Origin of the sequence: Polymorphobacter sp. (assembly GCF_051860865.1) — a bacterium.
In the GTDB taxonomy this organism is placed as follows: Bacteria; Pseudomonadota; Alphaproteobacteria; order Sphingomonadales; family Sphingomonadaceae; genus Sandarakinorhabdus.
Genome location: NZ_JBIMKZ010000016.1, coordinates 1 through 45,567, shown reverse-complemented (window position 1 = coordinate 45,567; position 45,567 = coordinate 1). Strand labels below are relative to the sequence as shown.

Below are 45,567 nucleotides of genomic sequence, written 5' to 3'. Positions count from 1 at the left end.
AACGTCTGCCGTCGCATTGCGAAGGCCAAATTATCGGGGTCTGGGGCCTGCGGCCCCAGCCGCCGGAGGCACTTTCTCACCCGCCGGAGGCCAGCTTCTTGGGAATGCCGCTCCCGCCTAGATGATGTCGACCGGAACAACCGAGGCCAGCACCTTGTCGACCTTGCGTCCGTCCATGTCGACGATCTCGAACTGCCAGCCGTCATGGACAAACAGTTCGCCGGTGTCGGGCAGGTGCCGGAGCTGGGCGAGGACGAAGCCGGCCACCGTTTCATAGTCCCGGTCCTCGTCGAGGCTGACACCCAGCCGCTCGGCCATCTCGTCGGCTGGCAGAGCGCCGGACAGCAGCAGGCTGCCATCGGCCCGCTCGACGACGGGCGGCCCGTCATCGGAATCGACATCCGACAGGAACGCCCCGGCGATCGCCGCCAGCAGGTCGGCCGGGGTGACGATGCCTTCGAAATGGCCATATTCGTCATGCACCAGCGCCATCGGGATCACGGCGCCGCGCAGGCTCTCCATCGCATCGACGGCATCGATGACATCGGGCAGCACCGGCGCCGCCCGCGCCAGCGCCACCAGGTCGAGCGGCAGCCCCTCGATCAGCGCCTGCACCACGTCGCGCGACTGGACGACGCCGATGATGTCGTCGATCGTGCCGCGCGCCACCGGCAGCCGCGTATGGGGCGTGCGCGCCAGATGGGCGCGGATCGCCGCCTCGCCTGAATCGGCATCGATCCAGTCGACATCGCCGCGCGGGGTCATCACGCCGCGCACGCGGCGGTCGGCCAGCCGCATGATGCCGGCGATCATCTGCCGCTCGCCGGCCTCGATGACGCCCGCCGTCTCCGCCTCGGCCACCAGCGAGCGCAGCTCGGCCTCGGTGACGCGGTTCTCGTCGCCGTCCGCCGGCCCGAACAGTTTCAGCACCAGCGCCGTCGAATTCTCCAGCGCCCACACTGCCGGGGTGGCGGCCAGCGCCAGGAAGGTCATCACCGGCGCCACCAGCGAGGCGATCCGCTCCGGCCCGCGCAGCGCGAACTGCTTGGGCACCAGCTCGCCGATGATCAGCGACAGATAGGTGATCGTCACCACCACCACGCCGAGCCCGATCTCGTCGGCCAGTCGTGGCGCCAGCCCGAACCAGGCGGCGAACCGCTCGCCCACCGGCTGCGCCAGCGCCGCCCCCGAGTAAGCGCCGTTGATGATACCCACCAGCGTGATGCCGATCTGCACGGCGGACAGGAAGCGCCCCGGGGCCTCGGCCAGCGCCAGTGCCGCAGCGGCGCTGCGGCTGCCGCCATCGGCCATGGCTTTCAGACGGGGCTTGCGGGCGGAGACGATCGCCAGTTCCGACATGGCAAAGAAGCCGTTCAACAACACCAGCGCCACGATGATGGCGGTGTCGAACCAGGGGAAGGGCTGCATCGGCTCCGGAAAGATGATCGAGCCGTCAAGAGCCCGCCCCGTTTCCATATGCGAGAATCAGGACTCTGCGAAGAGCCTCGTTCACGCACCACTCACATGCCATTAGTATAGCGGATGTTCGACCTCAGGGGAGAAGACTGAATGTACCGTTCCAAATTCATGATCGCCGGCACCGTGCTGGCTTCGCTGGCCGTGGCCGGCTGCGTCACCGATCCTGACACCGGCGAACGCCGCGTCAGCCGCACCGCCGGCACCGCCGCGGCCGGCGCCGGCGCCGGTGCGCTGCTCGGCGCCCTGCTCGGCGGCCGCAACAACCGCGCCGAAGTGCTGATCGGTACCGGCATCGGCGCCGTCGCCGGTGCCGCCGTCGGCGGCTATATGGACAGGCAGGAGCGCGAGCTGCGCCAGCGCACCGCCAATTCCGGCATCGAGATCGAGCGGCAGGGCGACGAGATCAACCTGCGGATGCCGTCCGGCCTGACCTTCGACTTCAACTCGTCGACCGTAAAGCCGCAGTTCCGCCCGGCGCTCGACCAGGTGGCGCAGACGCTCAACGCCTACCCTTCCACCTTCATCGATGTTTCGGGCCATACCGACGCCATCGGCACCGACGCGGTCAACCAGCGCCTGTCCGAGCAGCGCGCCAACGCCGTCGCCGATTATCTGAGCTATCAGGGCATCAACCGCGCCCGCGTCGCCACCCGCGGCTATGGCAAGCAGTTCCCGATCGCCTCCAACGACACCGAGGACGGCCGCGGCCAGAACCGCCGCGTCGAGATCAAGCTCTCGCCGGTGACCGAGCAGGATTACCAGGGCGTGCGGCCGGGTCGTCCGGGGTAAGCAACTGGGCCTCCGGCGGCCGGGGGCCCCTACCCCCTCAGCACCCCGCCAACCTTCGCCACCGCCGCGATGATCCGCGCCGACACCGCCTCGATGTCGGCGTCGGTCAGCGTCTTGTCGCCCGGCTGCAGCGTCACCTCGACGGCGAGGCTCAGCTTGCCCTCGGGCACACCGGCGCCGTCGAAGCGGTCGAACAGCCGCACGCCGGCGATCAGCGCCTTGTCGGCACCGGCGACGGCGCGGACCAGGCTGTCGGCCGGCAGCGTGGCGTCGACGAGGAAGGCGAAATCCCGGCTCAGCGGCAGCAACGCCGGCGGCGCATAGGGTGCAGTCTTGCGGCCCTTCATAGGCGGCAACGCGTCCAGATACAGCTCGACGGCGGCGACCGGGCCCTTGACGTCGAAGCCGGCGACGGTGGCCGGGTGCAGCAGGCCGAAGTCGGCGAGCACGGCCTTGCCGAGCGTCAGGCGGCCGGCGCGGCCGGGGTGCCACCAGCGGTCGGCGGGCGCGGCAACAGCCAGCCGGTCGACCGGCACGCCGAGCGCGGCCAGCGCTGCGAGCGCCTCGGCCTTGGCGTCATGGGCCTCGAAGCGGGTGGCGGCGCCGTGCCGCCAGTCGCGCGGCCGGGCCTCGCCGGCGAGCAGCAGCGCGGCGCTGGGGTGCTCGCCGCTGGCCAGATAGCGCTGGCCGAGCTCGAACAGCCGCACCGAGGCCTGGCCCCGATCGAAGTTGCGCGCTGCCGCCGCCAGCAGGCCGGGCAGCAGCGACGGGCGCATATGGGCGAGGTCGGCGGAGATCGGGTTGGACAATATGTGCGCCGCGCCGCCGAAGGCCTCGGCCTGGGCCGGGGGCAGGAAGCTCCAGGTGATCGCCTCATCGGCCCCGCGCGCGGCGAGCACGCGGCGCAGGCGGCGGGCCTGTTTCTGGGCCGGGGTGGCGGTCGGGCGGGCGACGCCCTCGGCCCGCGGCAGCGCCACGGCCTTGACCGCATCGAGCCCGAACAGCCGGACGACTTCCTCGACGATGTCAGCCTCACCTTCCTCACTTTCGGTGGCGCCGATCTGGCCGATATCGCGCCGCCAGCTGGGTACGGTGACGGTCCAGACGTCGGCAGCGCGGCTGACGCCGAAGCCGAGGCGGGTGAGGATGTCGGCCTGGATGTCCTCGTCGATGGCGATGCCGGCCAGCGCCGCGACGCGGGCCGGATGGTAGCGGACATGGCGCGGCGCCAGCGGCAGGCTGCCGGCGGTGACCACCTCGGAAGGCTCGCCGCCGCAGATCTCCAGCACCAGCCACGTCGCCAGTTCGAGGCCGGGGGCGACGAAGCCGGGGTCGACGCCGCGCTCGAAGCGGGCGCGGGCATCGGAGGTGATGCCGAGCGCGCGGCCGGTCGCGCCGATCCGCTCGGGGGCGAAAAAGGCCGCTTCGATCAGCACATAGGTGGTGGCGGGCGAGACGCCGCTCTCCATGCCGCCCATGATGCCGCCGATGTCGTGGACGGCGCGGGCATCGGCGATGACGGTCATCGTCTCGTCGAGCGTGTAATGCTTGCCGTTGAGCGCCTCGATGGTCTCGCCGGCACGCGCCCGGCGCGCCACCAGCCCGCCCGAAAGCGTCGCCACGTCATAGACATGGAGCGGCCGGCCGAAGGCCATGGTCATGTAGTTGGTGATGTCGACCAGCGCCGAGATCGGCCGCAGCCCGACCGAGACCAGCCAGCGCTGCATCCACTCCGGCGACGCGCCGTTGGCGACGCCGCGCACGACACGGCCGAGGAAGGCTGGGCAGCCGGCGCTGTCCTCGGTGGCGATGTCGACCGGGCAGGGGAAGCGGCCCGGCACCGGGCTGGTGTCGGGCTCGACCAGCCGGCCGAGGCCGAGCGCGGCGAGGTCGCGGGCGATCCCGTGGACGCCCATGCAGTCCTGGCGGTTGGGGGTAATCGCCACATCGATGACCGGATCGGCGAGCCCGGCCCAGTCCGCATAGGCGGTGCCGACCGGCGCATCGGCCGGCAGCTCGATGATGCCCTCATGCGCATCCGACAGTTCGAGCTCGCGCGCCGAGCACATCATCCCGGACGATTCGACGCCGCGGATGCTGGCGACCTTGAGGGTGATCCCGGCCCCCGGCACAAAGGCACCCGGCGGGCCAAACACGCCCTTGAGGCCGGCACGGGCATTGGGGGCGCCGCAGACGACCTGTACCGGGCCCCCGTTCCCCATCATCGGGCCGGCATCGACGCTCAGCACCTGCAGCTTGTCGGCCTGGGGGTGCGGCGCGGCGCTGAGCACCTCGGCGATGACGAACGGCGCGAGCGCGACCGAGGCATCCTCGACGCCCTCGACCTCGAGCCCGAGCCGGGTCAGCCCGTCGGTGATCGCGGCGAGATCGGCATCGGTCTCCAGATGCGCCTTGAGCCATGACAGCGGGAACTTCATGCCCCGATACCCCCGGAAATCGTCGGCATGTCGAAGGCCGAGAAGCCGTGGTGCTTGAGCCAGCGCAGGTCGCCGTCGAAAAAGGCGCGCAGGTCGGTCAGGCCATATTTGAGCATTGCCAGCCGGTCGACGCCGGTGCCGAAGGCGAAGCCCTGCCATTGCTGCGGATCGAGCCCGCAGGCGGCGATGACGCGCGGATGCACCATGCCGGCGCCGAGCACCTCGAGCCATTTGTCGGCCTCACCGGGCGCGGCCGGGCGGCCGGTCTTCGACGAATAGCCGACATCGACCTCGACCGACGGCTCGGTGAACGGGAAATAGCTGGGCCGGAAGCGCAGCACCACGTCATCGACCTCGAAGAACGCCTTGATGAAGGTCTCCAGCGTCCAGCGGAGCTGCGCCATCGTCGTCGTCCGGTCGATGACAAGCCCCTCGATCTGGTGGAACATCGGCGTGTGGGTGGCGTCCGAATCGGAACGATAGACGCGGCCCGGCGCGATGATGCGGATCGGCGGCTGCTGCGCCATCATCGTGCGGATCTGCACCGGCGAGGTATGGGTGCGCAGCACACGGCGGCGGCCCTCGGTGTCGAGGCCGTCGACATAGAAGGTGTCGTGCATGGCGCGCGCCGGATGATGCTCGGGGATGTTGAGCGCGGTGAAGTTATGCCAGTCGTCCTCGATCTCGGGGCCGGTGGCGACGGCGAAGCCGAGGTCGGCGAAGATCTCGGCCAGCTCGTCCATCACCTGGCTGATCGGATGGATGCTGCCAACCGGGGCCGGCGTCACCGGCAGCGTCATGTCCTGGCGCTCGGCGGCCAGCTTCGCGTCGAGCGCGGCGGCGTCCAGCACCGCTTTGCGCGCCGCCAGGGCTGCCGACACCGCCTCGCGCAGGCCGTTGAAGCGCGGGCCGGAGACGCTGCGCTCCTCAGGACTGAGGCCGCCCAGCGTCTTCAGCAACGCGGTAACGGCGCCGGCCTTGCCGAGCGCGGCGACACGCACCGCCTCCAGCGCCTCGGGGGTGTCGGCGGCGGCGATCCGGGCGAGCAGATCGGACTGGAGGCTGTCGGTATCGGTCATCATCGGGCCTATATCGGAACGCAAAGGGCGCGACACCCTAAAGTGCCGCGCCCTTGTGCTCGTTGCTCTGCGCTAGAAGTTACGCAGCAACCGGCTTCGCGTCGAGCGCTGCCTGCACCTGGGCGATGATCGCCCGGAAGCTGTCCGGCTCGTGCATGGCGATATCGGCGAGAACCTTGCGGTCCAGCCCGATGCCGGCGAGGTTGAGGCCATGGATGAAGACGCCGTAGGTCAGGCCCTGCTCGCGCACGGCGGCGTTGATGCGCTGGATCCAGATCGCCCGGAACGAGCGCTTCTTCACCTTGCGATCGCGATAGGCGTACTGGCCGGCCTTCTCCACCGCCTGTTTGGCGATGCGGATCGTGTTCTTGCGCCGGCCATAATAGCCTTTGGCGGCGGCGAGAACGCGCTTGTGGCGGGCGTGGGCGGTGACGCCCCTCTTTACACGTGCCATCTCTCAGGCCTCCTTACTTAAGGCCGTAGGGGGCCCAGAGCACGATACGCGGCGTATCGGCTTCGGACAGCACGGATGTGCCACGGTTCTGGCGGATGTACTTGGCATTGTGGCTGATCAGCCGGTGGCGCTTGCCAGCGACGCCATGCTTCACCTTGCCGGTGGCGGTGAACTTGAAGCGCTTCTTCACACCGCTCTTGGTCTTGAGCTTGGGCATTTCGGTCTCCTGAAACCGCATCATTGAACGCACACGGCAGCCCATTCAGCCGGCCCGTTCGGTCATGCGAAGGCGCGCTCTTATACGAGGCCTTGCCGATACGCAACTGTTGCCGGCTTAAGGGCCTAGGCGCGCCCGGCCTCGGCGGACAGCCGGCCGATGCTGATTCCCAGCCCGGCAAAACCTGCCGGCCAGCGCTCGTCGAGCGCGGTCTCGAACAGGATGCGGTCCTCGCCCGGCGCGGCCTGCCAGCCATGGCGGGTCATCTCGTCATCGAGCTGGCCTGCTCCCCAGCCGGTATAGCCGAGCGCCGCCAGCCAGTGGCGCGGCCCCTTGCCGATGGCAATGTCCTTCAGCACGTCGAGCGTCGAGGTCAGGCCCCAGCCTTGCTGGCCATTGCTGACGGCAATCGTCCCCTGCCCCTGATATTCGCCGCTGTGCAGCACGAAGCCGCGCTGCGGGTCGACCGGCCCGCCCTCCATCACCGGACGCTCGGGGGTGACGCCGGGATCGATATCCAGCTGGCGCATCAGCTCAGGCACGGTCATGCCGTCCATCACCTTGTTGCAGACCAGCCCGAGCGCGCCGTCCTCGTCATGCAGGCAGATGGCGATCACCGCGCGCTCGAAACGGGGATCGCCGATCCCGGGCATCGACAGCAGCAACTGGCCGGACAAAAAGGGAGTTTGCAACACCGGCCCAGCATAACAGCAACTGTGACCCGATAAACCCCATGCCATCCGTAAAGCCCCCCTGCGGCATTGCGTAACCGCGTGTCGCTGGACGGTTGCGGCCCGGGCGGCTATCGAAAAGCGGCGCAATGCTGACTCCTCTTCCAAGCCATGAAGGACCTGCCATGACCATCAAGACCGGCGACAAGCTTCCCGATGCCACGCTGACCATCGCCACTGCCGATGGCCGCGAGCAGAAGACAACTGCCGAGCTGTTCGGCGGCCGCACGGTGGCGCTGTTCTCGGTGCCCGGCGCCTTCACCCCGACCTGCTCGGCCAAGCATCTGCCCGGCTTCGTCACCCATGCCGACAAGCTGAAGGCCGCCGGTGTCGACGAGATCGTCTGCATGTCGGTCAATGATGCGTTCGTGATGGCGGCCTGGGCGAAGTCGGCCAGCGCCGACGGCAAGATCACCATGGTCGCCGACGGCAACGCCGATTTCACCAAGGCGCTCGGCCTTGAAATGGACGCCACCAAGTTCGGCATGGGCATCCGCGGCCAGCGCTTCAGCTTCATCGCCAAGGACGGCGTTGTCACCCATCTCTTCGTCGAAGAGCCGGGCGCCTTTGCCGTGTCGAGCGCCGAGCATATGCTCGGCCAGCTCGGCTGAGCCGAAAAGTCCCCCCCGCACCATGGCCCTCAACCGCAGAAGTCTGCTCGTCGCCTCCGGCGTCGGCGCCGGGCTTCTGCTCGGCTGGGCGGCATGGCCGCGGCGGCACCCGATCACCTGGGCGGCCGGGCCGGACGAGCAGCTGATCAACGCCTGGGTCAAGCTCGGCCTCGATGGCCGGGTGGTGGTGGCCGTGCCCCAGGCCGAGATGGGCCAGGGCGTCTGGTCCGGCCTCGCCCAGATCCTGGCCGATGAACTGGGCGCCGACTGGCGGACGGTTTCGGTCGAGCCGGCGCCGCTGGGGGCGGCCTATGTCAATGCCTTCCTCGCCTCCGAGCCGCTCGGCAGCCTGCCCGAGATGGTGCGCGGCGTCGCCGGCTGGACGACGCGCCGCGTGGTCGAATATTTCGAGGTCCAGCTGACCGGCGGCAGCAGCTCGGTGCGCGGCTTCGAGGCGCCGCTGCGCGCCGCCGGTGCCACCGCCCGCGAAATGCTGTGCAAGGCCGCCGCAGCGCGGCTGAGCGTCGACTGGCAGGATTGCGATACCGCCAACGGTTTCGTCATCCACAAGGCCAACCGGCTGTCCTTCGCCGATCTCGCCGCCGAGGCCGCCCGCATCGATCCGCCGTCCGAGGCGACGCTGCGGCCGACGCCGGCCACCGCCAATCGGCTCAGCGGCCAGCCGGTGCTGCGCCTCGACGTGCCGTCGAAGGTCAATGGCACGGCCCGCTTCGGCGCCGATGTGCGGCTGCCGGGCATGGCCTATGCCGCCATCGCCCAGGGGCCGCTCGGCGCACGCCGCACCGGGCTGGACAAGAGCCGGCTGCCCGCCGGCTGCACGCTGGTCGAGCAACCGGATTTCGTCGCCGTCGTCGCCGATGGCTGGTGGCAGGCCAAGACCGGGCTGGAGGCACTGGAGATCAACTATCAGGCCGCCGCCACGCCGGCGGGGCCGTGGATCGACACCGCGCTGGCCAATGCCATCGACCGGCCCGGCGCGCTGGAACGCAAGCAGGTCCGCAGCGACGACGATGCGGCCGGGCTGATCGAGGCGCCGCCTGCCGGCACGATCAGCGCCGATTATGCCCTGCCCTTTCTTGCCCATGCCTGCATGGAGACGATGACCGCGACGGCGCGGATCGAGGACGGCCGTTGCGAGATCTGGGCGCCAACCCAGTCGATCACGCTGGCCAACTGGGCGGCGGCGCGGGCGCTCGACCTGCCGGACGAGGATGTGACCGTCTATCCGACGCTGCTCGGCGGCGGCTTCGGCCGCAAGATCGAGAATGACGCGATCAGCCAGGTGGCCCGCATCGCCCGCGCCGCCGGCCGGCCGGTCCAGCTGATCTGGAGCCGCGAGGAAGATTTCGCCCATGACAAGTTCCGCCCGGCCGCCCATGGCCGGCTGGCGGCGCGGCTGGAGGGCACCGGCACCAACACCCGCATCGCCGCGCTGGCCGTGCGCATCGCCGCGCCGGACCTCGGCGCGTCGGTGACCGGCCGCAACCTGCCGGCCATCGCCAGCAAGCCCAAGGCCGGCGCCGGGGCGTTCGAGGGTATGGTGCGCCTGCCCTATGCGCTGCCGTCGCTGGCGCTCGAGCATGTGCTGGTCGAGACGCCGGTGCCGATCGGCTTCTGGCGCTCGGTCGGCAACAGCTACACGGCGTTCATGATGGAGAGCTTCATCGACGAGCTGGCCCTGTCGGCGGACGTCGACCCGCTGGCTTTCCGCCTGCTGCATCTGGCCGAGCAGCCGCGCCACAGCGCCGTGCTCCGCGCCGTCAGCACGATGAGCGGCGGGCTGGGTCCCATCGGCAACGGCGATGGCAGCATCACCGGAACCGGGCTGGCGCTGTGGGAGAGCTTCGGCAGCATCGTTGCGGTCATCGCCGAGGTACTGGTCCGCACCGGCGAGGTGCCGCGCGTCATCCGGCTGAACATCGCCGCCGATTGCGGCCGGCTGATCAACCCGGATTCGGTGCGCGCCCAGATCGAGGGCGGGGCGCTCTATGGGCTGTCGGCGGCGCTCAGCGGCCGCATCAGCTTTGCCGAGGGCGAGGCGGAGCAGCGCAATTTCGATTCGGCGCCGATCCTCGATCTGGCGAGTTCGCCGACGATCGAGATCACGCTGATCGAGTCCGACGAGGCACCCGGCGGGGCCGGCGAAGTCGCCACGCCCCCCGTCGCCCCGGCGATCGCCAATGCGCTGGCCTCGGCCCGCGTGCCGCGCCGCCGCACGCTGCCGCTCGGCGATGTCATCACAAGGAAGGCGGCATGAACACCGCCCCACCCCCGCTGGTCACCGCGCCGGCGGCCACGGCCGTGGACACCGCCAAGGCGCTGCCCGCGCCAGCACTGTCGGCGCCCGCGCTGCCCGCCGCCCATCCGCCGGTCCGCGCCGGCCGCGTCGGCGTGCTGCTGGTCAATCTCGGTTCGCCCGATTCGACCGATGTCGCCGATGTCCGGCGCTTTCTTGGCGAGTTCCTCTCCGATCCGCGCGTCATCGAGATTCCGCAGTTCCTCTGGAAGCCGATCCTCAACCTGCTGATCCTCAACATCCGGCCGCGCACTACCGCGCAGAATTATGCCAAGGTGTGGACGCCCGAAGGCTCGCCGATCACCGCCATCACCCGGCGCCAGTCGGAGGCGCTGCAGGGCCGGTTCGGGCCGCGCGTCACCGTCGACTGGGCGATGCGCTATGGCAGCCGCAACATCCCGGAGCGGCTGAAGGTGCTGATGGACGCCGGCTGCGACCGTATCCTCGTCGCGCCGCTCTATCCGCAATATTCGGCCGCCACCAATGCCAGCGTCGTCGATGCCGCCAATGCCGCGCTGGCGAGCTGGCGCTGGCAGCCGGCGCTGCGGACGCTGCCGCCCTATTATGACAATGCCGATCATATCGAGGCGCTGGCGACAAGCATCCGCGAGGGGCTGGCCGGGCTCGACTTCACGCCGGACCTGATTCTCACCAGCTTCCACGGCATGCCGCAGCGGACGCTGGACGAGGGCGACCCCTATCATTGCCAGTGCCGCAAGACCGGGCGGCTGCTGGCCGATGCGCTGGACATGCCGGTGCGCGTCACCTTCCAGTCGCGCTTCGGCCGCGCCGAATGGCTGAAGCCCTATACCGACGCCACGCTCGAGGCACTGCCGGAGGAAGGCGTCCGCAAGATCGCCGTCGTCTGTCCGGGTTTTGCCGCCGACTGCCTGGAAACGCTGGAGGAAGTGGCGATGGAAGGCCGCGAAACCTTCCTCGCCCATGGCGGCAGCGATTTCGCCTATCTGCCCTGCCTCAACACCAGCCCGCCCGGCGTCGAAATGCTTGAACGCCTTATCTCCCGGGAGCTTGCCGGCTGGGTGTAAGCACGTCTACAACCTTCCTTATTGGTGGAGGGAAGATAAATATGACGCGCGTTGCAATCGTTACCGGGGGAACACGTGGGATCGGCGAGGCGATCAGCCTCGCGCTGCATCAGCAGGGGGTCAAGGTCGCGGCCAATTATGGCGGCGATGACAGCAAGGCCGAGGCCTTTACCGCACGCACCGGGATTCCGGCGTATAAATGGGATGTCGGCGATCACCAGGCCTGTCTCGACGGCGTGGCGAAGGTTGAGGCCGATCTCGGGCCGGTCGATATCGTCGTCAACAATGCCGGCATCACCCGGGACGGGACGCTGATGAAGATGAGCTATGCCCAATGGGACGAGGTCATCCGCGTCAATCTCGGCGGCTGCTTCAACATGGCCAAGGCCACCTTCACCGGCATGAAGGACCGAAAGTTCGGCCGCATCGTCAACATCGGCTCGATCAACGGCCAGGCCGGCCAATATGGCCAGGTCAATTATGCCGCGGCGAAATCGGGCATCCATGGCTTCACCAAGGCACTGGCGCAGGAAGGCGCGCGCTTCGGCATCACCGTCAACGCCATCGCGCCGGGCTATATCGATACCGACATGGTCGCCGCGGTGCCGGCCGATGTGCTCGAGAAGATCGTCGCCAAGATCCCCACCGGTCGCCTCGGCCAGGCGCAGGAAATCGCCCGCGGCGTCGCCTTCCTCTGTGCCGACGATGCCGGCTTCGTCACGGGCAGCACGCTCAGCATCAACGGCGGCCAGCACATGTATTGATGGAGAAGCACTCGCTCACCATCGCCGGCCATGCCACCTCGCTCAGCCTCGAACCGATCTTCTGGCAGGCGCTGCACGAGGCCGCCGACGAAATGGGCAGGCCGCTGGCAGCGCTGGTCGCCGAGATCGACGCAAAACGCACCGCCAGCCGCAGCGGCGACAACCTCAGCTCGGCGATCCGCGTCTGGTTGTTCGCCCGCGCGCGGCAGGGCTGAGCGATGGCGGTGATCCTGTCCCAGATCCTGGCGCCCGAAGTGCTGGCCCAGCTCCAGGCCGATCTGGCCGGCGCGGCCTGGCAGGATGGCAGCGCCACCGCCGGACCGCAGGCGCGCGGCGTCAAGGCCAATCAGCAGCTCGATCTCGCCGACACGGTGGCCAAATCGGCCGCCGCCACCATCGGCGCGGCGCTGGCCCGGCACAGCGGCTTCATGGCCGCCGCCCTGCCCCGCCGCCACACGGTGCCGATGTTCAGCCGCTACGGCCCCGGCGATTCCTATGGCCTGCACATCGATAACGCGCTGCGGCTCAACGGCCAGGAGCGGCTGCGGACCGATCTAGCCGCCACGCTGTTCCTCGGCGATCCGCAAAGCTACAGCGGCGGCGAACTGATCATCGAGACCGGGCTCGGCACCCCGGCGATCAAGCTGCCGGCCGGGCAGATGGTGCTTTATCCGGCCACCACCCGCCACCGCGTCGCGCCCGTCACCCGCGGCCACCGGCTGGCGGCGGTGTTCTGGGTCCAGTCCATGGTCCGGGACGACGGCCAACGCGCGCTGCTGCTCGATCTCGACCGCGCCACCCAGGCGCTGGGCCACACCGTCGGCGCCAACGATCCGAACATCGTCAGCCTGACCGGCACCTATCACAATCTGCTGCGCCGCTGGCTGGACACCTAGAGCGGGTTCGGGTCTGGGGGATCGACATTCAGCCGTGGGCACGCGGCGGCAATAAAAGTGCCTCCGGCGGCTGGGGCCGCAGGCCCCAGACCCCAAATCATTTTGGTTGGTCCTGCAGGACTTTCTGCCGTCGCCTAGCGAAGACTGAATTATTCGGGGTCTGGGGCCTGCGGCCCCAGCCGCCGGAGGCACCTTCACTTCCCGCCGGAGGCCCGTGATTATGAATGCCGATCCCGCCTAGCGCGTCACCCGCCCGAGCGGATGAACGCCGCGCCCGTTCGGCACCCAGCCGCGCACTTGCGGCGAGACCAGCGCCCAGCGTACCGGCGTAAACAGCCCGATCATCGGCGGGCCGGTCAGCATCGCCAGTTCGGCGCTGGCGAGCAGCCGCCCGCGTGCCGCTGGCGGTGCGAGCGCTGCGGCGTCGAGCAGGCTGTCGGCGGTGGCATTGCAGTGCGGCCCGGCGCCGCAGCGGAAGCGATCGAGCAGCGCGGCCGGGTCCTGGACGCGCAAATTGGTCTCGTCGACGGCAAGGTCGAAATCCCCGGCGGCGATGAGCTTGGCGCGCTGCGCCCGGTCTGCCACCCGCACCACCACTTCGACGCCGAGCGGGCTCCAGTCCGCCGCCACCCGTTCGGCGATGATCCGATGCTCGCGCCCTGGCGGCATCAGCAGCACGAGCCGCAGCAGCGGCAGCGCCTCGCCCTCGCGGGCCTGGACGGCGTCGCCGCCGGCCTCCGCCGTGCGCCCGGCCAGGGACAGGCGTGTCACCAGCACCAGCGCCTGCGCCTCCGCCCGCCGCGCCGCCAATGCGTCCGCATCCATCGAGCCGCCGCCGGTCAGCACATTCGCCGCCGAGCCGACGACATTGCCGACGACATCGACGGCGCCGCCGACCACGCCGACCGCGCCGCCCACCGCGCCGCCGACGACGCCGCTCACCGCGCCGGCCGCACGCCCCAGTGCCGCCGCCACCCCGGCTCGACGAACCGCCTCGTCTTCGGCAAGGTCAGGCTCCACCGGACCGGCCCCGAGCGCTGGCCGTAGCCGCTCGGGGAGCAGCCCGGCCTCGGGCTGGATCGCGGTCAGGCCGAAGCGCCTGGTCAGCGCCTGGCGGTCCACCACATCGGCCAGCGCCCGGCGCAGCCCCGGATCAGCCAGCGGCCCGCGCAGGCTGTTGGTGCGCCAGCCATAGACGGCTGCCAGCGGATCCAGCCGCAGCACCTCGCGCCGGCGTGAGAGCCGCGCCTCGCCGAGCCCGGCCATGCCTTCGCCGATGACAATATCGACGGTCCCGCGCTGGAACGCCGCAACCGCCTGCTCGGCCGAGGTCATCGCCTCGATCCGCACTTCGGCCGGTAGTGCCTCCGGGCTCGCTTCCATCGACCGGCGGCGCAGCACGCGGGCAATGGAAGCCCCTTTTGTATTGCCTTTGGTGGCAGTGCTGTCGTCGGCCTGCGGCGCCTCGACATAGCGCGCCAGCGTCGCCGCGTTGCGCCCGGTCCGCATCACGGCAGCCTCGGGCTCGGCCAGCCAGTCGAGCAGCAGCGGCGACGGCGACTCCAGCTTGATCTCGACGACCCGCGCCGTCGGCGCCCCCACGCCGAGCCGGGTCGCCGGCCGCCCACCGGCCACCGCCGCCGCCCCGGCGATTCCCGCCAGCCGGAAGCTCTCCGCCGGCGCCGGCGGCCGCGCCGCGCGTCGGAACGCCGCCACCACATCGGCGGCAACCAGCGGTGCGCCATCGCTCCATCGCATCGGCTGCAAACGCAGGATCAGCGCACCGCCGTCATCGAGGAAGCGCCAGCTCGACGCCAGCGACCCGACCAGCAGGCCCGCGGAATCGCGCTCGATCAGCGTCGGCCGGGTCATCTCGTCGGCCATGGCGCTAGCCAGCGATCCGGCGCCGGCATCCTCGCCGACGACCGCCACCCGCAGCACCTCGCCTTCCGGCCGGTCCTCGCCGCAGCCGGCCAGAAGCAGCAACGACCAAAGCATCGGCGCCAGCCCCGGCCGTCGCCCCGTCTTGATCCTGCAGTTCACTGGCACGCTATCCTTTCGCAAACTATAGCTTGCTTGTGTCCAGCCATAGCGCCGGTCTAAGCCAGATGCCATGACTCCCATTTCGCCAACTGCGCCTGCCAGCGTCGCGCCCGACATTCTTGCGCTGATCGGCAACACGCCGCTGATCCAGCTGCGCGGACCCAGCGCCGACACCGGCTGCACCATCCTCGCCAAGGCCGAATTTCTCAATCCCGGCGGCAGCGTCAAGGACCGGGCGGCGCTCGGCATCATCCTCGATGCCGAGGCCCAGGGCCTGCTCCAGCCCGGCGGCATCATCGTCGAGGGCACCGCGGGCAACACCGGCATCGGCCTCACCGTGGTGGCGGCGGCGCGCGGCTACAAGACGATCATCGTCATGCCCGAGACCCAGTCGCGCGAGAAGCAGGACACCCTGCGGGCGCTCGGCGCCGAGCTGGTCCTGGTGGCGGCCGCGCCCTATGCCAACCCCGGCCATTATGTCCACACTTCGCGCCGGATCGCCGAGGAAACGCCGGGCGCCATCTGGGCCAACCAGTTCGACAATGTCGCCAACCGCCGCGCCCATGTCCAGACCACAGCGCCTGAGATCTGGGCGCAGACCGGCGGCCGAATCGATGGCTTTACCTGCGCGGTCGGCACCGGCGGCACGCTCGCCGGCGTCGCCATGGGGCTCCGCGAGATGAACCCCGCCATTCACATCGCCCTGACCGACCCCGAGGGCGCGGCGCTCTACAATCATTTCGCGCATGGCGAGTTGCGCGCCGAAGGCTCCAGCGTCTCGGAGGGCATCGGCCAGAGCCGGATCACCGCCAATCTCGAAGGCCTGACCGTCGACAGCCAGTTCCGCGTGCCCGATGCCGAAGGCATGGTCTGGGTGCGCCGGCTCAACGCCGAAGAGGGGATGTGCCTGGGCCTGTCCTCGGGGATCAATGTCGCCGGCGCCGTCCGGCTGGCGCGCGCGCTCGGCCCCGGTCATACCATCGTAACCATTTTGTGCGACTCAGGGCTGCGCTACCTGTCCACCATCTGGAATTCGGGGTGGCTCGCCGCCCGCGGATTGGGCTGAAAACCGGGCAGAATACCGCCAGATATTCCAAGCCTCGACAATAGCACTGTCTGCTACTATAAAGTTGACAGTCGCATTTGTGCCACAGGCTTCGTCAAGGCACCGGGCGCGGAACAGAAACGAGGGTCCATGGCCAAGTCAGGCAATCGACCATTGCAGCGTGCGCGGCTCGGCGTCACCGGGTTGGCTGCAGTGTTCCTGCTGGTACTCGCGGCGGCCGTTTTGGTCCGCCCGGAAGCCGGTCGCAGCGCTGTCGGCCATCAGGCACAGGCCGCCAATGCCGAACCGCTGGCCGTCCTCGGCCTCGCGCCGACGTCACACCGGGACAATACCGTATCCTCGTCGGACACAAGTTCTTCCGGACGCTGAGGCAGGACGTCAGTCCCCAGATTTGCGGCTTTTATCCACCGCCAATTCCCCTGCAAGCATTTAAACCACAGACTTATCCACAACCCTTAGGTTGTTGGGAACACTATGCCAAATTCGATCGTTTTCCTCCATTTCAGCTGCTGTTTCCCATGATTATCCATTGAGGCCCACGAATTCCCATGGTAAACCCTATCCACACTGTGCTGCGGCCCAGTGCAAGCGGGGTCGGGTCACGTGTCGGACGAGTTTTTCCACGGCTATGCATTGAATGCCGTCGACGCCAAGAACCGGCTGTCGATCCCCGCCGACTATCGTGACGCCATCGCTGCCCGTTCCGGCGACAAGGCGCTGTACATCGGCCCCGGCCATGGCGGCGCCGATTGCCTGATGGCTTATGACAAGAGCTATGACGCCCAGCTGATCGCCGACTACCGCGCCCGCCATGGCAGCAGCACCGAGCGCAGCCGCTATGACGAGGCCAGCTTCCTGTTCGGCGCCGCCGCCCCGGTGAAGATCGACGATGCCGGCCGCATCGTGCTGTCGAACACGCTGAAGGACCTCGGCGACATCAATAGCCACGTCTGGTTCGTCGCCGGCGGCGACTGGTTCGAGATGTGGAACCCCTGGCGCTATCTGGAGCGGCCCGGCCTTGACCCCCGGCTGATCCGTATTCTTCGGCGCGAACTCGAATCGCGCGGCCTCGATCCCGCCAGCGAGCCGGCACGATGAGCGCGCACATTCCCGTGCTCCTCGACGAGACGATGGCGGCGCTCGGCCTCGTGCCGGGCGACCTTTACGTCGACGCGACGCTCGGCGCCGGCGGCTATCTGCGCGCCGCGCTCGGCTTCGGCATCGCCCATGCCTATGGCTTCGACCGCGATCCCGAGGCGATCGCCCGCAACGCCGACCTCGCCGATCGCGAGGACGTGACCCTGGTCCACCGGCCCTTTTCCGAGCTGGAGCAGGGGCTGGCGGCGCATGGCGTCACCCAGGTCGATGCCATCGCCTTCGATATTGGCGTGTCGTCGATGCAGATCGACACGCCCGAGCGCGGTTTCTCTTTCCAGTCCGATGGCCCGCTGGACATGCGGATGAGCCAGTCAGGCCCGCATGCCGGCGCCAGCGCCGCCGATGTGGTCAACACCGCGACGGAGGCCGAGCTGGCCGACATATTGTTCCACCTCGGTGACGAGCCCGGCGCGCGGCGCATCGCGCGTGCCCTGGTCGCCGACCGGCCGTTCACCCGCACCTCGGAGCTGGCCCGCGTCATCCGCTCGGTGCTCGGCCACAAGCCCGGCGCGCCGCGCGATCCCGCCACTCGCAGCTTCCAGGCACTGCGCATCCACGTCAATGACGAGCTCGGCCAGCTCGACGCTGGTCTGGACGCCGCCGAGCGGCTGCTGCGTCCCGGCGGCCGGCTGGCGGTGGTCAGCTTCCATTCGGCGGAGGATCGCCGGGTCAAGAATTTCCTGCGTGAGCGCTCCGGCAACCAGCCGGCCGGCTCGCGTCACCAGCCCGAAACGCTGCGCCCGCGCGCCGCCAGCTTTGCCCGGCCGGCCCGCGCCGTGCGCCCCGGCGCCCGCGAACTGGCCACCAATCCACGCGCCCGCTCCGCCACGCTGCGGTCGGCGGTGCGTACCAATGCCGCTGCCTGGGCCGCTGCTGCAGGGAGTGTCGCATGAGAGACTATGCCGGTTCGGCGCTGCTGATGGCGATCACCACCTTGGTAGGCATCGGCTGCTATGCCACCACCGCCCACGGCGCCGCCGAGCGCGACGCCATCCAGAAGATGCGCCGCCAGCTGGTGTCGGACGGCCGCGCCATCCGCGACCTCGAGGCCGAGCTGCGGACCCGTGCCCGGCTGCCCCAGCTCGAGCGCTGGAACCAGGACGTGCTGAAGATGTCGGCCCCGTCCGCCACCCAGTTCATGCGGTCACCGGTTCAACTGGCCAGCCTGGTCAACCCGGCTCCCGTCCCGGCGGCCGAGCCCGGGCCGACGATCCAATATGCCATTGCCCCGGCCGCGGCGCCGGCGGCGCCGGCCGGCGTCGTCCAGGCCCGGTTCCGGGCCGATGTCGCCGCCAACGGCCCGCAGCGGCCGGCCAATCCCGCGCGCGGCGATGCCGCGCCGGCCCGGCTGGTACTGACCGGCTTCGGCGGCGCGCCAGCGAACGCCACGCCTGCCGGCGAGCCCTGAGCCGCCGGCACGATGGCCAGTCGCGCCTTTCCCAGCTTCGCCGCTCCCGGCCCCATCGCATCGCCGGTCGCTGCCGGGCTGCCGCTGCCCGGCCAGCGCCAGAAGGCGCAGGCCCAGGCACGCCAGCGGCTGATGGTGATCATGGTGATGTTCGTCGCCGTGCCCTTCGTCATGGCCGGCCGGCTGTTCGATCTCGGCGTGCTGGAGGCCCAGCCGCGCAGCGTCCGCGCAGCGATCAGCACCGCCCCGCCGCGTGCCGACATCGTCGACCGCAACGGTGTCGAGCTGGCCAGGACCTTCGAGGCCTACAGCCTGTCGGTGGAGCCGCGCAAGCTGGCCTCCGACCCGCGCCAGCTGGCCCGCAGCATCGCCGGCATCCTCACCGACAAGACCGAGGCCGAGATTTACGCCGACCTCACCCACCGCGCCACTTTCCGCTACATCGCCCGGCGCGTGCTGCCGAGCGAGGCCAAGCGCATCAACGATCTCGGCGAGCCGGCGATCAACCTCGGCCGCGAGGCCGAGCGGCTTTACCCCAACTTCAACCTTGCCGCCCATGTCATCGGCTATACCGACGATGCCGGCCGCGGCATGACCGGGCTCGAACGCGCCTTCGACGAGCGGCTGTCCTCCGAACAGGGCCGCGACCAGCCGCTGGCGCTGGCCATCGATGTCCGCGTCCAGCAGGCGCTCGAGCATGAGCTGCGCCAGGTCTATATCGATCAGCGCGCCCAGGGCGCCGTCGGCATCGTCATGGATGTCGACAGCGGCGAGATCGTCGCGCTGACCTCGCTGCCCGATTTCAACCCCAATGCCCCGGGCCAGGCCGGAGACGACGGCCGCTACAACAAGGCCAGCTTCGCCACCTATGAGTTGGGCAGCACCTTCAAGGCGCTGACCATTGCCAACGGCCTCGAGGCCGGCGTCGTCTCCAGCATGCAGAAAACCTGGGACGCGACACGGCCGATCCAGATGGGCCGCTTCCGCATCCGCGACGACCATGCCAAGAACCGCTGGCTGACCGCGCCCGAGATCTTCATTCACAGCTCGAACATCGGCACGGCGCGCATCGCCGTCGAGACCGGCCGCGACCGCCAGCGCGCCATGCTCGACGCGCTGGGCTTCCTCAAGCCGGTCGAGATCGAGCTGCCCGAGCGCGCCCGCCCGCAATTCCCGGCGCTGGCCAATTGGGGCGAACTCTCCACCATGACCATCGCCTATGGCCACGGCATCTCGGTCACCCCGCTGCACCTCGCCTCGTCCTATGCCACCGTCGTCAATGGCGGCATCTACCGGCCGCCGACGCTGCTCAAGCGCGATCGGGCGCCCGAGGGCCGGCGCGTGTTCAGCGAGCATACGTCCGCGCAGATGCGCGCCCTGCTGCGCCTGGTCGTCACCAACGGCACCGGGCGGCGCGCCAATGCGCCCGGCTACCGCGTCGGCGGCAAGACCGGCACCGCCGAGAAGATCGAGAGCGGCCGCTATGTGCGCGGCGCCAATGTCAGCACCTTCGCCGCCGCCTTCCCCATGGACGCGCCGCGCTATGTCGTCATTGCCATGATCGACGATCCGCGCGGCAGCAAGGAAAGCGCCGGCTTCCGCACCGCCGGAATGGTGGTGGCGCCGATCATCAGCCGGCTGGTCCAGCGGATCGGCCCGCTGCTCGGCGTCCAGCCCGATCCGGCGCGCGACCTCGATGTCAGCCCCTTGCTGGCCCCGCAAGCGGTCAGCGAGGACTGAGGCAGTGCGGCTGGACCAGCTCGATCCCGCCGGCGCCCCCCGCACGGTCTCGGGCTTCGCCATCGATCACCGCAAGGTCGCCCCCGGCACTGTATTCGGCGCCTTCGTGGGCGCGCGCGTCAACGGCGAGCAGTTCATCCCTGCCGCCGTTGAGGCCGGCGCCATCGCCATCGTCGCCCGCCCCCAGGCGGTCGTTTCCGGGGCGCTGCACATCGCCGACGCCAACCCCCGCGCCCGCTTCGCCGCGCTCGCCGGGCGCTTTTTCGGCCCCTATCCGGCCCATGTTGCCGCCGTCACCGGCACCAACGGCAAGACCTCGACCGTCGAGCTCGCCCGTCAGCTCTGGGCGCTCGCCGGCCACCGCGCCGCCAGCCTCGGCACGCTCGGCCTCAACACCGGGGACGGCCCGGCGCCCACCGGCGGCCTGACCAGCCCGGACATCATCACCTTCCTCCAGTCGGTCCAGCAGGTAGCGGACGCGGGCATCACCCACCTCGCCTATGAAGCCTCCAGCCATGGCCTCGACCAGCATCGCAGCGAAGGGCTGCCGGTAATGGCCGCCGCCTTTAGTAACCTCAGCCGCGACCATCTCGACTATCACGGCACGATGGAGGCCTATTTCACCGCCAAGCTGCGGCTGTTCACCGAGGTGTTGGCGCCCGGCGGCACCGCCGTGGTCTGGGCCGACGATGCCCCCTGGTCGGCGCGCGTCATCGACGCCACCCGGGCGCGCGGGCTGAAGCTGATCACCGTCGGCGCCGCCGGCGAGACGCTCCGGCTGGAGGCGCGCACCCCGACCGCACTCGGCCAGCAGCTCAGAATTGCCGAAAACGGCACGATTCATGACCTCAACCTGCCGCTTATCGGCGCCTATCAGGCCGCAAATGCCCTGTTGGCGGCCGGTCTGGTGATCGCCACCGGCGGCGATCCGGCCGGCACGCTGGCCAATCTCGCCCGCCTCGCCCCGGTTCGCGGCCGGCTGGAGCGCGCCGCTATCACCCGCGCCGGCGCCCCGGTCTATGTCGATTATGCCCATACCCCGGATGCGCTGGCCGCCGCCGCCGCCGCGCTGCGCCCCCACAGCAAAGGCCGGCTGATCCTGGTCTTCGGCGCCGGCGGCGACCGGGACAGGGGCAAGCGCCCGCTGATGGGCGAAGTCGCCATCCAGGTTGCCGACCGGGTCATCGTCACCGACGACAACCCGCGTCATGAAGATCCCGCTGCCATCCGCCACGCCATCCTCGAAGCCGCACCCGGCGCCCAGGACATTGCGGATCGCCGGGCCGCCATCGCCGCTGGCATCGATCGTGCCGGCGGCGATGACGTGGTGCTGATCGCCGGCAAAGGCCATGAGCAGGGCCAACTGGTCGGCGACAAATTGCTGCCCTTCGACGACGCCGAAATCGCCCGCGAGCTGTGCCGATGACCCCGCTCTGGACCGCCGCCGACATCGCCGCCGCCACAGGCGGCACCGCTCACGGCGACTTCATCGCCGACAGCGTCACCTTCGACAGCCGCGAGGTCATCGACGGCGCACTGTTCGTGGCGCTGAAGGGCGAGACTACAGACGGCCACCGCTTCCTCGACAGCGCCCGCAGCCGCGGCGCCGCCGGCCTGCTGGTCAGCGAACCCGTAGACGGCCCGCATGTTCGCGTGGCCGACACCATGGCGGCGCTGACCGCGCTGGCCGAGGCGGCGCGGGACCGTTCGGCCGCCACCCGCATCGGTATCACCGGCTCGGTCGGCAAGACCGGCACCAAGGAGGCGCTGGCCAAGGCGCTGGCCCGCAGCGCCCGGGTCCATGCCTCGGTGAAGAGCTACAACAACCATACCGGCGTCCCGCTCAGCCTCGCCCGCATGCCGGCCGACAGCCGCTACGGCGTCTTCGAGATGGGGATGAACCATGCCGGCGAGCTGACCGCGCTGTCAGCACTGGTCCGGCCCGATATCGCCATGGTCACCTGGGTGACCTCGGCGCACCGCGAATTCTTCAAGGAAGAAGCCGACATCGCCCGCGCCAAGGCCGAGATCTTCTCCGGCCTGCGCCCCGGCGGCACCGCCATCCTGCCCTTCGACAATGAGCACCGGGAAATCCTGCGCGCCGGCGTCGGCGAGGCGCGGATCATCGAGTTCGGCTTCGACCCGGCCGCCGAGGTTCATGCCGAGCAGTTCGTGCTCCACCCCGACTGCTCGTGCGTCACCGCGCGGATCGGCGACGAGCGGCTGACCTACAAGATCGGCATGGCCGGGCGGCACTGGGTGCATAATTCGCTGGCGGTGCTTGCCGCCGTCCATGCCGCCGGCGGCGACCTGGCGCTGGCCGGGCTGGCGCTGGCCGAATTGTCGGACCTGCCCGGGCGCGGCGCCCGGCGGCGGGTGCCAGCCGGCGGCGGCCAGGCGATCGTCATCGACGAAAGCTATAATGCCAACCCCGCCTCGATGGCCGCGTCGCTCGCCGTGCTCGGCGCCACTACGCCCGCGGGCCGGGGCCGGCGGCTGGCGATCCTCGGCGACATGCGCGAACTTGGCACGCATTCGGCGCAATTTCACACCGATCTGGCGCCGATCGTGCAGGATTCCGGCCTTTCGGCGCTCATTCTTGTGGGTAACGAGATGAAAGCACTGGCAAGCGCGCTCGGCCGCAGGCTAGAGGTGCGTCATGTCGCCGATGCCGATGCGGCGCTTCAGGAAATCGACGCCTTGCTTGCTGCCGACGACGTGCTGTTGATCAAGGGTTCGAACAGCCTCAAGCTTGGCGGCATCGTTTCGGCACTCACGGACCGCCAGGAGACAGGCCGGTGATCAACGCGCTGGCCGATTGGGCAGGCTTCGAGGGCATCCTCAACCTGTTCCGCTACATTACCTTTCGCTCGGTGGGGGCGCTGGTGACGGCGCTGGTCATTGCGCTGCTGATCGGGCCGCGTTTCATCGTTTTCCTGCGGTCGAAGCAGGGCAAAGGCCAGCCGATCCGCGAGGACGGCCCGGCCTCCCACCTGCTGACCAAGAAGGGCACGCCGACCATGGGCGGGCTGATGATCCTGATCGCCCTGACCATCTCGACCCTGCTGTGGATGGACACGTCGAACGGCTTCGTCTGGGCCTGCCTGGCGGTGACGCTGGGCTTCGGCGCCATCGGCTTCCTCGACGATTATGACAAGGTGACCAAGCGCAGTCACAACGGCCTGTCCGGCCGCACCCGGCTGCTGCTCGAATTCCTGATCGCCGGCGCGGCCTGCGTGTTCATCGCCAGCCGGACCGGCACGGGCCTTTACGTGCCGTTCCTCAAGGACTTCGCCATCCCGCTCGGCATCTTCTACATCGCCTTCGGCGCCTTCATCATCACCGGCTTCGGCAATGCCGTGAACCTGACCGATGGCCTCGACGGGCTGGCGACGATGCCAATGATCATCGCGGCCGCCGCCTTCGCCATCATCGCCTATCTGATCGGCAATATCCGCTTTTCGGACTATCTCGGCGTCCACCATGTATCGGGTGCGGGCGAACTGGCGGTGTTCTGCACGGCGCTGATCGGCGCCTGCCTGGGCTTTCTCTGGTACAATGCGCCGCCGGCGGCGGTGTTCATGGGCGACACCGGTAGCTTGGCGCTGGGCGGCGCGCTCGGCACGGTGGCGGTCATCACCAACCACGAGATCGTGCTGCTGATCGTCGGCGGGCTGTTCGTGCTGGAGACGGTCAGCGTCATCGTCCAGGTGGCGAGCTTCAAGATGACCGGCAAGCGCGTGTTCCGGATGGCGCCGCTCCACCATCATTTCGAGCAGAAGGGCTGGGCGGAATCGACCGTCGTCATCCGCTTCTGGATCATCGCCATCGTGCTGGCTCTGGCCGGCCTCGCCACGCTGAAGCTGCGGTGATCACCAGCCCCGCCTTCTCCGGCCAGCGCTACGGCGTCTTCGGCCTCGCCCGCTCGGGCCTCGCCACGGTGGCGGCACTGGCCGCCAGCGGCGCCGAGGTGCTGGCCTGGGACGATTCGGAGGCCGCGCGCGCCCGCTTTACCGGGCCGCTGACCGACCTGAACAGCGCCGATCTTGCCGGCCTGGCTGCCATTATCGTGTCGCCGGGCGTGCCGCACAGCGCACCGATCTTCGCCCGCGCCGAGGCGGCCGGGGTGCCGGTCATCGGCGACATCGAGCTGTTCGCCCAAGCTCGCGACGCGCTGCCGCCGCACCGCGTGATCGGCATCACCGGCACCAACGGCAAGTCGACCACCACCGCGCTTATCCATCACATGCTGGCCTCCGCCGGCGCGCCGACGCTGATGGGCGGCAACATCGGCCTGCCGATCCTCGGCCAGGCCCCGCTGCCGGCCGGCGGCCTCTATGTGCTGGAATTGAGCAGCTATCAGCTCGACATCACCATGAGCCTCGATTGCGAGGTGGCGGTGCTGCTCAACATCACGCCCGACCATCTCGAGCGCCATGGCACGATGGAGGCCTATGTCGCCGCCAAGGCGCGGCTGTTCGCCATGCAGTCTCCGCACCGCACCGCCATTATCGGCTGGGATGCCGAGGCCGATCATGATGTGCTCGATGCCGCCGAAGAGCCCGACATTGTCTTCATCGAGGATGTCGATGCCGGCGACCAGTCGAAGTGGCCGGCGCTGCAAGGCCCGCACAATCTCCAGAACGCCCGCGCCGCCGTCGCCGCCTGCACGGCGCTCGGCATGACCAGGGACGAGATCGCGCACGGCCTCGCCACCTATCCCGGCCTGCCGCACCGGATGGAGCGGATTGCCGAAAAGGCCGGCGTGCTCTGGGTCAACGATTCCAAGGCCACCAATCCGGACAGCACCGCGCCGGCCCTCGCCGCCTTTCCCGATACGCACTGGATCGCCGGCGGCAAGGCAAAGGGCGAGGATCTGGACGCCGTGCTGCCCTATATTGCAGGCGTCCGCGCCGCCTATCTGATCGGCGAGGCGGCGCCGCTGTTCGGCCGGCTGCTGGGGCCGCACCTGCCCGTCCACCAGTGCGGCACGCTGGCGGCGGCCGTGGCGGCGGCGGCGGCGGCGGCGCGGCCCGGCGACACGGTGCTGCTGTCCCCGGCCTGCGCCAGCTTCGACCAGTTCAGCGATTTCGAAGCGCGCGGCGATGCCTTCCGTGCCCTTGTGGAGGGGCTCACATGAGCTACGCACCGGCTTTCCTGTCGCGCGCCAGTGCCTTTTCGCGCGGCGACGGCTCGGCATTCGGCCGCTGGTTCTTCACCGTCGACAAGTTCCTGCTGACCTTGGTGTTCGCGCTGGTCGGCTGCGGCGTCATCGCCGTCGCCGCCGCCTCGCCGGCCGCCGCGCACCGGCTGTCCGGCACCAATTTCCGCTATGACGATCTGTATTTTCTGAAGCGTCAGGTGCTGTGGGTGCTGGCCGGGCTGCCGCTGATGCTGGCGGTATCGATGCTGCCGCTGCACTGGGCGCGGCGGCTGTCGGTGATCGGCACCGGGGTGTTCACCCTGGCGCTGGTGCTGGTGCTGTTCGGCGGCTCGGGCACCACCAGCAACGGCGCCATGCGCTGGCTGGCGATCGGCGGCTTCCAGTTCCAGCCGTCGGAATTCCTGAAACCGATGTTCGTCATCAGCACCGCCTGGCTGCTGTCGCTGCGCTTCGAGGACAAGAGCCTGCCGACGATGGAGCTGAGCTTTGCGCTGCTGCTGGGCATTTGCGTGCTGCTGCTGGCCCAGCCCGATCTCGGCCAGACGGTGCTGGTCAGCACCGTCTGGCTGGTGCAGGCGATGCTGGCCGGGATGCCGCTGGCCTTGTTCGGGGTGATTGCGCTGGGCGGGCTGGTGATGGTCGGCGTTGCCTATCTGACGCTGCCGCACGTCGCCGACCGTATCGACAAGTTCATCACCGGCGGCGGTGACACCTACCAGATCGACAAGGCGCTCGATTGCTTCCGCGCCGGCGGGCTGTTCGGCGTCGGGCCGGGCGAGGGCGTCACCAAGTTCCGCCTGCCAGAGCCGCACACCGACTATATCTTCTCGGTGATCGGCGAGGAATTCGGGCTGATCGCCTGCCTGTGCATCGCCTGCCTCTATGTGATCATCGTCGTGCGCGTGTTCATGGCGCTGCTGGACGAGGACAATGCGTTCGTGATGCTCGCCGCCTCGGGCCTCGCCACCCAGTTCGGGTTGCAGGCGACGATCAACATGGCGGTCAACCTCAAGCTGCTGCCGTCCAAGGGCATGACACTGCCGTTCATCAGCCATGGCGGCTCGTCGTTCCTGGCGCTGTGCCTGGGCATGGGACTGTTGCTGGCGCTGACCCGGCGCAACCCCTATCGCAACGCCTCCCCCTATGCCGAACGCTGGAGGACGGCATGATGTCGTTTGCGCCCTCCGGCGCGGGGAGGCCTTATGTTCTCGCTGCCGGCGGCACCGGCGGTCATATGGTGCCGGCGCATGTGCTGGCCGAGGAACTGCGGGCGCGCGGCCACGGTGTCCATCTCGTCACCGACACGCGCGGCCTGCGCTTCCCCGGCCTGTTCGACGGCGTCGAGCGCACGGTGGTGGACAGCGGCTCGGTCGCCCGCAGCGGACTGATGAGCCTGCCGGCGGTGGCACTGTCGGTGCTGCGCGGGCTGTCGGCGGCGCGGTCGCTGTTCCGCCAGCTGCGGCCGCGCGCGGTGATCGGCTTCGGCGGCTATCCGGCGCTGCCCGGCCTGCTGGCGGCGGTATCGATGGGCCTGCCGAGCCTGATCCATGAACAGAATGCCGCGCTGGGCCGGGTCAACCGGCTGTTGGCGCCGCGCGTCCGCGCCATCGCCACCAGCTATCCGCAGGTCCGCCGGATGGAAGCCGCCTGGGCCGGCAAGACCACGCTCACCGGCAACCCGGTGCGCGCCGCCGTCATCGCCACCCGCGACGTGCCGTTCGTTGCCGACAGCCCCCGGCTGCGGCTGCTGGTCACCGGCGGCAGCCAGGGCGCGACCGTGCTGAACAGCATCGTCCCCGCCGCCGTGGCGCAACTGCCGGCGGTCATTCGCGCCCGGCTCGATGTCGTCCACCAGGGCCGCGACGAGGACGCCGCCGCCATGCAGGCCGCCTATGCCGCCGCCGGCGTGTCGGCCAGCATCCGCGCCTATTTCGGGGATTTGCCGGCCGAGATGGCGCGCGCTCATATGGTCGTCGCCCGCGCCGGTGCCTCCACCGTCGCCGAGCTGACCGTCGCCGGCCGCCCGGCCGTGCTGGTGCCGCTGCCGATCGCCGCCGACGACCACCAGACCGACAATGCCCGTGCCATGGCCGGCACCGGCGGCGCCATCCTGATCCCCCAGCCGCAGTTCACCGCCGACCGGCTGGCCTCGGCGCTGACCGCCTGGCTCGGCGACCCACAGGCATTGGCTGCCGCCGCCGCCGCCGCGCGCAGCCTCGGCCGGCCCGATGCCGGCGCCCGCCTCGCCGATCTGGTGCTGGCCACCGGAGACCCCGCATGACCCCCGCTACCACGCCCGCCCCCGTTCGCCCCCACGCCGGCTTCCGCACCGATATCGGCATCATCCATTTCGTCGGCATCGGCGGCATCGGCATGTCCGGCATCGCCGAGGTGATGGCCAATCTCGGCTTCCGGGTGCAGGGCTCGGACGTTGCCGAAGGCTATGTCATCCAGGGGCTTCGCGACAAAGGCATCGAGGTGTTCATCGGCCAGCGCGCCGAGAATGTCGCCGCCGCCTCGGTGGTCGTCACCTCCACCGCCATCAAGCGCGACAATCCCGAGGTGGTCGCCGCCGCCGCCCGCCGGGTGCCGATCGTCCGGCGCGCCGAGATGCTTGCCGAGCTGATGCGGCTGAAAAGCTGCGTCGCGGTCGCCGGCACCCATGGCAAGACGACGACGACCTCGCTGGTCGCCGCGCTCCTCGATGCCGGTGGGCTCGACCCGACGGTGATCAACGGCGGCATCATCAACACCTATGGCTCGAACGCCCGGCTGGGTGCGGGCGAATGGATGGTGGTGGAGGCAGACGAGAGCGACGGCAGCTTCCTCCGGCTCGGCGGCACCTTCGGCATCGTCACCAACATCGATCCCGAACACCTCGACCATTGGGGCGATTTCGATCAGGTCCGCGAGGGCTTCCGCCAGTTCGTCAATCAGGTGCCCTTCTACGGCGCCGGCATCCTCTGCATCGATCACCCCGAGGTGCAGGCGCTGCTGCCCAAGGTCTCGGACCGGCGGATCATCACATATGGCTTCTCCGCCCCTGCCGATGTGCGCGGCGAGAATGTCACGCCCGTGCCGGGCGGCAACCGCTTCGACGTCGTCGTGCGCGGGCGCGATACCGACCGCAGGATCGCCGACCTGATGCTGCCGATGCCGGGCCGCCATAATGTGCTCAACGCGCTGTCGGCGGTCGCCGTCGCCGTCGAGCTGGGCATTGAAGACGATGCCATCCGCGCCGGCTTTGCCCGCTTCGGCGGTGTCAAGCGGCGCTTCACCAATGTCGGCACCGTCGCCACCGACGGCGCGCCGATCACCGTCATCGACGATTATGGCCATCATCCGGTCGAGATCCGTGCCGTGCTGGCCGCCGCGCGTGAAGGCGCCGGTGCCCGCGTCATCGCCGTTGTCCAGCCGCACCGCTTCACCCGGCTGCGGGACCTGATGGGCGAGTTCCAGGCCGCCTTCAACGATGCCGACCGCGTCTATGTCACCCCGGTCTATGCCGCCGGCGAAGCGCCGATCGAGGGCGTCGATGCGGACGCACTGGTCACCGGCCTGCGCGGCGCCGGCCATCGCGGTGCCGAAGCGGTGCTCGATGCCGCCGATCTCGCGCACAAGCTGGCGGCCGAGGCCGCGCCCGGCGACATGATCGTCTGCCTGGGTGCAGGTGACATCACCAAATGGGCCGCCGGGCTGGCAGCAGCCATCTCGGCCGAACGGGCGCGCCCATGATGGCGGCAGCGCTCGACCTTTTGCCTTCGCTGGCCGGCACCCTGGAAGCCGGCGCCAGCCTGGCCGATTTCATCTGGTTCCGCACCGGCGGCGCCGCCGAGTGGCTGGCGCGCCCGCGCGACGAGGCCGACCTCGCCGATTTCCTCGCCGCCCTTCCCGCCGGCATGCCGGTGCTGCCGATCGGCGTCGGCTCGAACCTGATCGTCCGCGATGGCGGCGTGTCTGGCGTCACCATCCGCCTGCCCAAGGCGATGGCGGCAATCGAGATCGAGGGCGACACCATCCGTGCCGGCGCGGCGGCGCTGGGCATCACCGTCGCCAACGCGGCGCGCGATGCGGGCCTCGCCGGCCTCGAATTCCTGCGCGGCATCCCCGGCACCATCGGCGGCGCGGTGCGGATGAACGCCGGCGCCTATGGCCGCGACATGGCCGACCTGCTGGTCGAGGCCCGCGTCGTTCGCCGCTCCGGCGCGGTCGAGACGCTGCCGGCGGCGGCGCTCGGCTTTTCCTACCGGCACAGCGCGCTGCCGGCCGGCGATGTCGTCGTCTCGGCCGTGCTGCGCGGCACGCCCGGCGACCGGGCGACGATCAGCACCGAGATGGAGCGCATCGCCGCCGAGCGCGAGGCCAGCCAGCCCCTGCGCTCGCGCACCGGCGGCTCCACCTTCAAGAACCCGCCGGGCCACAAGGCCTGGGAACTCGTCGACCGCGCCGGCTGCCGGGGGCTGCATCTCGGCGGCGCCCAGGTCAGCGAGAAGCACACCAATTTCCTGATCAACACCGGCAGCGCCACCGCCGCCGACATCGAGGCGCTGGGCGAAGAGGTCCGCGCCCGCGTCCTGGCCCAGTCCGGCGTGCTGCTCGAATGGGAGATCGAGCGCGTGGGGGTGCCGGCATGAAGGTTGCAGTCCTCATGGGCGGCTGGTCGGCCGAACGCCAGGTCTCGCTGACCTCGGGCGCCGGCGTCGCCGCCGCCTGCCGCAGCCTCGGCCATGAGGCGGTCGAGATCGACATGGACCGCGACGTCGCCCGCAAGCTGGCCGACGCGGTGCCGGACGTAGTGTTCAACGCGCTGCACGGCACGCCCGGCGAAGACGGCTCGGTGCAAGGGCTGCTCGACCTGATGGGGCTGCGCTACACCCATAGCGGCGTCACCACCTCGGCCATCGCCATCGACAAGGAACTGACCAAGCGCATCCTGGTGCCGCACGGCATCCGCATGCCGGAGGGGCGGATGGTGATGTCCGAGAGCCTTTACGCCGAAGATCCGCTGCCCCGCCCTTATGTGCTGAAGCCGGTCAACGAGGGCTCGTCGGTCGGCGTTGCCATCGTCACCGATGCCTCCAACTATGGCCAGCCGATCGCCCGCGAGGCCGCCGGCCCCTGGCAGGAATTCGCGGCGCTGCTCGCCGAGCCGTTCATCCCCGGCAAGGAACTGACGGTGGCGGTGCTGGGCGAAAAGGCGCTGGCCGTCACCGAGCTGAAGCCGACCAAGGGCTTCTACGATTATGACGCCAAATACACCGACGGCCTGACCGTCCATGTCTGCCCGGCGGAACTGCCGCCCGAGATCGAAGCCGCCTGCCTCGACATGGCGCTGAAGGCGCACCAGCTGCTTGGCTGCCGCGGCACCTCGCGCGCCGATTTCCGCTGGGACGACACCCAGGGGCTGGACGGGCTCTACCTGCTCGAGGTCAACACCCAGCCCGGCATGACGCCGCTCAGCCTTGTGCCCGAGCAAGCCCGCCACTGCGGCATCAGCTATGAAGCGCTGGTGCAGACGCTGCTCGACGCGGCGATGGCCACGCCATGAGCCGGACCAGCCAGAAGCGCGGGGCCAAGCCCCCCGCCCGCGGCAAGGCCGCGCCGCCGCCGCCGCCGCGGATCACCCTGCCGGTGCCGGTGCCGGCGTTGCGGCGCGGGCTGCTGCTCGGCCTCGGCGGGCTGCTGCTGGTGGCGTCTCTGATCGGCGCCGGGCTGGCGCGGCTGCCGCAGCGCGGGCTGGAGGCGGCGCGGCTGGCCAGTGCCGAGGCCGGATTCCAGATCCGCCATGTCGAGATCAACGGCACCAGGGAGATGGCGCGGCTGCCGATCTACGAGGCCGTGCTCTCGGGTCCCGAAAATGCCCTGCTGACCACCGACCTGCCGGCGATGCGCAGCCGGCTGATGGCGCTGCCCTGGGTGGCGGATGCCAGCATCAGCCGCCGCCTGCCCGATACGCTGGTGGTGCGGATCGACGAGCGCAAGCCGGTGGCGCTGTGGCAGAGCCAGGGCCGCTTCCACCTGATCGACATCACCGGCCGGGTGCTCGCCACCCAGGATCTCGCCCGCTTCGCCGGCCTGCCGCTGGTCGTCGGCGACGGCGCCAACCGCCGCGTCCGCGAGATGCTGCACCTGACTGCCGCCGCCAACGGTCTCGCTGGGCAAATCGAGGCCGGCGTGCTGATCGGCGGCCGGCGCTGGAACATCCGCTTCAAGTCCGGCGAGACGCTGGCCCTGCCCGATACTCCGGCGCGCGCCCGCGCCGCGATCCTGCGCTTCGCCAAGCTCGAAACCGGGCTGGCGGAGGACCAGAAGCTGCTCGGCGGCCGCTATGAGCGTTTCGACATGCGGCTGCCGGGCCAGATGACCATCGGCGGCCCGGCCGTGAAGGACGCCATCGACGCCGCTGCCAAGGCCGAGCGCGAAGCCAAGCGGGCCAGCATATGATACGGCAATACTGATGGCGAAACTCCCCTTAGGCACCCAGCGCGGCGGCGACCGCACGATCGCGGTCCTCGACATCGGCACCTCCAAGGTGGCGGCGCTGATCGCCCGCATTGGCAGCGACGGCATGCCCCAGGTGATCGGCACCGGCCAGAAGCCCTGCGCCGGGCTCAAGCGCGGGCTCGTCACCAGCTTCGAGAAGACCGAGGCCGCCATTCGCGGCGCCATGGACCAGGCCGAGCGCGCCGCCAATGTCCAGGTCGAATTCGTCCATGCCTCGATCTCGGCCGGCGGGCTGCAATCGAACGTCGCCACCACCGAGATCGACATCGCCGGCGCCAGCATTACCCCGGCCGACATGGACACGCTGCGCATCGCCGGCCGCGAGGCGATCCGGCCCGGCAACCGCACCGTCGTCCACGCCCAGCCGGCGCTCTATGCGCTCGATGGCCAAGCCGGCGTCGAATCGCCGATCGGCTTCCATGCCGACCGGCTGGGGATGGACATCCATGTCGTCACCGCCGACACGCCGCCGCTCAGGAACCTCGACCGCGCCATCAAGAACGCCCATCTCGGCCTGCGCTCGCTCGTCGCCTCGCCGCTCGCCGCCAGCCTGAGCACACTGGAGCAGGAGGAGCGCGACCTTGGCGTGGCGCTGATCGAGATCGGCGCCGGGGTGACGACGGTAGCGGTCCACAAGTTCGGCATGCTGGTCGGCGTCGCCACCATCCCGATGGGCGCCAACGACATCACCGCCGACATCGCCTCCACCTTCGCCACCCGTCTCGCCGATGCAGAGCGGCTGAAGGCGCTGGAAGGCGCGGCGATCGCCACAAGCAAGGACAATAGCGAGATCATCGAGCTGCCGCCGATCAGCGAGGAAGGCATGAGCGAGCCGGTGCGGGTGCCGCGCGCCCAGATCATCGCCGTCATCCGCCAGAGGCTGGACATGATCTTTACCGGCGTCGAGGAACAGCTGGCCGGCCTTGGCTTCACCGGCCCGCGCGCCCGCCAGGTGGTGCTCACCGGCGGCGGCGCCGAATTGCGCGCCATCGCCGAATATGCGCAGGGGCTGCTGGGCCGCAATGTTCGCGTCGGCCGGCCGCACGGACTGGCCGGGCTGCCGCCGGCCCAGTCCGGTCCGGCCTTCGCTACGCTGGCCGGTCTGGTGCTGTTCGCGGCCGCCGAAGAGCCTGATATCTGGCACAATCCGCCCAGCCAGCGGGCGGGTCCGGAACGCACGGGCATGCGCGCTGCGCTCGAGCGATTGCGAAAGAGCTTCTGATCCACCCTTTACGCACCAAACAATAGATATAGTATGCAATACGGCCTGGGAGACACGATATGCTGGAGTTCGAACGCACTGAATTGACCGAGCTGAAGCCCCGGATCACTGTCATCGGGGTGGGCGGCGCCGGCTGTAACGCGGTCGCCAACATGATCGCCGCCGACCTCCAGGGCGTCGACTTCATCGTCGCCAACACCGATGCCCAGTCGCTCGCCGCCAGCAAGGCCGAGACCCGCATTCAGCTCGGCATGAAGATCACCCAGGGGCTGGGCGCCGGCGCCCGTCCCGAGATCGGCCGCGCCGCCGCCGAGGAGACTCTGGACCAGCTCGAGACCAGCCTTGATGGCGCGCACATGTGCTTCATCGCCGCCGGCATGGGCGGCGGCACCGGCACCGGCGCCGCGCCGGTCGTCGCCCGGGCGGCACGCGAGCGCGGCATCCTCACCGTCGGCGTCGTCACCAAGCCCTTCACCTTCGAGGGCTCCAAGCGCATGCGCGCGGCCGAGGAAGGCATTGCCGAGCTGCAGAAGGTCGTCGACACGCTGATCGTCATCCCCAACCAGAATCTGTTCCTGATCGCCAATGCCTCGACCAGCCTGATCGATGCCTTCGGCATGGCCGACCAGGTGCTGCACCAGGGCGTGCGTGGCATCACCGACCTGATGATCCTGCCCGGCCTGATCAACCTCGATTTCGCCGACATCCGCACTGTCATGTCCGAGATGGGCAAGGCGATGATGGGCACCGGCGAAGCCAGCGGCGACCGCCGGGCGCTGGAGGCGGCCGAAAAGGCCATCGCCAACCCGCTGCTCGACGAAGTGTCGATGCGCGGCGCCAAGGGCGTCATCATCAACATCACCGGCGGCCCGGACCTGACGCTGATGGAAGTCGACGAAGCCGCCACATACATCCGCGACATGGTCGACCCCGATGCCAACATCATCGTCGGCTCGGCCTTCAACAAGGACCTTGAGGGCACGATGCGCGTTTCGGTCGTCGCCACCGGCATCGACGCCGCCGTCCGCTCCGAGCCGGCGCGCACCCCGCCGAGCCGCCCGCGCAATGAACCGGCCGTCACCACCCAGCCGAGCATCTTCGCCACCGCGCCGGCGATCATGCAGCCCGGCCATGAGCCGACCGCCGCCAGCCAGGGCACGCCGCTGACGGGCGCCGCGCCCCAGCCGGCCGAACCCGAAGTCGAGGCCCCCGTCACCGCGCGCCAGGCCGAGGACGAGGAAATCGATCTCGGCAGCCTCGCCGAGCGGGTGAGCGAGGACGGCCCGGCCGAAAGCTATCGCTTCACGCCCAAGGTGGCGCCGGCCGCCGCCCCCGTGGTGCCGATCGCCGCTGCCCGCCCGATCCCGCCGGTCGCGGAGCCGGCGCCCGAGCCCGAGCCGGAAGCCCGTGCGCCGACGCTGTTCGAAAAGATGCTCGGCCTCACCAGCCCGAGCCGCCCCAAGCCCACCCCGCCCGCCACGCTCGCCCCCGAGCCGACAACGCGCGAGCCGGACGTGGAAATCCCGCCCTTCTTCAAGCGGCAGGTGAATAACTGAGGCCGTGCCGCCGGGGCCAGTGCCCCGGCCGCCTCTTTCCTGGCCACCGGGGTATTGCGCCGCCTCCGCGCGTACACAGGCCATGGTAACCAAGCCCGCCTCTCCCGCCGCGATCGCCCTGTCCCGCTTCGGGCTCGGCGCGCGGCCCGACGAGCCGGCCCCGGTTCGCCCACAAACGTGGCTGCTTGATCAGCTGGGGCAGTTCGATCCCCGCCCCGCCGCGATCGCCGCCACGCCGGGCAGCGCCGAGGCCGCCGCCGCCTTCCGGCGCTACATCGGCGACCGCCAGCCCGTCGCCTCGCGCAAGGACGCCGCTCAAAGTCTCCGCCAGGAAATTCGCCGCCAGTACCGGGACGATTACGCCGCCCATGTCCGCGCCCGGCTGGCGGTAGCGCTCGACACGCCGGCGCCGTTCGCCGAGCGGCTCGTGCATTTCTGGGCCAATCACTTCGCCGTCTCGGCCGACAAGCTGGCGGTCATCGGGCTGGTCGGCACGCTCGAATTCGAGGCCATCCGCCCGGCGCTGCTCGGCCGCTTCGAAGATATGCTGCTGGCCGTCACCCGCCACCCGGCGATGCTGCTCTATCTCGACCAGGCGCAATCGATCGGCCCCGGCTCGCGGCTGGCGCAGGCAGCGACACGGCGCGGTCGCCGGCGCGTCCCCGGCCTCAACGAGAATCTGGCGCGCGAAATCCTCGAACTGCACACGCTCGGCGCCGGCGCCGGCTACACCCAGGCTGATGTCCAGGCGCTGGCACAGGGGCTGACCGGCTGGAGCGTCGGCGGCTTCGTCCGCCGGCCCATCGGCATCGAGGCCCCCGACGGTGCCTTCGTCTTCCAGCCCGGCTGGCATGAACCCGGCACGCGAACTTTGCTCGGCCAGCGCCATGCCGAAGCGGGCGAGGCGCAGGGCCGCGCCATGCTGCTGGCGCTGGCCCGCGATCCGCGCACCGCCCGCCATCTCTGCACCAAGCTCGCCCGTCATTTCGTCGCCGACGTGCCGTCGTCCGCGCTGGTCGACCGGCTGACCGCCCGCTGGACCGCCACCAACGGCGACCTCGCCGCCGTCAGTCGCGCGCTGGTCGAGGCGCCCGAGGCATGGCAGCCGGCGACCAAGTTCAAGACGCCGTGGGACTGGATGGTGTCGGCGCTGCGCGGTGTCGGCCAGCGCGAGGTCACCGGCCCGCGCGTCATGGCCATGCTGAACGCGCTCGGCCAGCCGGTCTGGCGGCCGGGGTCGCCGGCCGGCTGGGACGATGTCGCCGCCAGCTGGGCCGCCCCCGATGCGCTGATGCGGCGGGTGGAGACGGCCAGCCGCCTCGCCGCCACACTGGGGGACCGTGTCGACGCCCGGCAACTGGCGCCGAAGCTGCTGCCCGGCGTACTCACCGCTGCCACCGCCGAGGCCGTTGCGCGCGCCGAAAGCCCGGCCCAGGCGCTGGCGCTGCTGCTGGTGTCGCCCGAATTCCTGCGGAGAGCGTGATGATCGACCTGAGCCGCCGAAATATTCTCGCCGGTCTCGCCGGCAGCCTCGCCATTCCCGGCCTGGCGCTCGCCGCCCCCGCTACCGACCGCCGGCTGGTGTTCATCGTCCTGCGCGGCGCCATGGACGGCATCGCCACGCTGATGCCGGTCGGCGACCCCGCCTATGCCGCGCTGCGCGGCAGCTTCGGCCCGCCCCCCGCCGCCGGCGCGCCGCTGACGCTCGATCCGATGTGGCAGCTGCACCCGGCCCTCGCCGAAGTGGGCATGCTCTACGGCCGCGGCGAGGCGGCCTTCGTCCACGCCGTCGCCTCGCCCTACCGTGAGCGCTCGCATTTCGAGGCGCAGAATGTCCTCGAGACCGGCGGCACCGCCGCCTATGCGCTGAAGGACGGCTGGCTCAACCGGCTGCTGCCGCTGCTGCCCCGCGCCGAGCCGGCGGTGGCGATCACGCCGACCGTGCCGATGCTGCTGCGCGGCCCGGCGCCCGCCACCTCCTACGCCCCCTCGCAGCTCCCGGACGCCGATGCCGCGCTACTCGCCCGCGTCGAGGCGCTGTACCAGGATGACGCCCAACTCCACGCGCTCTGGGGCCAGGCCGTCGACGCGCGCCAGACCGCCGGCACCGACGGCCAGGGCCGCGCCAATCCCGCCGCGCTCGGCAAAATGGCCGCCACCTTCCTCGCCAAGCCCAATGGCGCCCGCGTCGCCGTCATCGAGATCGGCGGCTGGGACACCCATGCCAACCAGCCCGGCCGGCTCACCGCCCAGCTGCGCCAGCTCGATGCCACCATCGCCGCGCTGCGCACCGGCCTCGGCCCCGCCTGGGCCGACACGCTGGTCATCGCCGCCACCGAATTCGGCCGTACCGCCCGCCCCAACGGCACCGGCGGCACCGACCATGGCACCGGCGGCGCCGCCCTCCTCGCCGGCGGCACACTGGCGAAGGCGCAGGTGATCGCCGACTGGCCGGGCCTTGCCCCGGCGCAGCTCCACGAAGGCCGGGACCTGCGCCCGACGCTCGACCTGCGGGCGCTGCTCGCCGGGCTCGCCGCCGAACAATTCGGGCTCGATCCGGCGCGGGTCGCCCGCACCGTCTTCGCGCCCGACGTCCGCCCGCTTACGGGGCTGGTGCGGGCGTAAGCGCCAGCCGGCCGTCGCCCTCGTCCACCGCCACCCGGCTGCCATCGGGCACGCTGCCGGACAGGATCAGATCGGCCAGCGGGTCCTGCAGATGCCGCTGCACCGTCCGCTTCAGCGGCCGCGCGCCATAGACCGGATCATAGCCGACCCGCGCCAGCCAGCGCCGCGCCGCGTCGGTGAGGTCGAGGACAATCTTGCGGTCCTTCAGCAGCGCCTGCACCCGCGCCACCTGCAGATCGACGATCGGCGCCATGGCGCTCTCGCCGAGCCGCTGGAACAGCACGATCTCGTCCAGCCGGTTGAGGAACTCGGGCCGGAAATGCCCGCGCACCACCTCCATTACCTGCGCCTCGGCATCCGCCACCGGCTGGTCGTCGCGCAGCGCCGCAATATATTGCGAGCCGAGGTTGGAGGTCAGGATGATCAGCGTGTTGGTGAAGTCCACCGTCCGCCCCTGACCGTCGGTCAGCCGGCCGTCGTCGAGCACCTGCAGCAGCACGTTGAAGACATCGCCGTGTGCCTTCTCGACCTCGTCGAACAGGACAACCTGATAGGGCCGGCGCCGCACCGCCTCGGTCAGCACCCCGCCTTCCTCATAGCCGACATAGCCCGGCGGCGCGCCGATCAGCCGCGCCACCGAATGCTTCTCCATGAACTCACTCATGTCGAGCCGCACCATCGCACGCGGGTCGTCGAACAGGAAAGTCGCCAGGGCCTTGGTCAGCTCGGTCTTGCCGACCCCCGTCGGCCCCAGGAACAGGAAGCTGCCCAGCGGCCGGTTCGGGTCCTGCAGCCCGGCGCGCGCCCGGCGCACCGCCGCCGATACCGCCCGCACCGCCGCACCTTGCCCGATCACCTGTGCCGACAGGATGCTCTCCATCTTCATCAGCTTGTCGCGCTCGCCCTCGAGCATCCGGTCGACCGGAATGCCGGTCCAGCGCGAGACCACCGCGGCGATATCGTCGGCCGTCACCTCCTCGCGCACCATGGCCTCGCTGGTCGCCTGCTCGGCCTCCACCAGCTGGCGTTCCAGCTCCGGAATGCGGCCATAGGTCAGCTCGCCGGCCTTGGCATAGTCGCCCGCCCGCTGCGCCTGCTCCACCTCCAGCCGCGCCGCATCGAGCGCTTCCTTGATCCTGGTGGCGCCCGCCAGCTTGTCCTTCTCCGCCGTCCAGCGCAGCGTCAGCGCGCCGGACTGCTCCTCCAGCCCGGCCAGCTCGCTGCGCAGCGCCTGCAGCCGGTCACGCGACGCCGCATCGCTCTCCCGCTCCAGCGCCGCGGCCTCGATTTTCAGCTGGACGATCCGCCGGTCGAGCGCCTCCACCTCCATCCGCAGCCGCGACGACGCCTCGTCCATCAGGTCGATCGCCTTGTCCGGCAGGAACCGGTCCGAGATATAGCGGTTGGAGAGCGTCGCCGCCGCCACGATCGCCCCGTCGGTGATCCGCACGCCATGGTGCAGCTCATATTTCTCCTTCAGCCCGCGCAGGATCGAAACGGTGTCCTCCACCGTCGGCTCGCCGACCATCACCGGCTGGAAGCGCCGCTCCAGCGCCGCATCCTTCTCGACATATTTGCGATACTCGTTGAGCGTCGTCGCGCCGATGCAGTGCAGCTCGCCGCGCGCCAGCGCCGGCTTCAAGAGGTTCGAGGCATCCATCGATCCCTCCGACGCGCCCGCGCCGACCAGCGTATGCATCTCGTCGATGAACAGCACCACGTCCGAGCCCTCGGCGCGCACCTCGTCGAGCACACCCTTCAGCCGCTCCTCAAACTCGCCGCGATATTTGGCCCCGGCAATCAGCGCCCCCATGTCGAGGGACATCAGCCTCTTGTCCTTCAGCCCGTCCGGCACATCGCCATTGGCGATGCGCAGCGCCAGCCCCTCGACCACCGCCGTCTTGCCGACGCCCGGCTCGCCGATCAGCACCGGATTGTTCTTGGTCCGCCGCGCCAGCACCTGGATCGTCCGCCTGATCTCCTCGTCGCGGCCGATCACCGGATCGAGTTTGCCGTCGCGCGCCGCCTGGGTCAGGTCGCGCGCATATTTGTTCAGCGCATCAAAGCCTTCCTCGGCCCCGGCGCTCGAAGCCGTCCGGCCCTTGCGCGCCGTTTCGATCGCCGTGTTCAAGGCCTGCGCGGTCACCCCCGCCGTCGCCAGCGCCTTGCCGGCCGCCGTCGTCGTCGCCAGCACCAGCGCCGTCAGCAGCCGCTCGACCGTGACGAACTCATCCTTGGCCTTGCCGGCCAGCTGCTCGGCGGAATCGAGAATCCGTACCGTGTCATTGTCCCAGGCCAGCTGCTGGGCGCCGCTGCCCGATACCTTGGCGATCCGCGCCAGCGCCGCATCCACCTCGCGCTCCGCCACCGCCGGGTCGCCGCCACCGGCCCGCACCAGCCCCGCCGCCATGCCCTGCTGGTCCTCCAGCAGCGCCTTCAACAGATGCTCGGGCGCCACCCGCTGATGCGAGTTGCGGATCGCCACGGTCTGCGCCGCCTGCAGAAACCCCTTCGCCCGGTCGGTGAATTTGTCGATGTTCATGGCGTCGTCCTCCAGTTGTCCCGGATATGGTGTGCCATTTATGCCACACAAGCGTGGCCCGGATTATTTCTTGAACAGCCCGAAAACCAGCCCGCCCACCGCGCCGGACAGGATCATCAGCGCCTGCCCCTCGCCGCTGCGCGCCCCGGCAATCGGCGTCATCCCGAAGAAAAAATGCATCAGCCCCAGCGCCGCCGCCACCGCCACCGCGCCCGCCAGCGGATACGCTACCGCCCGCACAACAGCCGGCGCCCGCCGCCCCAGCCACGCCGCCACCGGAAACGCCACCCCGAACCCCAGCGCGATCACCGCCGCCAGCGCCGGCGCCAACCCCCTCAGGTCGAACGCCATCGTCTCCAGCCGCACCCGCCCCGGCAACGCCACCCCCAGGTCCAGCAACCCCTGCTGCACCATCAGCGAATGGCTGAAACTGACCAGCACCGTGGCCACGACCACCGAAACAAGGAACCGAACTACCAGCATGGCGCGACGCTACGCCCGTGGGTGCGAAACAGGAAGGGAATAGCCTCCGGCGGCTGGGGGCGCAGGCCCCAGACCCCATCACGGGGCCGGCCCACCGCCATTGTGGCGGAACGAGCCCATTCACGGGGTCTGGGGGCTCCGCCCCCAGCCGCCGGAGGCCCCTTCTTCCCCCCTCCCCTTTCCTCTACCGTCGCCCCAAAGGAGACGGCGATGACAAGACGACACTGGATGGCCCTGCTCATCGCCACGGCAAGTATCCCGGCAACGGCGGCCGAGCGGGTCGAGGTCAAGGCGCGCGGCCTCGATCACCCATGGAGCCTGGCGTTCCTGCCCGATGGCCGGGTGCTGGTCACCGAGCGGCGCGGCGCGTTGCGGGTGATCGGCACGAACGGGCGGCTCGGCACGGTAACGGGCGTGCCGGCAGTGTTTCATGAAAGCCAGGCGGGGCTGTTCGACGTGGTGCTGCACCCGCGTTTTGCCGATAATCGGACGCTCTACCTGTCCTATGCCAAGGGGACGGCGCGCGCCAACGCGACGGTGATCGCCCGGGCCCGGCTGGAGGGGGATCGGCTGATCGATGTGAAGGAGATATTCCGCAACACGCCCGCCAAATCGGGGCCCGTGCATTTCGGCGGGCGGATGGCGTTCCTGCCCGATGGCTCGCTGGTAATGGGCACCGGGGACGGCTTCGATTACCGCGAGCAGGCGCAGGTCACGGCATCGGGATTCGGCAAGATGGTTCGGATCGGCGGCAGCGGCGAGATCCCGGCCGACAATCCGTTTCGCGGCTCGGCGGTGTGGAGCTATGGGCACCGCAACCCGCAGGGGCTGGCCGTCGATCCGGAGACGGGGCGGTTATGGGCGCACGAGCATGGCCCGCGCGGCGGCGACGAGGTCAATCTGATCGTCAGGGGCGGCAATTATGGCTGGCCGGTAGCGACCCACGGCGTCGATTATTCGGGCGCCAGCATCAGCCCGTACAAGAGCTACAAGGGCATGATCGATCCGCGCGTCGTCTGGGTGCCGTCGATCGCGCCGTCGGGGCTGGCTGTCTATCGCGGCGCGATGTTCCCGGCCTGGCGCGGCAATCTGATCGTCGGCGGGCTGGTCTCGCAGGATGTCCGCCGGATCGTCCTCGATGCCAAGGGCAAGCTCCTGCACCAGGCGCGGATCGTCCCCCAGGTCAGCGCCCGCATCCGGGACGTCCGGGTGGCGCCGGACGGCGCGCTGTGGCTGACCACCGACGAACCCGATGGCCAGGCGCTGCGCATTTCACAATGACCGGATCGCCGCGTCGAGGCGCGCGCGGTCGGCATCGCTGACAAAGGCCTGGCGGGCCCGCGCGGCGGCTTCCTCGGCCATTGCGCCGGCGGGCTTGCCAAAGGCGTCGGGCAGTAGCCGTCCCAGCGCCGCAAGCGCCTTTTGCAACCGGACCTGCACCTCGACGATACTGGCGCTGTCCCGCACGATCGGCTGAAACGCATCCTCGATCAGATCCGCGTCACAGATCGCCGGCACGAAGATGCGCGGGTGCTCGGGCTCACGCCTTTCCGGCGTCCATTGCGCCAGAATGCGCACGAGACGGCCGATGACATCGATCGCGGTCCCCGGATCGTTGACCGCCGGCGATAGCGCCCGCGAGGCGATCTCGGACAACACGATCAGCCCGAAGCGCGGGTCCTGGTCGAAGTTGCGGTTGTCGGCGATCGTGAACGCCCCACGCAACCGGCCGATGATCGCCTCGGCCTCCACGCCGAGCGTGCCGACGACATGAAACAACGGCGTCGCCGGGCTGACGAAGCTCCCCGGCACATCCTCGATCCACAAGGTCAGGTCATGGGTGTCGGCACAGTCGGACAACGCCCCGATATCGATATGCTGGACATAGCCGATCTTGTCCGCGGTCACCGGAATGGCCATCAGAGGCGGGCGATGCGTCGCCTCCTGCCCGCCCAGAAACGGGTTTTCGGCGCGGTGGCAGATCGCCTTGGTCGCAGCGCTTTCCACCCGTTCCAGCGTATCGCCAATCCGGCCGAAGTGCATGATATGATTGATCCACTGCAGCAGCGCCACCACTACCAGCACGATGATGACGAGAGTGGCGAAAAACAGCGCCACCCGCCCCTCCGCACCATAGGCATTGGCCGACAGCGCGATGATGCCGACCAGGCTGAACAGAAAGGCGCCGACGAAGATCGACAGCACATTCTGCGTCGTCGGGTCCTCGGCGAGCAGCCGCGAGGCACGCGGCGTGGCCGCATCCGCCGCCGAGGAAAAAGCCTGCACAGCCACCGACAGCGAGAAGGTGACCACCGCCAGCATCGACGACGCAAGGATCGTCAGGATCGGCGCAACAGCGTCCGATCCGAGCGCTTCGCCCAGGCGCGTCGGAATGAACCGGGCCAGATAGATTCCGGCCAGCGCCGTGATGACGCCGAGCAGCCCGATCAACGCCGATCGCACCCAGATCTGGCGCAGCATCTGCCGGACCAGCCAGGCCGATCTCCCGATCACGGGCGAAAACGCAAATACATCATGCCCCAAGGACTAGGGCGCAGATGCAACGGCGGCAAGATCAGCGCGGCTGGGGCGTCAGCGGCGTGTCGGTCTTCAACCCCCGCAGCACGGTGTTGATCAGCTTCGCATTGTCCCATTCCGGCTTGCGCGGCGGGTTGTTGCCGACCCGCAGCACGATCAGCTGCTGCGACGGCACGATATAGACGATCTGGCTCGAATTGCCGTCGAACATCACCACGTCATCGGCCAGATAAGGCTCGGAATGCAGTACCTTCGGACCCGGCCGCTTCGCATTGGCGAAGCCGCGCCGCTCAATATAGCTGCCGCCCAGCCACAGCCCCATCCCGTACCAGGGGTTCTCTGCCGTCCCGGTTTTCATCGCCGCCACATAGCCCGGCGGCAGCAGCCGCTTGCCGTCCCACACGCCGTCCTGCGCCACCAGCATCGCCATCCGCGCGAAGGTCTGCGCCGGCAGCAGCGCGCAGCAGCCGCTGTGCGCCGTCCCGCCCTCGCGGTTGACCCAGACCTGCCCGCCCGGCGCGCCGATCGGCGTCAGCACCTCGGTGCCGATGAACTCCGCATAGCGCCGCCCGGTCGCCCGCTCGATGACCACCGCCACCAGCTCGGCATTGGCATTCGAATATTCATAGATGCTGCCCGGCTTGTCGGTCAGCGGATATTCGTCGATGATGATCTCGTCATGATGCGGGTGGAGATAGGCCCGGCTCCACATGTTCATCGGCTCCATGCTGACCCCCTGCGCCAGCAGCCCGGTCCGCATGTCGAGCAGATGCCGGATCAATATCTCGCCCTGCGGCTTGCCCTTCCACTCGGTGATGAAGTCGCTCGCCGGCTGATCGACACTCTTGATCTTCCCCAGCACGATCGCCCGGCCGATCGCCAGCGCGGTGATCGGCTTGGCCAGCGACTTGGAGGTGATCAGGCTGTCGGCCGTCAGGTCGCCGAAATATTTCTCGGCCACCACCTTGCCCTTGTGGATGACCATGAACGCCTGGCTGTTGTTGGCCCCGGCATAGGCCTCGGCCTCGGCCAGCGCGGCGGCGCTGATCCGGCTGTCCCGCGCCTTCGGCAGCGGCTTCGCCTTGGCGCCGGGAACAACCTCCAGCGGCGAATAGGCATCGATGCCACCGGCACCGTCCACCGCGGTCCGCTCGAACCGCTGCTTGTAGACGGCCTCGGCCTCGGGCGAATAGGTCTTCGCCATCAGCGGCGAACAGATGATTGCCGCCACCGCGACCAGAACCGATTTCTGCATGACACTCCCCAACATCCCACCCAGTCGTGACGCCCCCCGGCGCCCCCCCCAACCCCCCCCCCCCCCGTGACCGGGGGGCGGATAGGCGGTGGGGGAGGCGGGCGGGGCCCGGCCCCGGGGGTAAGATCGCGCCCGAGGCAAAAACCGCGAGGGGCACCATGGGTCAATATTCGAAGTCCAGCGTGATATCGGGCTGGCTGGTCGCCATATTGTTCGTCACCCACGCCCAGATGACCGCGCTGCTTGCTCGCTCGGACCGGTTCCAGGCGCTGCGCGAAGACTATCGCGGCATCCATTACCTGCTCGGCACGCTGGTGTTCGCCGCCGTCATCTGGCGCCTGATCGCCTGGCGACGGGACGGCGCGGTCGCCCCCGCCCCCGGCGTCCCCGTCTGGCTGCACCGCCTCGGCCGCGCGCTGGCCTTCATCTCCTATATCCTGCTCCTCCTCGCCCCCTTCCTCGGCGTCATCTACGCCTGGTCGGACGAGCTGGTGATCCACATCGGTCCGCTGACCCTGCCCACGCTGATGGAGCGGGATCGCGGCGTCTGGATGTTCACCGGCTATTTCCACTCCGGCCTTGGCTTCATGAACCTCACCCTGTCGCTCGGCGCCATCGTCGCCACCGGCTGGGGGCTGCTCCGCCACGGCAAGGGCCTCATCGCCCTGTTCCCGCCCGGCTACGGCATCCAGGTCCTGCTCGGCATGTCCGGCACCGTCTACAATTTCGCCACCTTCCGCTCGCCCGAGCCCGGGCCGCGCGCCGTCGCCATCTTCTGGGCGATCTGCGCCGTCGTCTGGGGCGTCAGCCGGCTGATCCACCGCAACCGCACAACCGCAACCCGCGCCACCTCGTCCCCGTCGTTCCTGGGCCGCGCCGCCGGCCCCGTCGTCGCCACCCTCCTGCTGCTGCTCGGCGCCGCCGGCCCGTGGCTGCTGTTCCGCGTCACCCCCTGGCCCATGGGCGTCAAGGTCGCCGCCGAAGAAGGCGTCACCTCGCACCTCGTCCGCGCCAACCACCCGGACGCGCTCAAGGCGCCCACCCCGCCCACCCCCTTCGAGGACAAGGTGAAGGTCGAAACCTACAAATGGTGCCGCTTCTGCCACACCGTGGAGAAGAACGGCCACCACCTCGTCGGCCCCAATCTCTACAACATCTTCGGCCAGAAAGCGGGCACCGTCCCCGGCTACACCTACTCCACCGCCCTCGCCGCCGCCGGCGACAAGGGCCTGGTCTGGACCGACGAACGTATCGCCTGGTTCATCGCCGATCCGCAAAAGCACCTCCCCGGCACCTCGATGATCATCTCCTCCGGCCCCATCCCGGACCCCGAAGTCCAGAAAGCCGTCGTCAACCTGCTCCGCCGCGACACGATGGCCGACGCGCAGTAGAGGGGCCTCCGGCGGTCAAAAGGGCCTCCGGCGGCGGGGGGGGGCGGCCCC

The 45,567-nt window shown here is 69.7% G+C and carries 40 protein-coding genes; 29 read left to right on the top strand and 11 right to left on the bottom strand.

Annotation, left to right across the window (positions count from 1 at the left end; genetic code table 11):
• Positions 1-117 precede the first annotated feature (117 nt).
• Positions 118-1,476 carry a hemolysin family protein gene (locus tag ACTIFJ_RS04865; protein ID WP_439532966.1) on the bottom strand — a complete coding sequence of 453 codons (1,359 nt, stop codon included), beginning with the start codon at positions 1,474-1,476 and terminating at the stop codon, positions 118-120.
• A gap of 93 nt (positions 1,477-1,569) precedes the next feature.
• On the opposite strand from ACTIFJ_RS04865, the gene ACTIFJ_RS04860 reads away from it, so the two are divergent.
• Positions 1,570-2,268 carry an OmpA family protein gene (locus ACTIFJ_RS04860; RefSeq protein WP_439532965.1) on the top strand — a complete coding sequence of 233 codons (699 nt, stop codon included), beginning with the start codon at positions 1,570-1,572 and terminating at the stop codon, positions 2,266-2,268.
• Positions 2,269-2,297: 29 nt separating this feature from the next.
• Here the strand turns inward: ACTIFJ_RS04860 and pheT are convergent, their stop codons facing one another.
• The 5 genes from pheT to ACTIFJ_RS04835 form a co-directional block, all read right to left on the bottom strand.
• Positions 2,298-4,706 (bottom strand): phenylalanine--tRNA ligase subunit beta, encoded by a 2,409-nt coding sequence (gene pheT / locus ACTIFJ_RS04855; RefSeq protein WP_439532964.1) that lies wholly within the window; start codon positions 4,704-4,706, stop codon positions 2,298-2,300.
• Positions 4,703-5,785 carry a phenylalanine--tRNA ligase subunit alpha gene (pheS, locus tag ACTIFJ_RS04850; RefSeq protein WP_439532963.1) on the bottom strand — a complete coding sequence of 361 codons (1,083 nt, stop codon included), beginning with the start codon at positions 5,783-5,785 and terminating at the stop codon, positions 4,703-4,705. Before pheS ends, pheT begins: the two co-directional genes overlap by 4 nt.
• Positions 5,786-5,864: 79 nt before the next feature.
• Entirely contained in the window at positions 5,865-6,239 is a 375-nt protein-coding gene (gene rplT, locus ACTIFJ_RS04845; protein WP_439532962.1) for a 50S ribosomal protein L20, read from the bottom strand.
• Positions 6,240-6,252: 13 nt separating this feature from the next.
• Entirely contained in the window at positions 6,253-6,456 is a 204-nt protein-coding gene (gene rpmI / locus ACTIFJ_RS04840) for a 50S ribosomal protein L35 (protein WP_439532961.1), read from the bottom strand.
• Positions 6,457-6,581: 125 nt separating this feature from the next.
• Positions 6,582-7,109: a YqgE/AlgH family protein gene (locus ACTIFJ_RS04835; RefSeq protein WP_439532960.1), complete on the bottom strand. Its 528-nt coding sequence runs from the start codon at positions 7,107-7,109 to the stop codon at positions 6,582-6,584.
• Positions 7,110-7,312: 203 nt separating this feature from the next.
• Between ACTIFJ_RS04835 and ACTIFJ_RS04830 the strand changes: the two genes are divergently transcribed.
• Genes ACTIFJ_RS04830 through ACTIFJ_RS04805 form a run of 6 tightly spaced genes read left to right on the top strand, consistent with a single transcriptional unit; the run spans position 7,313 to position 12,821 of the window.
• On the top strand, positions 7,313-7,798 hold the full coding sequence (locus ACTIFJ_RS04830; protein WP_439532959.1) for a peroxiredoxin: 486 nt from the start codon (positions 7,313-7,315) through the stop codon (positions 7,796-7,798).
• Positions 7,799-7,820: 22 nt separating this feature from the next.
• On the top strand, positions 7,821-10,076 hold the full coding sequence (locus ACTIFJ_RS04825; protein ID WP_439532958.1) for a molybdopterin cofactor-binding domain-containing protein: 2,256 nt from the start codon (positions 7,821-7,823) through the stop codon (positions 10,074-10,076).
• On the top strand, positions 10,073-11,161 hold the full coding sequence (gene hemH / locus ACTIFJ_RS04820) for a ferrochelatase (protein ID WP_439532957.1): 1,089 nt from the start codon (positions 10,073-10,075) through the stop codon (positions 11,159-11,161). Before ACTIFJ_RS04825 ends, hemH begins: the two co-directional genes overlap by 4 nt.
• Before the next feature lie 41 nt (positions 11,162-11,202).
• A complete protein-coding gene (phbB, locus tag ACTIFJ_RS04815; RefSeq protein WP_439532956.1) occupies positions 11,203-11,925 on the top strand; it encodes an acetoacetyl-CoA reductase in 723 nt (240 codons plus the stop codon).
• Positions 11,925-12,140 (top strand): ribbon-helix-helix domain-containing protein, encoded by a 216-nt coding sequence (locus ACTIFJ_RS04810; RefSeq protein WP_439532955.1) that lies wholly within the window; start codon positions 11,925-11,927, stop codon positions 12,138-12,140. The genes phbB and ACTIFJ_RS04810 overlap by 1 nt, the downstream gene beginning before the upstream one ends.
• A 3-nt stretch (positions 12,141-12,143) precedes the next feature.
• Positions 12,144-12,821, top strand: a complete 678-nt coding sequence (locus ACTIFJ_RS04805; RefSeq protein WP_439532954.1) for a Fe2+-dependent dioxygenase — start codon at positions 12,144-12,146, stop codon at positions 12,819-12,821.
• A gap of 237 nt (positions 12,822-13,058) precedes the next feature.
• On the opposite strand, the gene ACTIFJ_RS04800 is transcribed toward ACTIFJ_RS04805, so the two are convergent.
• Complete coding sequence (locus tag ACTIFJ_RS04800; RefSeq protein WP_439532968.1) at positions 13,059-14,693, bottom strand: ABC transporter substrate-binding protein; 1,635 nt, start codon at positions 14,691-14,693, stop codon at positions 13,059-13,061.
• Positions 14,694-14,934: 241 nt separating this feature from the next.
• Between ACTIFJ_RS04800 and ACTIFJ_RS04795 the strand changes: the two genes are divergently transcribed.
• The 20 genes from ACTIFJ_RS04795 to ACTIFJ_RS04700 all read left to right on the top strand — a co-directional run bounded on the left by ACTIFJ_RS04795 (position 14,935) and on the right by ACTIFJ_RS04700 (position 37,307).
• Positions 14,935-15,930, top strand: a complete 996-nt coding sequence (locus ACTIFJ_RS04795; RefSeq protein ID WP_439532953.1) for a cysteine synthase A — start codon at positions 14,935-14,937, stop codon at positions 15,928-15,930.
• Positions 15,931-16,059: 129 nt separating this feature from the next.
• Entirely contained in the window at positions 16,060-16,299 is a 240-nt protein-coding gene (locus ACTIFJ_RS04790) for a hypothetical protein (RefSeq protein ID WP_439532952.1), read from the top strand.
• Between the two features lie 234 nt (positions 16,300-16,533).
• A complete protein-coding gene (locus ACTIFJ_RS04785) occupies positions 16,534-17,028 on the top strand; it encodes a division/cell wall cluster transcriptional repressor MraZ (RefSeq protein ID WP_439532951.1) in 495 nt (164 codons plus the stop codon).
• Positions 17,025-17,981, top strand: a complete 957-nt coding sequence (gene rsmH / locus ACTIFJ_RS04780; RefSeq protein ID WP_439532950.1) for a 16S rRNA (cytosine(1402)-N(4))-methyltransferase RsmH — start codon at positions 17,025-17,027, stop codon at positions 17,979-17,981. The genes ACTIFJ_RS04785 and rsmH overlap by 4 nt, the downstream gene beginning before the upstream one ends.
• The gene (locus ACTIFJ_RS04775; protein WP_439532949.1) at positions 17,978-18,496 is read left to right on the top strand and encodes a hypothetical protein; all 519 of its coding nucleotides are present in this window, start codon (positions 17,978-17,980) and stop codon (positions 18,494-18,496) included. Before rsmH ends, ACTIFJ_RS04775 begins: the two co-directional genes overlap by 4 nt.
• Before the next feature lie 12 nt (positions 18,497-18,508).
• Positions 18,509-20,236, top strand: coding sequence for a peptidoglycan D,D-transpeptidase FtsI family protein (locus ACTIFJ_RS04770; protein ID WP_439532948.1), 1,728 nt, complete (start codon positions 18,509-18,511; stop codon positions 20,234-20,236).
• 4 nt (positions 20,237-20,240) lie between these two features.
• Positions 20,241-21,662 carry a UDP-N-acetylmuramoyl-L-alanyl-D-glutamate--2,6-diaminopimelate ligase gene (locus ACTIFJ_RS04765; RefSeq protein WP_439532947.1) on the top strand — a complete coding sequence of 474 codons (1,422 nt, stop codon included), beginning with the start codon at positions 20,241-20,243 and terminating at the stop codon, positions 21,660-21,662.
• The gene (locus ACTIFJ_RS04760; protein WP_439532946.1) at positions 21,659-23,038 is read left to right on the top strand and encodes a UDP-N-acetylmuramoyl-tripeptide--D-alanyl-D-alanine ligase; all 1,380 of its coding nucleotides are present in this window, start codon (positions 21,659-21,661) and stop codon (positions 23,036-23,038) included. Before ACTIFJ_RS04765 ends, ACTIFJ_RS04760 begins: the two co-directional genes overlap by 4 nt.
• Positions 23,035-24,108 (top strand): phospho-N-acetylmuramoyl-pentapeptide-transferase, encoded by a 1,074-nt coding sequence (mraY, locus tag ACTIFJ_RS04755; RefSeq protein WP_439532945.1) that lies wholly within the window; start codon positions 23,035-23,037, stop codon positions 24,106-24,108. Before ACTIFJ_RS04760 ends, mraY begins: the two co-directional genes overlap by 4 nt.
• Positions 24,105-25,376, top strand: coding sequence for a UDP-N-acetylmuramoyl-L-alanine--D-glutamate ligase (gene murD / locus ACTIFJ_RS04750; protein WP_439532944.1), 1,272 nt, complete (start codon positions 24,105-24,107; stop codon positions 25,374-25,376). Before mraY ends, murD begins: the two co-directional genes overlap by 4 nt.
• Positions 25,373-26,569, top strand: coding sequence for a peptidoglycan glycosyltransferase FtsW (locus ACTIFJ_RS04745; RefSeq protein ID WP_439532943.1), 1,197 nt, complete (start codon positions 25,373-25,375; stop codon positions 26,567-26,569). The genes murD and ACTIFJ_RS04745 overlap by 4 nt, the downstream gene beginning before the upstream one ends.
• Positions 26,569-27,681, top strand: coding sequence for an undecaprenyldiphospho-muramoylpentapeptide beta-N-acetylglucosaminyltransferase (murG, locus tag ACTIFJ_RS04740; RefSeq protein WP_439532942.1), 1,113 nt, complete (start codon positions 26,569-26,571; stop codon positions 27,679-27,681). The genes ACTIFJ_RS04745 and murG overlap by 1 nt, the downstream gene beginning before the upstream one ends.
• Positions 27,678-29,135 carry a UDP-N-acetylmuramate--L-alanine ligase gene (gene murC / locus ACTIFJ_RS04735; RefSeq protein ID WP_439532941.1) on the top strand — a complete coding sequence of 486 codons (1,458 nt, stop codon included), beginning with the start codon at positions 27,678-27,680 and terminating at the stop codon, positions 29,133-29,135. The genes murG and murC overlap by 4 nt, the downstream gene beginning before the upstream one ends.
• Positions 29,135-30,034 carry a UDP-N-acetylmuramate dehydrogenase gene (gene murB, locus ACTIFJ_RS04730; RefSeq protein ID WP_439532967.1) on the top strand — a complete coding sequence of 300 codons (900 nt, stop codon included), beginning with the start codon at positions 29,135-29,137 and terminating at the stop codon, positions 30,032-30,034. Before murC ends, murB begins: the two co-directional genes overlap by 1 nt.
• Positions 30,031-30,948 carry a D-alanine--D-alanine ligase gene (locus tag ACTIFJ_RS04725; protein WP_439532940.1) on the top strand — a complete coding sequence of 306 codons (918 nt, stop codon included), beginning with the start codon at positions 30,031-30,033 and terminating at the stop codon, positions 30,946-30,948. Before murB ends, ACTIFJ_RS04725 begins: the two co-directional genes overlap by 4 nt.
• Complete coding sequence (locus ACTIFJ_RS04720) at positions 30,945-31,844, top strand: cell division protein FtsQ/DivIB (protein WP_439532939.1); 900 nt, start codon at positions 30,945-30,947, stop codon at positions 31,842-31,844. The genes ACTIFJ_RS04725 and ACTIFJ_RS04720 overlap by 4 nt, the downstream gene beginning before the upstream one ends.
• Positions 31,845-31,857: 13 nt before the next feature.
• Positions 31,858-33,126 carry a cell division protein FtsA gene (gene ftsA, locus ACTIFJ_RS04715; protein ID WP_439532938.1) on the top strand — a complete coding sequence of 423 codons (1,269 nt, stop codon included), beginning with the start codon at positions 31,858-31,860 and terminating at the stop codon, positions 33,124-33,126.
• A 59-nt stretch (positions 33,127-33,185) separates the two neighbouring features.
• Positions 33,186-34,682 carry a cell division protein FtsZ gene (gene ftsZ / locus ACTIFJ_RS04710; RefSeq protein WP_439532937.1) on the top strand — a complete coding sequence of 499 codons (1,497 nt, stop codon included), beginning with the start codon at positions 33,186-33,188 and terminating at the stop codon, positions 34,680-34,682.
• An 82-nt stretch (positions 34,683-34,764) separates the two neighbouring features.
• The gene (locus tag ACTIFJ_RS04705; RefSeq protein WP_439532936.1) at positions 34,765-36,165 is read left to right on the top strand and encodes a DUF1800 domain-containing protein; all 1,401 of its coding nucleotides are present in this window, start codon (positions 34,765-34,767) and stop codon (positions 36,163-36,165) included.
• Positions 36,165-37,307 carry a DUF1501 domain-containing protein gene (locus ACTIFJ_RS04700; protein ID WP_439532935.1) on the top strand — a complete coding sequence of 381 codons (1,143 nt, stop codon included), beginning with the start codon at positions 36,165-36,167 and terminating at the stop codon, positions 37,305-37,307. Before ACTIFJ_RS04705 ends, ACTIFJ_RS04700 begins: the two co-directional genes overlap by 1 nt.
• Here the strand turns inward: ACTIFJ_RS04700 and clpB are convergent.
• Positions 37,285-39,849, bottom strand: coding sequence for an ATP-dependent chaperone ClpB (gene clpB / locus ACTIFJ_RS04695; RefSeq protein ID WP_439532934.1), 2,565 nt, complete (start codon positions 39,847-39,849; stop codon positions 37,285-37,287). The two genes, ACTIFJ_RS04700 and clpB, sit on opposite strands and share 23 nt — an antisense overlap.
• Before the next feature lie 63 nt (positions 39,850-39,912).
• Positions 39,913-40,332, bottom strand: coding sequence for a hypothetical protein (locus ACTIFJ_RS04690; protein WP_439532933.1), 420 nt, complete (start codon positions 40,330-40,332; stop codon positions 39,913-39,915).
• Between the two features lie 210 nt (positions 40,333-40,542).
• On the opposite strand from ACTIFJ_RS04690, the gene ACTIFJ_RS04685 reads away from it, so the two are divergent.
• Positions 40,543-41,613 (top strand): PQQ-dependent sugar dehydrogenase, encoded by a 1,071-nt coding sequence (locus ACTIFJ_RS04685; RefSeq protein WP_439532932.1) that lies wholly within the window; start codon positions 40,543-40,545, stop codon positions 41,611-41,613.
• Here ACTIFJ_RS04685 and ACTIFJ_RS04680 read toward each other — a convergent pair.
• Together ACTIFJ_RS04680 and ACTIFJ_RS04675 are read right to left on the bottom strand one after the other, a co-directional pair.
• A complete protein-coding gene (locus tag ACTIFJ_RS04680) occupies positions 41,605-42,846 on the bottom strand; it encodes a DUF2254 domain-containing protein (RefSeq protein ID WP_439532931.1) in 1,242 nt (413 codons plus the stop codon). The two genes, ACTIFJ_RS04685 and ACTIFJ_RS04680, sit on opposite strands and share 9 nt — an antisense overlap.
• 61 nt (positions 42,847-42,907) lie before the next feature.
• Entirely contained in the window at positions 42,908-44,125 is a 1,218-nt protein-coding gene (locus ACTIFJ_RS04675) for a serine hydrolase domain-containing protein (protein WP_439532930.1), read from the bottom strand.
• Between the two features lie 158 nt (positions 44,126-44,283).
• Between ACTIFJ_RS04675 and ACTIFJ_RS04670 the strand changes: the two genes are divergently transcribed.
• A complete protein-coding gene (locus ACTIFJ_RS04670; protein WP_439532929.1) occupies positions 44,284-45,516 on the top strand; it encodes a c-type cytochrome in 1,233 nt (410 codons plus the stop codon).
• Positions 45,517-45,567 lie beyond the last annotated feature (51 nt).

Coding starts and splice junctions, on each gene's coding strand:
- ACTIFJ_RS04865 (WP_439532966.1), bottom strand. CDS start 1,476: ATGGAAACGGGGCGGGCTCTTGACGGCTCGATCATCTTTCCGGAGCCG.
- ACTIFJ_RS04860 (WP_439532965.1), top strand. CDS start 1,570: ATGTACCGTTCCAAATTCATGATCGCCGGCACCGTGCTGGCTTCGCTG.
- pheT (WP_439532964.1), bottom strand. CDS start 4,706: ATGAAGTTCCCGCTGTCATGGCTCAAGGCGCATCTGGAGACCGATGCC.
- pheS (WP_439532963.1), bottom strand. CDS start 5,785: ATGACCGATACCGACAGCCTCCAGTCCGATCTGCTCGCCCGGATCGCC.
- rplT (WP_439532962.1), bottom strand. CDS start 6,239: ATGGCACGTGTAAAGAGGGGCGTCACCGCCCACGCCCGCCACAAGCGC.
- rpmI (WP_439532961.1), bottom strand. CDS start 6,456: ATGCCCAAGCTCAAGACCAAGAGCGGTGTGAAGAAGCGCTTCAAGTTC.
- ACTIFJ_RS04835 (WP_439532960.1), bottom strand. CDS start 7,109: ATGCCCGGGATCGGCGATCCCCGTTTCGAGCGCGCGGTGATCGCCATC.
- ACTIFJ_RS04830 (WP_439532959.1), top strand. CDS start 7,313: ATGACCATCAAGACCGGCGACAAGCTTCCCGATGCCACGCTGACCATC.
- ACTIFJ_RS04825 (WP_439532958.1), top strand. CDS start 7,821: ATGGCCCTCAACCGCAGAAGTCTGCTCGTCGCCTCCGGCGTCGGCGCC.
- hemH (WP_439532957.1), top strand. CDS start 10,073: ATGAACACCGCCCCACCCCCGCTGGTCACCGCGCCGGCGGCCACGGCC.
- phbB (WP_439532956.1), top strand. CDS start 11,203: ATGACGCGCGTTGCAATCGTTACCGGGGGAACACGTGGGATCGGCGAG.
- ACTIFJ_RS04810 (WP_439532955.1), top strand. CDS start 11,925: ATGGAGAAGCACTCGCTCACCATCGCCGGCCATGCCACCTCGCTCAGC.
- ACTIFJ_RS04805 (WP_439532954.1), top strand. CDS start 12,144: ATGGCGGTGATCCTGTCCCAGATCCTGGCGCCCGAAGTGCTGGCCCAG.
- ACTIFJ_RS04800 (WP_439532968.1), bottom strand. CDS start 14,693: ATGACCCGGCCGACGCTGATCGAGCGCGATTCCGCGGGCCTGCTGGTC.
- ACTIFJ_RS04795 (WP_439532953.1), top strand. CDS start 14,935: ATGACTCCCATTTCGCCAACTGCGCCTGCCAGCGTCGCGCCCGACATT.
- ACTIFJ_RS04790 (WP_439532952.1), top strand. CDS start 16,060: ATGGCCAAGTCAGGCAATCGACCATTGCAGCGTGCGCGGCTCGGCGTC.
- rsmH (WP_439532950.1), top strand. CDS start 17,025: ATGAGCGCGCACATTCCCGTGCTCCTCGACGAGACGATGGCGGCGCTC.
- ACTIFJ_RS04775 (WP_439532949.1), top strand. CDS start 17,978: ATGAGAGACTATGCCGGTTCGGCGCTGCTGATGGCGATCACCACCTTG.
- ACTIFJ_RS04770 (WP_439532948.1), top strand. CDS start 18,509: ATGGCCAGTCGCGCCTTTCCCAGCTTCGCCGCTCCCGGCCCCATCGCA.
- ACTIFJ_RS04760 (WP_439532946.1), top strand. CDS start 21,659: ATGACCCCGCTCTGGACCGCCGCCGACATCGCCGCCGCCACAGGCGGC.
- ACTIFJ_RS04745 (WP_439532943.1), top strand. CDS start 25,373: ATGAGCTACGCACCGGCTTTCCTGTCGCGCGCCAGTGCCTTTTCGCGC.
- murG (WP_439532942.1), top strand. CDS start 26,569: ATGTCGTTTGCGCCCTCCGGCGCGGGGAGGCCTTATGTTCTCGCTGCC.
- murC (WP_439532941.1), top strand. CDS start 27,678: ATGACCCCCGCTACCACGCCCGCCCCCGTTCGCCCCCACGCCGGCTTC.
- murB (WP_439532967.1), top strand. CDS start 29,135: ATGGCGGCAGCGCTCGACCTTTTGCCTTCGCTGGCCGGCACCCTGGAA.
- ACTIFJ_RS04725 (WP_439532940.1), top strand. CDS start 30,031: ATGAAGGTTGCAGTCCTCATGGGCGGCTGGTCGGCCGAACGCCAGGTC.
- ACTIFJ_RS04720 (WP_439532939.1), top strand. CDS start 30,945: ATGAGCCGGACCAGCCAGAAGCGCGGGGCCAAGCCCCCCGCCCGCGGC.
- ftsA (WP_439532938.1), top strand. CDS start 31,858: ATGGCGAAACTCCCCTTAGGCACCCAGCGCGGCGGCGACCGCACGATC.
- ftsZ (WP_439532937.1), top strand. CDS start 33,186: ATGCTGGAGTTCGAACGCACTGAATTGACCGAGCTGAAGCCCCGGATC.
- ACTIFJ_RS04705 (WP_439532936.1), top strand. CDS start 34,765: ATGGTAACCAAGCCCGCCTCTCCCGCCGCGATCGCCCTGTCCCGCTTC.
- ACTIFJ_RS04700 (WP_439532935.1), top strand. CDS start 36,165: ATGATCGACCTGAGCCGCCGAAATATTCTCGCCGGTCTCGCCGGCAGC.
- clpB (WP_439532934.1), bottom strand. CDS start 39,849: ATGAACATCGACAAATTCACCGACCGGGCGAAGGGGTTTCTGCAGGCG.
- ACTIFJ_RS04690 (WP_439532933.1), bottom strand. CDS start 40,332: ATGCTGGTAGTTCGGTTCCTTGTTTCGGTGGTCGTGGCCACGGTGCTG.
- ACTIFJ_RS04685 (WP_439532932.1), top strand. CDS start 40,543: ATGACAAGACGACACTGGATGGCCCTGCTCATCGCCACGGCAAGTATC.
- ACTIFJ_RS04675 (WP_439532930.1), bottom strand. CDS start 44,125: ATGCAGAAATCGGTTCTGGTCGCGGTGGCGGCAATCATCTGTTCGCCG.
- ACTIFJ_RS04670 (WP_439532929.1), top strand. CDS start 44,284: ATGGGTCAATATTCGAAGTCCAGCGTGATATCGGGCTGGCTGGTCGCC.